The sequence below is a fragment of the Paenarthrobacter sp. NPDC091669 genome (genome assembly GCF_044756725.1).
Lineage (GTDB): Bacteria > Actinomycetota > Actinomycetes > Actinomycetales > Micrococcaceae > Arthrobacter > Arthrobacter bambusae_C.
The window spans coordinates 343669-400181 of sequence record NZ_JBIVTK010000002.1 but is presented as its reverse complement, the minus strand read 5'-3'; the positions used below and the strand labels follow the sequence as shown (position 1 = coordinate 400181).

Below are 56513 nucleotides of genomic sequence, written 5' to 3'. Positions count from 1 at the left end.
TGCCGTGACCAAGGTCCAGGACAACGCGCGCGTGTTCCTGCCGGGCGCGGACCAGGAGATGGCCAAGGCCGCTGCAAAGATCCTCACGCAGCAGGGTGACGTCCAGGCAACCATGACCGAGCTCAAGAAGACGCTCGAGGGCATTTACACCAAGGATGTGAAGCCGAAGCTGAAGGCCTGACTTCTCCTTCAGGCATGACAAGAGCCGGGCTGCTTCAGCAGTCCGGCTCTTGTGCTTTGGGTTGTACGGCTCCAGGTTTACGGGAGCGGTACAGGTATTACGGCATAGGTACAGGCGTTACGGGATCGGTACAGGCACGACGCCGAGCGGCGCCAACTGCTCGGCGCCTCCATCCGGGGCGGACAGGACCCAGATGCCCTTTTCATGGACGGCTACAGAATGCTCCCACTGGCAGGAACGCTTACCGTCAGTGGTGACAACGGTCCAGTCGTCGTCGAGGGTGGCGGTTTCGATGCCACCACGGACCAGCATGGGTTCGATGGCCAGGCACAGGCCGGGGCGGATCTTTGGTCCGCGGTGCCCGGTCCGGTAGTTCAGCACATCCGGGGCCATATGCATTTCGGAACCAATGCCATGCCCTACGTAGTCCTCCAGGATGCCCAAGGGCTTGCCATGGACGGAAGACACGTAGTCATCGATCGCGTTGCCGATGTCTCCGACGAACTTTCCGTTGGCAAGGGCGGCGATGCCACGCCACATTGCAGCCTCAGTGACGTCGGAGAGCCGCTGGTCTTCGGGATCGGCGGCACCCACGATGACTGTCCGCGCAGAGTCTGAATGCCAGCCATCCACAATGCATCCGCCGTCGATGGAAATGATGTCACCATCGTTGAGGACCTTGGTTCCGGGGATGCCATGGACCACTTCTTCGTTGACGGAGGTGCAAATCGTGGCCGGGAAGCCGTGATAGCCCAGGAAGTTGGACTTGGCTCCTGCGTCGTTGAGGACTGCGGCAAAAACATCGTCCAGATCTTTGGTGGTGACGCCCGGCTTGGCCGCCGCAACTGCAGCGTCAAGTGCACGGCTCAGGACAAGCCCGGCCTCTTGCATCTTGCGCATCTGCTCGTTGGTCTTGTATTCAATGCGGGGCTGACCGAACGCCATGTTCTCCTCTGGAAGGTTTGCTGATGGAGCCGATCAGGCTCCGTGCTTGAACCATTTTCCCGCATCCGAGACTGTGGTCGAAATTGGCTCGATTCCCAGCTCGCGTCGGAGGCGTTCCAAGCAGTAGGTCCGCTCCCGCCCGAGTTGGCTGACCGCGTAGCGGGTGAGCCGTGGATTCCGGCCGCCCACCCGGGAAACCGCCTCCGAAATGCCCGCCAGAGCCATCGCCGCGGGCTCGGGAAGGTACCTGATGTCCACGCTGTGGAGTCCAGTGGCGTCAAGAACCTGGCGCAGCACTCCACCCAATTCAACAGGCTCCGCATCCCCTACGTTGACCGCGCCCCGGATTTCCGAGTGGCAGGAGGCCAGGACGGCTTGCGCCAGATTGTCCACGTGCGTCAATTGATGTCTCACCTGGGCATGTCCGACACTGAGCAAATGGCCGCGTCTGACGTTGCTGATCAGTCGTGGCAACAGGGTCCGGTCCCCCGGCCCGTAGACACCGTGCGGGCGCAGTGCCACCGCATTGCCATGGCGACGCGCTTCGACGTCGGCGAGCGCCTTGCTGTGTCCGTAGGCATTCAGGTGGCGCGTGGCTACCTCGTCCTCAGCCCGGTTGACGCATGCTTCCCACCACGGGTAGACGCTGGAACTGGAGATGTGGACCAGGCGGGTTCCGGCGAAGGCCTCGGCAACGGCCCGGGTGCCAAGGACGTTGGCCCGGTGGAAGAGGGAAGAAGCACCCCAATCGGCAACGTGTGCTGCCGCGTGCACTACCGCGTCAACGGTGGGAAGACGTGCTGGGGGCAGCCCGGTCAGATCCCAATAGTTCAGTCCGGGTCCGTGCCGCCTCGCGAAGCGGACCACTTCCCATCCCTGGGCCTCCGCGGCGCTGGCTACGGTTCCCCCGATGAAGCCAGTGGCGCCGGTGACTGCGATCCTCACCGCGCTCCCGCTGCGGCTGCGGCTGCCTCCGGCTGGGCGCGTGCCGCGAACTCCTGCCGCAATGCTGCGCGGTCGGGTTTCCTGTGCCGGCCACTGGACGGGATGGACTCCAGGACTTCAATCTGGTCCGGGAGCGCGGATTCGTCGATGAGTCTGGGGAGCTCACGGGCAAGCCGCGACTTTACTGTGGCTGCACTTTCCCCAGCCGCAGCGACTACTGCCAGCCACACTGCCTCGTCTCCGACGTCATCCGGGACGCCTACCATCACTGCTTGCCGGACCCCGGCGATCCCGGCAATGACGGGCTCGTAGAGTGCCGGGTAGATGTTGGTCTTGCCGCGGATGATCATGTCCTTCTTACGCCCGATCATCACCAGCCTGGGCTCCCCGCCGGTGCCGCGGTCCAGCCGGACCAGGTCGCCGGTCGCGTGCTCCACCATCGGATCTTCGCCTAAGTAGCCGTGGCACACGTTGGGACCCCGGACCAACAGTTCGTGGTCTTCAGCCACCCGGATTCCGACGGCGGGCAGCGGCTCCCCCAGGAAGTCACCTTCGCCTGTACCGTCGGGGGCTGTTACTTCAGCCTCTGCACCTGATGCGAACGCCAACTTCTCGTGTCCGTCGGCAATGGCGATCGGAAGCGCTTCCGTCATGCCGTAGATCAGTTTGAATTCGATGCCCGGAAGCAGACGCATGGCCCGTTTCAGAAATGGGGCCAGAATCGGCGCCGCCCCAAGCATGACTGTCCTCAGCGTGGCTGGCAGACTGACCGTTCCTTCTTCGATCGAGTCCAGGATGGGCGCCAGTTGTGACGGCACCAGGAAAAGGTGAGTGGCGCCGTCGTACGCTGTCTTTTTTCCGGCCACGGGCCCAAGTTCACCCGCAAGCCGGAGAGGATCGATGTGGGCGGAGAATCCGTACGCCGGCATGGTCCAGTGCGCACCGGCTATGAGGGCGGGCAGGCCCATCATGAGTTGCTCCGAATGGACCCTGTCGCCCTCCCTGAACGTGCAGCGCGTGGTGAGTTGTTCAAAGCCCGCGGCGAGCGATCCCCGGGTGTGGATCACGCCTTTGGGAGCACCGGTAGTCCCTGATGTGAAGATGATGACGGCTTCTTGCGAGGATGCACCAGCCGGGTCGCAGGCCTTGTGGCTATCCCACATTGCCGGCCTTGTCGTCGCCAGCGCCTTCACCGGCGACGCGCCCCGTGGCACACCAGGCAGCCACGGTCCTGCGTAATAGTGGCGGACCTGCATGGCGCCATAGTCCGGGAGAAGCAGCCCCCGCCTCCGTGCGAGAGGACGAAGCGGACTCTTGGCGCTCAACGCATACAGGAGCGACTCCGAGGCTGCCCACTGCGGCGACGCGAGCCCTGCACGATCCCGAAAAAGGGACGGACCGATCCCCGGGTCAATAAACACCACCGAGCCACCCGCCCGCACAGCGCCCAAGGCCAGGACAAACGCCGCCGGGCTGGGCCGCACGGAGAACAACATTCGCTCCCCGAGGCCGAATCCATCCTTCCGGAGACTGAGCGCCGTCGATTCAATACCGTCCACGAGCTCACGGTAGGTGATGGTCTGCCCCGGTTTCACTGCCCCCGCGCCACGCCCGCCCCTGGTGCGGCCTGCTTTGCCTGGGGCGGTGATGGCCGGGTGTTCCGGGAACCGTTCCGCTGCCGCATACACAGCGGCGATCAGGTCGGCAGTGCCCACTGACTGCTCAACGGTTTCCTCAGGCATTCGCCACCTCCAAACTCTTGTATCCCGGAATGAGAACACCTCTGCTGACACGGCGGCTCGAGATGGTCCAGGGTTGCTGAACATACCGGTCCAGCAGTACGTCCAATGCCGCATTGATCTCGGCCATGGCCAACGGCATGCCGATACAGAAGTGTGCTCCCGCACCGAACCACAGCTGACGCGCTTGCGGGGGCATGGCCTCTGCCGGGTCAAAGCCGCGGAGGCTCTTGGCCGCATGGACTGTGGACAGCAGTATCCTGTCGCCCGCCCGGACCTCCGTCCCGCCAATGAGCCCGGGTGCCACTGCATCCCGGATCATCATGGGCGATGGCACCGTGAAGCGAAGGGCCTCATTGACCGTGGCAGGAACTGCTGAGCGATCGCTGGCCAGTTCCTCAATCCGTCCACTGTCCGACAGGAGCGCCACCAACCGAGGAAGGAAGGAGACCAAGGTTTCGGTGCCCACCATCACGAAGGCACTGATGATGCCCATCGCTTCTTCCTCGGTCATTCCGAGTTCCCGGAGCCTCCCGGGAAATGTCCCTGGGTCGCTCTCCCGGTAGGCCGCCCTGGCCGGTCCCGCCAGGATTCCGACGGCGGAGCCACCCTTCGCGATTTGCCGCGCCGTCAAGGAAGGACGCCCCAAACGGACAAGCGAGGAAATGGAAGAGCCCAGGTTGAAGAGTTCCTTGTTGGGAAGTCTGCCCGGCGCATCGTCGGGCACGCCCAGCAGCTTGGAGATCACTCCCCCAGCCAGGTCCTTGACGCACTCCACCACGTCCACAGAACGTCCCGCGTCCAGTTCCGTGGTGATTCGTGACTCGAAGGCGGATGCCGCTGGTTCCACTATCCCGGCTACCGATCGCGGCGTGAACAGATCCCCCAGGCGTTGCCGCAATTTCTTGTGGTCTTCGCCATCCATGTTCACCAAGGCTTTGGGACCCACTACGGGAGTCCAGAGCGCGCCCGAACCCGAGGGGCCATTCTTGACAAACTTCTGCTGGTCCATGAGCACCTCACGAACCAGTCCGGCTTCGCTGACCAGCACCCCCAGGCCCGGCAGCTTGACCACCGGACGGAGGCTCCCCAAGCCTCGAATCATGGGATAGAGCAGCGGGTGGGCGCCCAGGTGGATGCGTCGCTCCCATCGCTCAGCTGTGGCTCCGTCCACCCTCACCGAATATCCACGTGTTCGGGACGGTACCGGTGGTCTGCGTACCACGCCAGCGTGTTCTTCAAGCCCCAGGCTTTGACGCGCCGTGAGGAACCGAACACCACAACATCGCGCCGCAGGGCGTAGTTCCGCGTCAACTTTCTGACTTGGTTGGACAGTGCCCTGTCCTCATGGAGGTCTTCGATACTGGAACGGGGGAATCCGCCGGAGCGGTGATACATATCTGCGGTAATGGCCATGTTGCAGCCCGGGAGCATTTGGTAAGGGCCCAAATATCCCTCGCCCTTATTGCCGGGACGAATACGGCCAAAGAATGAGGCCACCTCCACCGCTAGCAGCATCATCCGCCGTTCGCCGGCGCTGATCCCCTCATCAAGCCTGGGATTCAACTGACCAGCGATCAATTCCAGCCCGTCAGCGAATGCAGCCATGATCCTGGCAGTCCAGTCCGGAGCTGCGAGGCAATCGGAATCAGTGCGGGCCAACCATACGGCGCCGTGCTCCACACCGAAGCGCATGCCCGTGTCCGCCGCCGCACCGGTACCTTTCTGCCCTTCGAGCAGGAGCCGGATGTCCATTCCGGGATGTTCCGCGGCGAACTCAGCCACGATGCCACAGCTGTTATCAGTGGAACCGTTGTCCACCACCACTACCGTGAAGTCCTGGTGCTCTTGGGCCGCCAAGGACACCAGCGTCTGACGTACCAGTTTCTCCTCGTTCAGCATCGGAACGGCGATACACAGCGGCCTGGTGGGAGCGTTGCTCGTCAGCCCTGGGCCTGCGGGCCCTGGCAGGGCGTTCATGGCCGTCACAGCCGCACCACGGCTATACCCAGGCTGACGCCGCCGGCCAATCCCACCAAAGCGACGAGGTCACCTGGTCCACACCGTCCGCTGTCCATGGCCAGTTTCAGTTGCAGCGGCAGGCTGACGGACGCCAGGTTACCGAAATCCTCCACGGAAGGGACAAGCAATTCGCTCGGGACGCCTGCGCGCTCAGCGAAGATCGCCCGGTAGGGAGCACTGACTTGATGAACACACACCACGGCGAAATCCGTCCATGACAGGTCAAGCCGCTCCAGCGTCTGGTCAAGAACCTCACACCCAAGATCCAGGAACGCGTCCTTCAGCTTTTCACCGTCCATGGAGAAATAGCTGGCCTCGGGATCGCGGGGAAATGCGGAACCTCCCGCTGAGAGCGTACCCACAGACCAGTGGCTGCTCCGTGCGGTGAAAGCCAGGGACAGGATCCCGGCCGCCTCTTCGGGTCTTGGCGGCTCCCGGTCTGCCGCCTCAAGCAAAACTGCGGCACCGCCGTCGCTCATGGTGTATCCGGGAAAACTGGACGCAAAAGTCTCAAAGTCCGGGACCTTCCACCGCACCGCCCTGGACGGCGATTCACCGGTGGCCACCAGCACGCGGGCATAGCGCCCCGTAGCGATCAGGGAGTCCGCCACTTCGAGGCCGTTGAGGAAACTGTTGCAGGCGTTCTTGACGTCCATGACCGGACAGGCAAGCCCCAACTTTGCCGCGACCATATGTCCGGTAGCCGGCTCCACCATGTCCTGACTGGCCGAAGCAAAGATCAAGAGGTCTACTTCCGGAGCCTGCAGTCCGCACTCAGCCATCACCTTGGCCGCAGCGTTGGCCGCCAGGTCCGATGCTTGTTCGGCATCAGCCATGACACTGCGGGAACGGATTCCCGTGACACGCCCGATCAGGCCCCTCGGCACCCGGAAACCCGGGCTGCTCTCAGCGATACGGCGCTCGACGGCGGCTGTCTCCAGCCGGGCGGGCGGCAGGTAGACCTCGAGCCCCGAAATCCGGCTGTGCCCAGATAAAGCAGTTTGCATGCGGTTCCCCCAACAGTCTGCCGCGAAACGAAAAATGGGTGTGTCCCGCACCAATGGTACGGGACACACCCTTTGCTCCAGAGCCGGGCGAACCGGCTATGTGGAAAACATGCTAGACGGTCTTGGCCGACTCAATCGCTGTGAGGACACGATCGGTAACTTCATCGATACCGCCAATGCCATCAACCTGCGTGAGGATGCCGCGCTCGGCGTACTTGGCCACAACGGCTTCGGTTTGTTCGTGGTACAGATCGAGACGGTGACGGATCACGGTCTCGTTGTCATCGGAACGTCCGGTTTCCTTGGCACGGCCAAGGAGACGGGTCACCAGTTCTTCGTCATCGGCAGTCAGCTGGAGCACGACGTCGAGCTCCTGCTGGCCTTCGGCGAGGATCTGGTCCAGGTAGTCAACCTGGGCCGTGGTGCGCGGGTAACCGTCCAGGAGGAAGCCGTTCTCCACGTCGCTCTGGCTCAGGCGGTCCCGAACCATGTCGTTCGTGACGCTGTCCGGAACGAAGTCGCCTGCGTCCATGTACTTCTTGGCTTCAATGCCCAAGGGTGTTTCGCCCTTGACGTTGGCACGGAAGATGTCGCCGGTGGAAATGGCGACTACGCCGAGGCGCTCGGAAATCCGCTCGGCCTGCGTACCCTTGCCCGAACCGGGAGGTCCAATGATCAGCATTCTCGTCATCGCAAAAGCCCTTCGTAGTGACGTTGTTGTAGCTGCGCATCAATCTGCTTGACGGTTTCCAGGCCGACACCCACCATGATCAGGATTGAGGTGCCACCGAACGGGAAGTTCTGGTTGGCGTTGATCAGGACGAGTGCAACCAGCGGAATCAACGCCACGAAGCCCAGGTAGAGGGCTCCAGGCAGGGTGATCCTGGAAAGCACGTACTGCAGGTAGTCCGCGGTCGGTTTACCCGCCCGGATGCCCGGAATGAACCCGCCGTACTTCTTCATGTTGTCCGACACTTCTTCAGGGTTGAAGGTGATGGCTACATAGAAGTACGTAAAGAACACGATCATGGCGAAGTAGAGCGCCATGTAGATGGGGTGGTCGCCACGGGTGAGGTTGTTGTTGATCCACTCAACCCACGGGGCCATCTGCTCCCCTGGCGCCGGCTGGTTGAACTGTGAAATCAGCCCGGGCAGGTAGAGCATGGAGGACGCAAAGATGACAGGCACGACGCCGGCCATGTTCACCTTGATGGGAATGTAGGTGCTGGTACCGCCCACTGTGCGACGGCCAATCATGCGCTTCGCATACTGGACCGGAACACGGCGCTGGGACTGCTCCACGAAAACGACCAATGCCACAGTCAGCAGGCCTACAGCCAGAACGGTGAAGAAGGTGCCGGGACCCTTGCTCTCCCAGATGGAACCCAGCGAACCCGGGAAGCTTGCAGCAATGGAGGTGAAGATGAGCAGCGACATACCGTTGCCCACACCCTTCTCCGTCACCAGCTCGCCCATCCACATGATGAGGCCGGTGCCGGCCGTCAAGGTGATGATGATGAGGATGGTGGTCATGATGCTCTCATCAGGGATGATGGGCAGGTTGCAGCCCGGGAGCAGTTGACCGGACCGGGCCAGGGACACCAGGGTGGTGGCGTTCAGCAGGCCGAGGGCGATAGTGAGGTACCGGGTGTACTGGGTCAACTTTGACTGTCCCGAGGAACCCTCTTCGTAGAGCTGCTGGAACCGGGGAATGACCACCCGAAGCAGCTGCACGATGATGCTCGCCGTGATGTAGGGCATGATGCCCAAGGCAAAGACTGAGACCTGCAGCAACGCGCCGCCGCTGAACAAGTTCACCAGCTGGTAGATGCCCTGCGAGGTGTCACCGGTGTTCAAGCATTGCTGGACATTCTGGTAGTTCACACCAGGCGAGGGGATAAAAGCTCCCAAGCGGAAGATTGTGATGATTCCCAGCGTGAACAACAACTTGCGTCGCAAATCAGGCGTCCGAAACGCCCGGCCGAATGCGCTTAGCAAGCGTCCTCCTGAGTAGAAAGTACAAGGATGTGATCGGGCTCAATGAAACCCAACAACCGAGTCTAACTGCTTGTGACGCCGTCGTAATAATCGAGAGTCCACAACCACCAAAAAAATCCCGGTACACAAGGCCGAAGCCCCGCGTACCGGGATCCTTTTTTACAACGGGCATCTGCCCCACAGGCTCTTAGAGAGCAGTGGTGCTTCCGCCTGCTGCAGCAATCTTCTCCGTTGCGCTGGCGGAGAATGCGTGGGCCGTTACATCAACCTTGACGGTGATGTCGCCGGTGCCAAGCACCTTCACGGGCTGGTTCTTGCGAACGGCACCCTTCTCAACCAGGGACTCAACGGTGACAGCGCCACCTTCCGGGAACAGCTCATTGAGCTTCTCCAGGTTTACAACCTGGAACTCAACCCGGAACGGGTTCTTGAAGCCGCGCAGCTTCGGCAGGCGCATGTGCAGCGGCAGCTGGCCGCCGGCAAAGCCAGCCTTTACCTGGTAGCGGGCCTTCGTACCCTTGGTACCGCGACCAGCGGTCTTACCCTTGGAGCCTTCACCACGACCAACACGGGTCTTGGCGGTCTTGGCACCCGGGGCGGGACGCAGGTGGTGGACCTTCAGAGCGTTCTGCTTCTCAGCAGTCTCTGCGGCGGTCTTGTTCTCTGCCATTACTTCGCCTCCTCTACATTCACGAGGTGCGGAACCGTGTTCAACATTCCAACGGTCACGGCATCAGCGGAGCGGACAACAGTGTGTCCGATGCGCTTGAGTCCGAGTGACCGAAGGGTGGCGATCTGGTTCTGCTTGGCGCCAATGACGCCCTTGATCTGGGTGATTTCCAACTTGGCGTCGGAAGGAGTCAGGTTCTTAGCCATGACTAAACACCTGCCTTCTGGTTCTGGAGCGCGCGCACCAGAGCAGCAGGAGCAACCTCGTCCAGCGGCAGGCCACGGCGGGCAGCCACGGAAGCGGGCTCTTCGAGCTGCTTCAGAGCGGCAACGGTCGCGTGAACGATGTTGATCGCGTTGGAAGAACCGAGCGACTTGGAGAGGATGTCGTGGATGCCCACGCACTCCAATACCGCGCGGACCGGGCCACCGGCGATAACACCGGTACCGGCGGAAGCCGGACGCAGCAGGACTACGCCTGCAGCAGCCTCACCCTGCACACGGTGCGGGATGGTGCTGCCAACGCGGGGAACGCGGAAGAAGGACTTCTTGGCCTCTTCAACGCCCTTGGCGATAGCAGCGGGAACTTCCTTGGCCTTGCCGTAGCCCACGCCCACCATACCGTTGCCGTCACCGACGACGACGAGAGCGGTGAAGCTGAAGCGACGACCACCCTTGACGACCTTGGCAACGCGGTTGATGGTGACAACGCGCTCTACGAACTGGCTCTTCTCAGCCTCACGACCGCCGTCGCGGCCACCACGGCCACCACGGTCGCCGCGGCCCTGGCCACGGTCGCCGCGCTCGCCACGACGTCCGCCGCGGCGGTCATCGGCAGCGGGTGCGGTCTCAGTTGCTTCAGCAGCTACAGCTTCAGTCACCTGAATGTCCTTTTCGTTATTTTCAACGGTCACAGTGCCAGCCCACCTTCGCGAGCACCGTCAGCGACGGCGGCGATGCGGCCGTGGTACTTGTTACCGCCACGGTCGAAGACAACAGCCTCGACGCCTGCAGCCTTGGCGCGCTCTGCAACGAGCTCGCCGACGCGCTTGGCCTTGGCAGTCTTGTCTCCGTCGAATGCGCGAAGGTCAGCTTCCAGGGTGGAAGCGTAAGCCACGGTTACACCCTTGCTGTCATCGACAACCTGGACGAATACGTGACGTGCCGAACGGTTGACGACCAGACGAGGACGTACAGCCGTACCGGTGATGCGCTTGCGGATACGAAGCTGGCGGCGGCTGCGTGCAGCAGACTTGCTCTTGTTCGTACGCTTCTTGTTAATTGCGATGGCCATGGTTTACTTACCAGCCTTTCCGACCTTGCGGCGGATGACTTCGCCGGCGTAACGGACACCCTTGCCCTTGTAGGGGTCAGGCTTGCGCAGCTTGCGAATGTTGGCAGCAACCTCGCCGACCTGCTGCTTGTTGATACCCGAAACAGAGAGCTTGGTCGGACCCTCTACTACGAAGGTGATGCCTTCGGGTGCAGAGACGTTAACCGGGTGGCTGTAGCCCAGAGCGAACTCCAGGTCAGAACCCTTGGCCTGAACGCGGTAACCAGTACCAACGATTTCAAGCTTCTTCTCATAGCCCTCGGTAACGCCCTGAATCATGTTGGCGATCAGGGTGCGGGTCAGGCCGTGCAGCGAACGCGAGTTGCGCTCGTCGTTCGGGCGGGTGACCGTCAGGGTGTTCTCTTCCTGGGTAACCTCGATCGGGCTGGCCACAGTGTGGCTCAGCTCGCCTTTGGCACCTTTGACGTTGATGACGGAGCCATCAAGCTTGACCTCAACTCCGGCAGGAACGGTGATGGGGAGACGTCCAATACGTGACATTATTCTCTTCCTTTCCCGTTACCAGACGTACGCGAGGACTTCGCCGCCCACGCCCTTCTTGCCGGCCTGCTTGTCAGTCAGGAGGCCGGAAGAGGTGGACAGGATTGCGACACCCAGGCCACCCAGCACGTGCGGCAGGTTGGTGGACTTCGCGTAAACGCGGAGACCCGGCTTGGAGATGCGGCGGACGCCAGCGATGGAACGCTCGCGGTTCGGACCGAACTTCAGGTCGATGGTCAGCTTCTTGCCAACCTCGGCGTCTTCTTCCTTCCAGCCGGCAATGTAGCCTTCTGCCTTCAGGATGTCAGCAACGCGTGCCTTCAGTTTGCTGTACGGCATGGACACGGTGTCGTGGTATGCCGAGTTTGCATTGCGCAGACGCGTGAGCATGTCTGCGACAGGATCTGTCATAGTCATTTGGGCTATAGCCCTTCCTCGTACCGGTTTCCGCTGCGCCGGCTATCAAGAGCCTGCGAAGACGGACCTGTCACGTAGTTAGTTTTCGGTCTTGAACGGGAAACCAAGCGCCTTGAGCAGCGCGCGGCCTTCGTCATCGGTCTTGGCGGTGGTGACGACCGTGATGTCCATACCGCGAACGCGGTCGATGGAGTCCTGGTCGATCTCGTGGAACATAACCTGCTCGGTCAGACCGAAGGTGTAGTTGCCGTTGCCATCGAACTGCTTGCCGTTGAGGCCGCGGAAGTCACGGATACGCGGCAGAGCCAGCGAAACCAGACGATCCACGAATTCCCACATGCGGTCTCCACGCAGAGTTGCGTGTGCACCGATCGGCATGCCTTCGCGCAGCTTGAACTGTGCGATTGACTTGCGGGCCTTGGTTACCTGCGGCTTCTGGCCAGTGATCAGGGTGAGGTCGCGGACAGCGCCGTCGATCAGCTTGGAGTCCTTGGCGGCATCTCCAACACCCATGTTCACTACAACCTTGACCAGGCGGGGAACCTGGTTGACGTTCGCGTAGCTGAATTCCTCCTGCAGGGACTTCTTGATGGTCTCTGCATACTTGGTCTTCAGACGCGGAACGATCTTCACTGGAGTCTCGAGAGTCTCAGTCATTAGATGTCCTTCCCGGTGGCCTTGGACACGCGGATACGGACGGTCTTGGTAGCGCCATCCTTCTCAACGGTGTCGAGACGGAAACCAACACGGGTCGGCTTCTTGGTCGACGGGTCAACCAGAGCAACGTTGGAAACGTGGATCGGGGCCTCAACGACCTCAATGCCACCGGTCTTGGTGCCGCGCTGCGACTGACCGACCTTGGTGTGCTTGGTGACGCGGTTGATTCCCTCTACCAGCACGCGGTTGGTGTCCGGGAATACGCGCAGAACCTTGCCCTGCTTGCCGCGGTCTCCGCCGCGTTCCTGCTTGGCGCCGGTGATGACCTGAACGAGGTCACCCTTCTTGATCTTAGCCATGGACTAAAGCACCTCCGGGGCCAGCGAAACGATCTTCATGAACTTCTTGTCGCGAAGTTCACGACCAACCGGGCCGAAGATACGGGTACCGCGGGGGTCACCGTCGTTCTTCAGGATCACAGCTGCGTTTTCGTCAAACTTGATGTAGGAACCATCCGCACGGCGGCGTTCCTTCTTGGTACGAACGATGACAGCCTTGACGACGTCACCCTTCTTTACGTTGCCGCCAGGGATAGCGTCCTTGACGGTAGCGACGATCACGTCGCCAATGCCTGCGTAGCGACGACCAGATCCACCGAGAACGCGAATGGTAAGGATTTCCTTAGCACCCGTGTTGTCGGCGACCTTGAGTCGCGACTCCTGCTGAATCAATTTCTACTCCTTGCGTCGCGCCGGTTCTCAGACCGAAATCATGCATACGGAATGAGCCTTGCGGAACGGTTGATCGGGGTGTCTCTTGACCTGCCTGGATTTTGCCAGTACAGGCCTAAACGCCCGTGCCACAAGCATCAGCTTCCCTTGCAGAAAACTCTGCGCGGGGCAGTATGCAGCGGCACGATTGTTTACGAGGTAGTTGACGGCGCACAAGTGGCGCCATACAAACTCAATATCCTAGCACGTTTACGGCCTGAAGCCGAAACGGCCGGAGATGCGGAAAGGCCCGCATTCCCTGGGGAACACGGACCTTTCCAGTGAATCACTGCCAGGCATGCCTGGCGTCGGATTTACTTGGCCTTTTCGAGGATCTCTACCAGACGCCACCGCTTGGTAGCGGACAGCGGGCGGGTCTCAGAGATGAGAACGAGGTCGCCGATGCCGGCGGTGTTCTCTTCGTCGTGAGCCTTGATCTTCGAGGTGCGGCGAATAACCTTGCCGTACAGAGCGTGCTTCACGCGGTCTTCAACCTGAACAACGATGGTCTTTTCCATCTTGTCAGAGACAACGTAGCCGCGACGCGTCTTACGGTAACCGCGCTGTTCAGCGCTGGCTGCTGCTTCCGTCACAGTTTCCTTCTCGCTCACTTGGCGTCCTCTCCAGCTTCAACCTCGGCCTTTTCAGCCTTGGCAGCCTTTTTGGACTTCTTTTCTTCCTTGGCTTCCACAACCGGTGCGGCAACCTCGGCACGAATGCCCAGCTCGCGCTCACGGAGAACGGTGTAGATGCGTGCGATGTCCTTCTTTACCGCGCGCAGGCGACCGTGGTTCTCCAGCTGTCCGGTGGCGGACTGGAAACGCAGGTTGAACAGCTCTTCCTTGGACTTGCGGAGTTCTTCAACGAGACGCTCGTTGTCGAAACCGTCCAGCTGTGCGGGTGCGAGATCCTTCGACCCTACTGCCATTTCTATTCACCACCTTCGCGACGCACAATGCGTGCCTTCAACGGGAGCTTGTGGATTGCCAGGCGCAGGGCCTCGCGAGCTACCTCTTCATTGACACCGGAGAGTTCGAAGAGAACCCGGCCCGGCTTGACGTTTGCGACCCACCATTCCGGAGAACCCTTACCGGAACCCATACGGGTTTCAGCAGGCTTCTTCGTCAGCGGACGGTCCGGGTAGATGTTGATCCAGACCTTGCCGCCACGCTTGATGTGGCGGGTCATCGCGATACGAGCGGACTCGATCTGACGGTTGGTAACGTATGCCGGGCTCAGAGCCTGGATACCGTACTCACCGAAGCTGACCTTGGTGCCGCCCGTAGCAGCGCCGGAACGACCCGGGTGGTGCTGCTTACGGTGCTTGACTCGACGTGGGATAAGCATTTAAGCCTGTCCTCCTTCTGCTGCCGGAGCAGCAGCTTCAGCGGCCGGTGCTTCAACGGCAGCGGTTGCTGCCTCAGCTGCCGGACGGTCGTTACGACGACGGCGGTCGCCACCCGGGCGGCCCGGACGGTCTCCTGCACGGCCACGGGACGGAGCAGCAGCTGCCTGCTGAGCCAGTTCCTTGGCAGTTACGTCACCCTTGTAGATCCAAACCTTCACACCGATACGGCCGAAGGTGGTCTTGGCTTCGTAGAAGCCGTAGTCGATGTTCGCGCGGAGAGTGTGCAGGGGCACACGGCCTTCGCGGTAGAACTCCGAGCGGGACATTTCTGCGCCACCCAGACGGCCCGAGCAAGCAACACGGATGCCCTTGGCACCTGCACGCTGTGCGGACTGCATTGCCTTCTTCATCGCACGGCGGAAAGCCACGCGGGAAGTCAGCTGCTCAGCGATGCCCTGGGCAACAAGCTGTGCTTCCATCTCGGGGTTCTTGACCTCGAGGATGTTCAGCTGAACCTGCTTGCCGGTGAGCTTTTCGAGCTCGCCGCGGATGCGGTCTGCTTCAGCGCCGCGGCGGCCGATAACGATACCCGGGCGTGCCGTGTGGATGTCCACGCGGACACGGTCACGGGTGCGCTCGATCTCGACCTTGGCGATGCCGGCGCGCTCCATGCCGGTGGACATGAGCTGACGGATCTTGATGTCCTCGCGGACGAAATCCTTGTAGCGCTGTCCGGGCTTGGTGCTGTCAGCGAACCAGTGCGAAACGTGGTCGGTGGTGATGCCGAGTCGGAACCCGTGCGGGTTTACTTTCTGTCCCACTTAGCGAGCCTCCTCTTTCTCCGGGGTTGCGACAACCAGCGTGATGTGGCTGGTCCGCTTCCTAATGCGGTAGGCGCGGCCCTGGGCACGCGGCTGGAACCGCTTCATGGTCGGGCCTTCATCAACAAATGCTTCGGTGATGAAGAGGTCGCTGTCGTCGAATGCAACGCCGTCACGGTCCGCGAGGACACGTGCGTTGGCCATTGCCGACTGAAGTACCTTGAATACCGGCTCCGAAGCTGCCTGGGGGGCAAACTTCAGAATTGCCAGAGCCTCATTCGCTTGCTTACCACGAACAAGGTTGACGACGCGCCGGGCCTTCATAGGCGTTACGCGGATGTGACGCGCAATAGCCTTGGCTTCCATTGCTTTCCTTCTCTCGTCTAAGACGTAAAGTCAGGCGCCTAGCGGCGCTTGCCCTTACGGTCGTCCTTAACATGGCCGCGGAATGTCCGCGTGGGAGCGAATTCGCCGAGCTTGTGCCCGACCATCGACTCTGTGACAAACACCGGGATGTGCTTGCGTCCGTCGTGTACGGCGATCGTGTGCCCGAGCATGTCGGGGATGATCATCGAACGGCGGGACCAGGTCTTGATGACGTTCTTGGTGCCCTTATCGTTTTCCCGTGCGACCTTCACAAAGAGGTGCTGGTCAACGAAAGGACCTTTTTTCAGGCTGCGTGGCATGTGTCCAGGCTCCTATCGCTTGTTCTTGCCAGTACGGCGGCGACGAACAATAAGCTTGTCGCTCTCTTTGTTCGGACGGCGGGTACGGCCCTCGGGCTTGCCGTTCGGGTTAACCGGGTGACGTCCACCGGAAGTCTTACCTTCACCACCACCGTGCGGGTGGTCAACCGGGTTCATGGCTACACCACGGACGGTCGGGCGAACGCCCTTCCAGCGCATGCGGCCGGCCTTGCCCCAGTTGATGTTCGACTGCTCGGCGTTGCCCACCTCGCCGACGGTTGCGCGGCAGCGCACGTCAACGTTGCGGATTTCACCGGAGGGCAGACGCAGCTGGGCGAAACGGCCTTCCTTGGCAACGAGCTGTACCGAAGCACCTGCGGAACGAGCCATCTTGGCGCCGCCACCCGGACGCAGTTCAACTGCGTGGATTACGGTACCAACCGGGATGTTGCGCAGCGGCAGGTTGTTGCCCGGCTTGATGTCAGCGTCGGGACCAGCCTCGACGAAGTCACCCTGGGACAGCTTGTTAGGAGCGATGATGTAACGCTTGGTGCCATCAACGTAGTGCAGGAGTGCGATGCGAGCCGTGCGGTTCGGGTCGTACTCGATTTCGGCAACGCGGGCGTTGATGCCGTCCTTGTCGTGACGACGGAAGTCGATCAGACGGTACTGGCGCTTGTGCCCACCACCCTTGTGACGGGTGGTGATCTTACCGGAGTTGTTGCGGCCGCCAGTCTTGTGCAGCGGACGCAGCAACGACTTTTCCGGAGTCGATCGCGTGATTTCAGCAAAGTCGGCTACGCTCGAGCCACGACGGCCCGGGGTAGTCGGCTTGTATTTACGGATTCCCATAATTTATTTCCTCGTTAAAGTGGTCTCCGCTACGCGAGCGGACCGCCGAAGATGTCGATTGTGCCTTCTTTGAGGGTGACAATTGCACGCTTGGTGCTCTTGCGCTGACCCCAGCCGAATTTGGTGCGCTTGCGCTTACCGGCACGGTTGATGGTGTTGATCGAGTCAACCTTGACCGAGAAGATCTTCTCGACGGCCAATTTGATCTCGGTCTTGTTCGAGCGAGGGTCCACCAGGAAGGTGTACTTGCCTTCGTCGATCAGACCGTAGCTCTTTTCCGAAACGACGGGTGCAAGCACGACGTCGCGCGGGTCCTTGATGGTGGTTACGCTCACTTGGAGGCCTCCTCGTTCTTTGCCTTGTCAGCGACGAACGCCTCGAAAGCAGCCTTGGTGAAGACCACGTCGTCGGAGACAAGCACGTCGTAGGTGTTCAGCTGGTCTGCGTACAGAACGTGAACATCCTGGAGGTTGCGCACGGAAAGTGCAGCAACATCGTTGGCGCGCTCGATTACGACGAGCAGGTTCTTGCGCTCAGTGACGGAGCGCAGCGAAGCCAGTGCGTCCTTGGCGGACGGCTTGGTGCCGGCTACCAGTTCAGCGATGACGTGGATGCGGCCGTTGCGGGCGCGGTCAGACAGGGCGCCGCGGAGTGCAGCAGCCTTCATCTTCTTGGGGGTGCGCTGGCTGTAGTCACGAGGGGTCGGACCGTGGACAACGCCACCGCCGGTCATGTGAGGAGCACGGATTGAACCCTGACGGGCGCGGCCGGTGCCCTTCTGCTTGAACGGCTTGCGACCTGCACCGGAAACCTCGGCGCGGGTCTTCGTCTTGTGGGTACCCTGGCGTGCAGCAGCGAGCTGTGCGACGACGACCTGGTGCAGCAGCGGCACGTTGGTCTGGACGTCGAAGATCTCTGCAGGCAGGTCTACCTTGACAGTGCTAGTCATTGAACTAGGCTCCCTTCACGGCGGTGCGTACGAGTACGACCTGGCCGCGGGCGCCGGGAACGGCACCCTTGATAAGGAGCAGCGACTTCTCAACGTCAACAGCGTGAACCGTGAGGTTCAGCGTGGTGTGACGCTCGGCGCCCATGCGGCCGGCCATTTTCAGGCCCTTGAAGACGCGGCTCGGGGTGGATGCGCCACCGATGGAGCCAGGCTTACGGTGGTTCTTGTGGGCACCGTGGGAAGCGCCAACGCCGTGGAAGCCGTGACGCTTCATAACACCGGCGAAGCCCTTACCCTTTGAGGTGCCGACGACGTCGATCTTCTGGCCGGCTTCGAAGATCTCAACAGAGAGCTCCTGGCCCAGCTCGTAGGATGCGGCGTCTGCGGTACGCAGTTCGACGACGTGGCGGCGAGGGGTGACGCCGGCCTTTTCAAAGTGACCAGCCAGCGGCTTGGTGACCTTGCGGGGGTCGATCTGGCCGTAGCCGATCTGTACGGCGACGTAGCCATCTACCTCTGCATTGCGCAGCTGGGTGATGACGTTGGAGTCAGCCTGGACAACAGTTACCGGGATGAGCTTGTTGTTCTCGTCCCAGACCTGGGTCATGCCGAGCTTCGTGCCCAGCAGGCCCTTTACGTTACGGGTTGCGGTCATAGTCTCTCAGCACCTCCCTAGAGCTTGATTTCGATGTTCACGTCTGCAGGCAGATCGAGACGCATAAGCGAGTCGACGGCCTTCGGCGTGGGGTCGATGATGTCGATCAGACGCTTGTGAGTACGCATTTCGAAGTGCTCACGGCTGTCTTTGTACTTGTGAGGAGAGCGAATAACGCAGTAGACGTTCTTCTCTGTGGGCAGCGGCACCGGGCCGACTACCGTTGCGCCTGCGCGCGTGACCGTCTCAACGATCTTCCGCGCTGAAACATCAATGACCTCGTGGTCATATGACTTCAGCCGGATGCGGATTTTTTGTCCCGCCATGTCGCCTGACTCTCTTTCAGCTAGTGCTGCTCTAGTTAGGGCTGCTCTGTTTACTTACCTGTTGATGTGGCCGCCGAAGCGTTTGAGGATTTACCACCACACGCCGCACAAACTGAATCCGGATATTCCGGGTTCCTCAACCTGCCGGCGCACCGACCCCCGCGGTCGGGCGTGTCGCGATTTCCACGCAGACTCGACCGCATTCCATGGGGTTCAGGGTTATGTTTGGGCTTCAACCTGGACCCTGACACCCGGCATTATCCGGATCGGGACACGAAGAAGCGCTTGAACAACTCATCCAGTATGGCGGAAATATGAGGCAAAGGCCAATCGGCGGTATAAGCGCCCCCGCAGGACCATTGCCCGGGCGCCTGAGCCTGAGGAAGATGGGTGCATGACCGTCCAGGATTCAGGCTCCGTGGAAGATCTTGCCGCGCGCCTCCGTCCAGGTTTCACCCTGGGGGTAGCGGCGGCGGCTTTCCAGATTGAAGGATCCCTGACCGCTGATGGCCGCGGCCCTTCGGGTTGGGACGCCTTCGCGGAAAAGCCGGGAGCGATAGTCGACGGCGACTCCCCCACCGTAGCGTGCGACCATTACAACCGCTCCGATGAAGACATCGCCTTGATGCAGGAGCTTGGCGTGGACTCCTACCGCTTCTCGCTGTCCTGGCCACGGATCCAACCCGGCGGAAAGGGCTCCATCAATCAGCGCGGCCTGGATTTCTACGATCGCCTCATCGACAAACTCCTTGCCGCCGGCATCTCCCCCATGGCTACCCTGTTCCACTGGGACACCCCTTTGGAACTGGAGCATGCAGGCGGGTGGATGAACCGCGACACTGCCGAGCGCTTTGCTGTTTATTGCGCCGCCGCTGCAGACCGCTTCGGTGACCGTGTTGATCACTGGGTCACCATGAACGAACCCGTGTCTGTCACCGTGCAGGGGTACTCGTTGGGAGTACACGCGCCGGGCCGGCAACTGCTCTTCGATTCGCTGCCTGCGGCACATCATCAATTACTGGGACACGGAATGGCCGTCCGGGCCCTTCGGAACGCCGGCGTTAAGGGGCAGATCGGCGTGTCCAACATGCACTGCCCCGTCGAGTCCGCCAGCAACAGTCTTGGGGACCGGCTGATGACGCAGGCGCTGGACCTGATCCTCAACCGCATCTATGCCGACGCGATCCTCCTTGGCCAATACCCCAAGCCACCCTGGCCCATGAAGCCGTGGTTCCGCTCACTCGGCACCATCCATGATGGCGATCTTGAACTGATCAGCCAACCTTTGGACTTCTACGGGCTCAACTACTACTACCCCGTGAAGGTGGCAGCAGGCCCCGGGCCTGCGGAGATCCCCACGGGAAAGTCACCAGAGATGAGCGAAGTTCCCTTCCACCTGGCCGCCTACCAGGAGTTTGAAACCACCGGGTTCGGCTGGCCCGTCGCACCGGAGTATCTGGCGTTGCTGTTGCGCCAAATGAAGGACCGGTACGGGGACGCTCTTCCCCCGGTGTACATCACCGAAGGCGGGGCAAGTTTTCCGGAACCGCCCCACGTTGACGGCCCCCTCCAGGACACCAACCGTATTTCCTACCTCGCTGAGCACCTCGGCCACGCCCTGACAGCGACAGGCCCTGGAGGTATTGCCGAGGATGTGGATCTGCGCGGCTACTACGTCTGGACGCTGCTGGACAACTTTGAGTGGGCGGCCGGGTACTCACAGCGCTTCGGGTTGGTTCATGTGGACTTCCACACCCAGGAACGGACTCCCAAGGAGTCTTATTACTGGTTGCGTGCGCTGGAGCGGGCCCGCTCCCACGAACCGTAGGCCCCTGACCGCAGGCCCTTTATAGCCCAGTCCTGCTAAAAAGGCGGCCTACTTGTTCTTGTTGGCACGCCTGATGCGCTTGGCGCGTTCAATCTCGCTCCGGAAGTTCTTGCGGCCCCAAAGCACCCCGCCACCAATGGCGGCTATGACTGCCAGGAAAATCAGGAATTCCATACTGCGCTCCTCTTAGTAGAATGCCAGATTATCGGATACCGTCCCTATCCTGTTCCCACGGGGCATTGCCGGCCGATGCATTGTCCGGGTACACGCCGTTGGGGTTGACCTCGCCCGGCGACGCATTGCCCCGGTTGACGCCTTCGGGGCCGGCGCTGCCCGGCCCAAAGTTTTGCAGCGGCACACCACCCGGCCCAAAGTTCTGCGGCGGCACACCACCCGGCCCAAAGTTCTGCGGCTTCCGGTTCAGACGCCACACCGCCAGGACAATCAACGCCAGGGCGACGAGCGCAAGCATGGCGAAGGCGTACGAGCGCAGGGCCCACATGACACTGAGCGCAACGCCCACGGCGCCCCACCACACCATGACCCTTTCGGCCAGGAGTAGTCCGGCCACCAAAAGCACAGCGTGGCCCACCAGGACATACAACTGCTGCGGAGCACTTCCGCCAAAGATGGTCCCCAGGGAGGTCAAGGAAAGGGCGCCTGCGGCAATGGCCAACCGAAGCAAGCCTTCGCTTCGCTGCCGTCTCATATAGCGCAGCCCTGCTAAAACAGCCCCGGCAAGGACATACCACTGCACAGTCCAGAACCAGTCCGGCCCGGTGTCCCCCACAAAAAGCACCGCACGCTGGAGAGCGGCCAAGGAAGCCAGCGCCGCAATTTCCCCGGCAAGCCACTTGCTGGACGGTATTTCAACAACCACCAGAGCGCCGGTTGCCACCACCAGGACAAAACCGACCCATGATGTCTCGTCGCGGACCAATCCAACGGCGGCCGACGACGCCAGCGCCACGACCGCTGTTCCCGTCAGGGCGTTTCGCCTCAAGGGCTGCCCACCGATTGCTGCTCCTCCGAGCCGCTTCACCGCGTAAAGAAGCACTGCTGTTCCAACACCACCCACCAGCCAAGGTGCATAATTGCTCCACGCTCCAGGCGCCATGTCCCCGAGTAGACCTTCGACAGCGGGAACGGCGCCAACCAGCACTGACGGGGCGGCACCGAGGTAGAGGGCGGGCAAGTGTTCAACGTGCGAGGCAGTGAAAAGCACTGACGCAAAGACCAGCACCGCCAACCCAGTCAGTGAGTAGGACACGGCAAGGGTCAACAGACCACCGGTAACTACGAACGTCATCGCGGCAATGAACCAGAACCAGCGCTCCGCAACGTGGCCGGCAGCACCTTGCCCGGGACGGGCCGCGGCAAGCGCAACCCGGACAACCACGAGCACGACGGCGAGCCCCAAGAGCACCCCCGGTACCTGGGCCTTATCCAGCAGTGGCTGGTACAACCAGGTGCCCGACGGGAACGTCAGGGACGGACCGGAAGCAATCACACCGCCCACCACGGCAACGACACCGAAGTATTGGGTTCCCTGGACACCCAGAAGCCGCCAGGCGATCGCAGCGGAAGCCGCGCAGAGCCCCCACTCGACCATGACAACCCAGCGACCGCCGCCGTCGTAGCTCCCTGCCATGAGGTAAGCCGCGGGCAGCAGGAGCTGGGCAGCCACAGTAGCCCACACCACGGCCTGCTGGAAGGCAATGTCCACCCCACGACTTCTCTGGATCCAGGTCACAGCATGCTGCAGCACGAGGACCACAGCCATGGTCATGGAGACGGTGGTGGTCGACCCTGAAAGGTCCCACACCAGCACACCAATGAAGGCCAAAGACAAAACGCGGAGTCCCAGCATGTAGGCGCCCCGTACTAAACGGCCCTTTGCCACTGCCACCATGAAACCGCTGTAGGCCGCGAAAAGTCCCAGCAAAATCTCCACATCCCGCACACTTCCGAGCCGTAGAGCCAGGAGCAACATCAAGGCTGCCGGCGCAAAAAGCCATGCTGCCGGATGCCCCCGCAGGACTACGCCGGAGACAATTGCTGCAACTGCCGTCGCAATTGCTGCCACCCCAGGCTGCCAGCTTCCATCTGGGATTTGCTCCCCTGCGGCCATGGAAATCGTCAGGACCATGGCAGATCCTGCCATCACCGCCACCACCGCTCCGGCGTCGACCACGGAAGCGTGGGGGAAGCGCCGGCGGCTGCTTTGCTGCAGGGGAAGCACCAGTTGCAGGGCCGCCGCGGCAACTACGACCAAGGCCACCGTGGGTAGCTCGCCAGCCACGCTGACGCTCCAATCATGCCGTATCGCGTCAAAGTAGGCTGATCCGGCCAAGGTTGTGCCTGCGGCCCGTGCCAGCCACCAATAGGACTGGCGGTGGGAGGAAACAGGAATCCGGAAGGCCGTCGCCGCAAAGTATGCGACCGCTGCCAAGAGGACGACGTTGCCCAATGCCAGCGACACCGTGGCCGATGCCACCACGCCTGCAATGATGCCCGCCACCGGGGCAAGGGCCTCGCCCAGGGTAGGTCGCCAAGACCCAGCACCAGCTTTGCTTTGCGGGGTGGCTGGGAACATCAAAGCACCCGAAGCGACACCGGCGAACAACACCAACAGCACGGCGGTCGCCACGAGGGGATGTCCCGCAATACGGTCAACGAACGGCAGGACGAGCAGGCCCGCCATCGCCAGACCGCCGAATCCAGCAAGGGTCGCCTGTGGAACAAACAGCCGTGTTCCCGCACGTTCAAACCAGGCGCTGACCAGTTGCTGCACTGCAGCCGCAGCCACGAGCGCCACCACGGATATGGCAATCCTGTCCGGGTTTTCCGCAAAGACGCCAGCAGCCGCCGTAGGCACGGCCGCCGTCACGGAGATTCGTGCTGCAAGGACCAATGGCTGACGGAAAGCGGCCGGATGAGCAGCCGCCCGCACGGACCAGTACAGTGCGGTGGACGCCAGCAGCGCCGACACCGGCCATGCACCCAGCAAGCCCATGAACGGCAGGGAGACCGCAAGAACGACGCCCGGCGCAAACTCTGTGCCGCTGCCCAGTTTCCAGCCCACCACCATGGCGGTGACCATAGTGACCGTGAACGGAACGTAGACGGGTAACTCGTATGCCCCCAGGGCCAATACCACCGTCAGGATGGCTGCCGTCGCCAATTGCAAGCCCAGGCAGGACAGGGCGTCGTTCCACCAGTGCCGCAGCTTCAGGCGCTCTCCCCCGAGAGCAACCCCCAGGGACTGGACGCCGCAGCAAATGACCGCAGCAAACATCACTGAACTGACATCCGCGGTGGTGTCCCAGACCACTCCCAGCAACGCCAGCGTCAGCGTTGCGCGCGCTCCGTAGGCGTGCTGCAGCCTGTACCGGGCCTGTGGAATGAAGGCCATCACGGCGAAGTACATGCCGCACATCAGCATGACCAGCGGGTATTCGCCCTTGGCCAGGAGATGCGGCGTTACTGTGACCACAAGCGCCACCAACGGGACGACATAGGGATGGAGCACCATCAGCGGACGGACATAAAGTGGCGGCAGCCAACGGGGACGAATCAGTGCGCCCAGGGTCAGGACAATGGCTACCCCGATCAGCGCCGTGAAGTACCAGACCAAAGCGCCGCCCAGCATGGAAACTCCGGACCACGCGGTAGAGACAACGAAGCTGAGGGAAAGAAAGGCCAGGACCTTGTTATCAAGGCGAACCGCGGTATAGGCATACACCGCTGTTCCCAGCAGTGAGGTGACCAACCACGCGGCAGGACCGTTGGGCAACACAAAGTTGTACATGGCAAGGCCCGTCACGGGAATGAGCGCCAATCCCGTTCCGACGAAGGCGACTGCGGCTGGACGCAACCGCGGCATTTTGGCATGGATGACCAAACCGGCACCGTAGAACAGGGTGGTGATGAAGCAGATGCCCGCGAAGCGGAAGAACGCAGGGAGGCTGGTCCCCACAAAGAGGGCACCCGCAGCGACCAAAAGTAGACTGGCCACGTAGAGCGTGACGTTGATGTTCTGTTGGTCGCGCTTGGCTTTGCGCGCTGCCGCTTCCTCGGGAGTTTCCCGCCGTATTGGCGCTTGCTGGCCCCCTGCCCACTGCGGCTGTGCCGCCGTGACGGGACGCTGCGGGACCGCGGGAGGTTGAACACCCGACTGCGGCACGGGTACCTGCGCCGGGAATGGCGCCGTCAAGTGCGTCGGTGGAGGCACTGACGACGGCACGGGTACCTGCGCTGGGAATGGCGCCGTCACGTGCGTTGGTGGATGCACAGACGACGGCACGGGTGCCTGCGCTGGGAACGGCGCCGTCACGTGCGTTGGTGGATGCAATGGTGCCGATACGGGCGTCCCTGTGCGGCCAGCAACGGAGGTATCGGCAGCTCGAGCGACAGGCGGCGGGGAGGTCGACACCCCTGTTGCCCGAATCTTGGCCTCGGCGTCCCGCCAGCCGGCCATGTGGCCTGACAGATAGCCCGCCTGGTAGGCGCGGTGCTCTGCCATTCCCGTGGTGGCAGCGGCCGCCGCGGCATCCTTCCGGCCCCGGCTTCGGCCGATGGCACTGCTCACCGCCGCTGTCACAGCAAGGAGTATCAGTACTAGCAGAACTTCCATGGCTACTCCTTGACGTCACGGGAATCTGGCATTTCGCCCGCATTTATCCAATCGATAGAGTAACTGTACCAAAAAGAACCCCACCGCCGAAACGGTGGGGTCCTTCTTGAATGACTACCGGCTGGGCCGGAAGGTCACCGATCTACAAGTAGTGACTACTTGATGATGCTGGTGACACGTCCCGAACCAACGGTGCGGCCGCCTTCGCGGATAGCGAAGCCGAGGCCCTCTTCCATAGCGATCGGCTGGATGAGCGCAACGGTCATCTCAGTGTTGTCGCCAGGCATAACCATTTCCGTGCCTTCCGGCAGGGTGATAACGCCGGTTACGTCCGTGGTACGGAAGTAGAACTGCGGGCGGTAGTTGGAGTAGAACGGGTTGTGACGTCCGCCTTCGTCCTTGGAAAGGATGTAGACGTTAGCCTCGAAGTCGGTGTGCGGGGTGATGGAACCCGGCTTGACGACAACCTGGCCACGCTCGACATCGTCGCGCTTCAGACCGCGGAGCAGGAGGCCACAGTTCTCGCCGGCCCATGCTTCGTCGAGCTGCTTGTGGAACATCTCGATACCGGTAACCGTGGTCTTCTGGATCGGGCGGATGCCAACGATCTCAACCTCGGAGTTGATGGCGAGGGTTCCACGCTCGGCGCGGCCCGTAACAACGGTGCCACGACCGGTGATCGTGAAGACGTCTTCGATCGGCATCAGGAACGGCTTGTCGCGGTCACGTACGGGGTCCGGAACGGACTCGTCGACTGCTGCCATCAGGTCCTGGACGGACTTGACCCAAACCGGGTCGCCTTCCAGAGCCTTGAGGCCGGAAACGCGAACAACCGGAGCCTCATCGCCATCGAAGCCCTGCGAGCTCAGGAGCTCACGAACTTCCATTTCGACGAGGTCGAGGAGTTCTTCGTCATCAACCATGTCGGACTTGTTCAGTGCGACCAGCAGGTAGGGAACACCAACCTGGCGGGCGAGCAGAACGTGCTCACGGGTCTGAGCCATCGGACCATCGGTTGCAGCAACCACGAGGATTGCGCCGTCCATCTGGGCAGCACCGGTGATCATGTTCTTGATGTAGTCAGCGTGACCCGGGGCGTCTACGTGTGCGTAGTGGCGCTTCTCGGTCTGGTACTCCACGTGGGAGATGTTGATGGTAATACCACGCTGGCGCTCTTCCGGAGCAGAGTCAATCGACGCGAAGTCGCGCTGCTCGTTGAGATCCGGGTACTGGTCGTACAGCACCTTGGAAATGGCGGCAGTCAGCGTCGTCTTACCGTGGTCAACGTGACCAATGGTGCCGATGTTGACGTGCGGCTTAGTCCGCTCGAACTTTGCCTTTGCCACAGGTTCCTCCTAGAACGATTTCAAGTGAAGTGCTCCTCGGCCGCGCTTTTCGCGGCAGAAACTTTAGCAAGTCTACTTGGGGGCTTGGTTTTGGTGAAATTGCAGATTCAGGAACCAATAGTAGTTCCTCGAGTCTGTTTGCGCAGGGGCCGGGCCGCGGCTCTCGCCGCAGCCCCGCCTCACACGCTTAGATGCCTTCCCGATACCGGAATTGCATCCGTTACCGGGAGATTACTCGCCGCGGGTTTTCTGGATGATCTCGTCGGCAACTGCCTTCGGGACCTCCGCGTAGCTGTTGAACGTCATGGAGTACACAGCGCGACCCTGGGTCTTGGACCGGAGGTCACCGATGTAGCCGAACATGCCGGACAGCGGAACGTGTGCACGGATAACCTTCACACCTGCTGCGTCTTCCATGGACTGCATCTGGCCACGGCGGGCGTTCAGGTCACCAATAACATCACCCATGTATTCCTCAGGTGTGCGGACCTCAACATCCATCAGCGGTTCAAGCAGAACAGGGTTCGCCTTGCGTGCAGCTTCCTTGAAAGCCATACGGCCGGCGATCTTGAACGCCATTTCCGAGGAGTCAACATCGTGGGACGCGCCATCAATCAGCGTGGCCTTGATGCCGACAACCGGGTAACCGGCCAGGACGCCGTCGTTCAGTGCATCCTGAATACCAGCATCAACGGACGGGATGTATTCACGCGGAACGCGGCCACCAGTGACCTTGTTCTCGAATGCGTACAGCTCGCCGGAAGCGGTATCCATGGGCTCGATCGCGATCTGGATCTTTGCGAACTGACCCGAACCACCGGTCTGCTTCTTGTGCGTGTAGTCATGACGCTCGACTGCGCGCTTGATGGTTTCGCGGTATGCAACCTGCGGCTTGCCAACGTTTGCCTCGACCTTGAATTCGCGGCGCATGCGGTCCACCAGGATGTCCAGGTGGAGCTCGCCCATGCCGGCGATGATGGTCTGGCCCGTGTCTTCGTTGAGGGAGACCTGGAAGGTCGGGTCCTCAGCGGAGAGCTTCTGGATGGCCGTGGAGAGCTTCTCCTGGTCACCCTTGGTGTTGGGCTCGATGGCAACCGAGATCACGGGCTCCGGGAAGCTCATGGACTCGAGGACGATCTGGTTGTTGGAATCACACAGGGTGTCACCCGTGGTGGTGTCCTTCAGACCGATGGCTGCGTAGATGTGGCCGGCGGTAGCGCCCTCAACGGGCATTTCCTTGTTGGCGTGCATCTGGAACAGCTTGCCGATGCGTTCCTTCTTGCCCTTGGTGGAGTTGACCACCTGGGCGCCTGCCTCAACGTGACCGGAGTACACGCGGACGAAGGTCAGCTGACCGAAGAACGGGTGCGCAGCAATCTTGAAGGCGAGGGCCGAGAACGGCTCGTCAGCAGAGGGCTTGCGGGTGAGTTCCTTCTCTTCGTCGCGGGGATCGTGACCGATCATCGGCGGGACGTCGAGCGGGTTCGGCAGGAAGTCAACAACGGCGTCAAGCATCGGCTGGACACCGCGGTTCTTGAAGGCAGAACCACAGAACACCGGGTAGAGCTCGGAGTTGATGGTCATCTTGCGGATGCCGGCCTTCAGTTCCTCAAGGGTGAGTTCTTCACCTTCGAGGTACTTCTCCATGAGTTCTTCGGAAGCCTCGGCCACAGTCTCTACGAGCTGTGCACGGTACTCTTCAGCCTTGGCCTGGAGGTCCGCCGGGATTTCCTGCACTTCGTAGGAAGCGCCCATGGTGACGTCACCCTTTGCGTCGCCAGGCCAAACCAGGGCGCGCATTTCGAGGAGGTCAACAACACCGATGAAGTCGTTCTCAGCGCCGATGGGCAGCTGCATAACCAGCGGCTTGGCACCAAGGCGGGAGATGATGGTGTCTACGGTGAAGTAGAAGTCAGCGCCCAGCTTGTCCATCTTGTTGACGAAGCAGATACGCGGAACGTTGTACTTGTCAGCCTGGCGCCAAACAGTCTCGGACTGCGGCTCCACGCCTTCCTTGCCGTCGAACACTGCAACTGCACCGTCGAGGACGCGCAAGGAGCGCTCAACCTCAACCGTGAAGTCAACGTGGCCCGGGGTGTCGATGATGTTGATCTGGTTCTTGTCCCAGAAGCAAGTCACGGCGGCAGACGTGATGGTGATGCCGCGTTCCTTTTCCTGTTCCATCCAGTCAGTCGTCGAAGCGCCGTCGTGCGTCTCGCCGATCTTGTGGTTCACACCCGTGTAGAACAGGATGCGCTCGGTAGTGGTGGTCTTGCCGGCATCGATGTGGGCCATGATGCCGATATTGCGGACCTTATTAAGGTCGGTAAGCACGTCCTGTGCCACGGGGTCTCCCTTTCGGATGGACTACACGTTCGCCGCCGGCTCAGTGAGCCGGCGGCGTCCGGAAAGTTTTTACCAGCGGTAGTGTGCGAAGGCCTTGTTGGACTCGGCCATCTTGTGGGTGTCTTCGCGACGCTTCACAGCGGCACCAAGACCATTGGAGGCATCCAGGATTTCGTTCTGGAGGCGCTCGGTCATGGTCTTCTCGCGGCGGGCCTTGGAGTAGCCCACGAGCCAACGCAGAGCGAGGGCGGTGGAGCGACCCGGCTTGACCTCAACCGGAACCTGGTAGGTAGCGCCACCAACACGGCGTGAACGTACCTCGAGGGAAGGCTTGACGTTGTCCATGGCCTTCTTGAGAGCGGCAACGGGGTCGCCGCCGGACTTGGCACGTGCACCTTCAAGTGCACCGTAAACGATGCGCTCTGCGGTGGACTTCTTGCCGTCGACAAGAACCTTGTTGATCAGCTGCGTGACCAACGGGGAGCCGTAAACGGGATCGGAAACTAGCGGCCGCTTCGGGGCCGGACCCTTGCGAGGCATATTACTTCTTCTCCATCTTTGCGCCGTAACGGCTGCGAGCCTGCTTGCGGTTCTTGACACCCTGGGTGTCGAGTGCGCCGCGGACGATCTTGTAGCGGACACCCGGAAGGTCCTTCACACGACCACCACGGACGAGCACGATGGAGTGCTCCTGGAGGTTGTGGCCAACACCGGGGATGTAGGCGGTTACTTCTACGCCACCGTTGAGACGCACACGTGCCACCTTACGGAGAGCCGAGTTCGGCTTCTTGGGGGTGGTGGTGTAAACGCGGGTGCAAACACCGCGGCGCATCGGGCTGCCCTTCAGCGCGGGAGCCTTGGTCTTGGAGACCTTCGGCGTGCGGCCCTTGCGGACCAGCTGGTTAATCGTAGGCACTTTCGTGTTCTCCGTTGTTTGATCTCTGCCCCCACACACAGGCGCCAGCCTGGGTAAACGTGGGAACTTTGGCGTTGCTCGTGCAGCCGGCCGAAACTCCGGTAGGCGTGCAAAAGTGCGGCATTCGTTGCGCATGTTGCCCGCAACCCGGAAACAGGCTCCACCCAGCACCATGAGAACAAAACCAAAATGATGCTGCGGCGGCCTTCATCCACTGCCACACAGAACAATTACCAAAAGTCTAGCACGGCTTGATCTAGGGCCTTAATCGGGTGTATGGAGGACGACGGCGCAACCCGGCTGCCGCCGTCGTCCTCCACTCCCCCGCCTGGCCAGGCAGAAAGCTGCCGCATTCACGGGTCCGGCCCCGCACTCAGGGAGTACGGGGCCGGACCTTTACGGCGTCACCTCAGCGATGACGGCGGGAGAACAACGGATCAGCGGAAGTCGTTACCGAGGTCGTAGTCATCCAGCGGGATGGCGTGGAACTCGGGAGCTCCGTCGCCGCCCAGTGCGTCATAGGAGAAGTCGGTGAAAGCGCTGGGGCCCGTGAACAGGCTTGCCTTTGCTTCTTCCGTCGGCTCCACAGTGACCTCTGTGTAGCGGGGCAGACCCGTACCAGCCGGGATGAGCTTACCGATGATGACGTTTTCCTTCAGGCCGAGCAGAGGATCGCTCTTGCCTTCCATGGCCGCCTGCGTCAGGACGCGGGTGGTTTCCTGGAAGGAAGCTGCCGACAGCCAGGACTCGGTAGCCAAGGAAGCCTTGGTGATACCCATGAGTTCCGGACGACCCGAAGCCGGGGACTTGCCCTCGGACACGACGCGGCGGTTCTCGTCCTCGAAGCGGGCGCGCTCTGCAAGCTCACCGGGGAGCAGGTCGGAGTCGCCGGATTCGATGACGGTCACGCGGCGCAGCATCTGGCGGACGATAACCTCGACGTGCTTGTCGTGGATACCAATACCCTGGCTGCGGTAAACGCCCTGTACTTCGTCCACAAGGAACTTCTGTGCAGCACGCGGACCCATGATGCGCAGAACCTGCTTCGGGTCCACTGGACCGTTGATCAGCTTCTGGCCGACGCTGACGTGCTCGCCATCCTCAATGAGGAGACGTGAACGGCGCAGTACCGGGTAGGCAATCTCTTCGGAACCATCGTCCGGAGTGATGACCAAGCGCATCTGGCGCTCGGACTCTTCAATGGTGATGCGGCCGGCTGCTTCAGCAATCGGTGCGACACCCTTCGGAGTACGGGCTTCGAAGAGCTCCTGGATACGGGGCAGACCCTGGGTGATGTCGTCGCCACCACCGGCGGAAACAGCACCACCGGTGTGGAACGTACGCATGGTCAGCTGGGTACCGGGCTCACCGATGGACTGTGCGGCAATAATGCCCACGGCCTCGCCGATGTCAACGGTCTTGCCAGTGGCCAGCGAACGGCCGTAGCAGAGTGCACAGGTACCGACCTTGGACTCACAGGTGAGTACGGAGCGGACCTTGACCTCGGTGATGCCTGCAGCCAGCAGCTGGTCGATGACGACGTCGCCGCAGTCGGTGCCGCCGGCAGCCAGGACGTTGCCCTGGGCATCGACGACGTCGACAGCCAGCGTACGTGCGTAGGCGCTGTTCTCGACGTTCTCGTCCAGGACGAGCTCACCGTTGGAATCCGGCACGGCGATCGGCGTGAGCAGACCGCGCTCGGTACCACAGTCCTCTTCGCGGACGATGACGTCCTGCGAAACGTCCACCAGACGACGGGTCAGGTAACCCGAGTTGGCGGTACGGAGAGCGGTATCGGCCAGACCCTTACGGGCACCGTGCGTGGCGATGAAGTATTCCAGCACCGACAGGCCCTCGCGGTAGGAGGACTTGATCGGGCGAGGAATGATCTCACCCTTCGGGTTGGCCACAAGACCACGGATACCCGCGATCTGGCGGACCTGCATCCAGTTACCACGTGCACCGGAGGACACCATGCGGTTGATGGTGTTCATCGGGGAAAGGCTGTCACGCATCGCCTGGGCGATTTCGTTGGTGGCCTTGTTCCAGATTTCGATCAGTTCCTGGCGACGCTCGTCGTCGTCGATCAGGCCCTTGTCGTACTGGCCCTGGATCTTGGCAGCCATGGCCTCGTAACCGGCCAGGATGGCAGGCTTGGAGGTAGGCACCTCGATGTCGGAAATGGCAACCGTGACACCCGAACGGGTGGCCCAGTAGAAGCCGGCGTCCTTCAGGTTATCCAGCGTTGCCGCCGTGACAACCTTCGGGTAACGCTCTGCGAGGTCGTTGACGATCCGGGACAGCTCGCCCTTGTCGGCAACAGCCTCAACCCAGGGGTAATCCTCAGGCAGCGTCTGGTTGAAGATGACCTGGCCCAGGGAGGTTTCAACGAGAGCCGGCTGACCGGCCTCCCAACCTTCCGGAGCTTCCCACCCTGCGTAAGGCACAAAATCATCCAGGCGGATCTTGACCTGGGAGTTCAGGTGCAGATCACGGGCGTCGTACGCCATGATGGCTTCCGAAACCGAGGAGAAGATGCGGCCTTCGCCGGCAGAACCGACGCGCTTGGTGGTCAGGTGGTACAGGCCGATGATCATATCCTGCGAAGGCAGGGTCACCGGACGGCCATCGGACGGCTTCAGGATGTTGTTCGAGGACAGCATCAGGATGCGGGCTTCGGCCTGGGCTTCCGGGCTCAGCGGCAGGTGGACTGCCATCTGGTCGCCGTCGAAGTCAGCGTTGAAGGCGCCACAAACCAGCGGGTGAAGCTGGATTGCCTTGCCTTCCACAAGCTGGGGTTCGAAGGCCTGGATGCCGAGGCGGTGCAGGGTAGGTGCACGGTTGAGCAGCACCGGGTGTTCGGTGATGATCTCTTCCAGCACGTCCCAGACCTGCGGACGGTAACGCTCAACCATGCGCTTTGCCGACTTGATGTTCTGGGCGTGGTTGAGGTCAACCAGGCGCTTCATCACGAACGGCTTGAAGAGCTCCAGGGCCATCTGCTTGGGCAGACCACACTGGTGCAGCTTCAGCTGCGGGCCGACAACGATGACCGAACGGCCGGAGTAGTCAACGCGCTTGCCGAGGAGGTTCTGGCGGAAACGACCCTGCTTGCCCTTGAGCATGTCGCTCAGGGACTTCAGCGGACGGTTGCCCGGACCCGTGACGGGACGGCCACGACGACCGTTGTCGAAGAGGCTGTCAACAGCTTCCTGAAGCATGCGCTTCTCGTTGTTGACGATGATCTCCGGAGCGCCGAGGTCAAGCAGGCGCTTGAGTCGGTTGTTGCGGTTGATCACACGACGGTAGAGGTCGTTGAGGTCGGAGGTCGCGAAGCGGCCACCGTCCAGCTGGACCATCGGGCGCAGTTCCGGCGGGATCACCGGGACGGCGTCGAGAACCATGCCGAGCGGGCTGTTGTTGGTGGTCAGGAATGCATTGACGACCTTCAGGCGCTTCAGGGCACGCGTCTTGCGCTGGCCCTTGCCGTTCTGGATGGTGTCGCGCAGTGACTCAGCCTCGGCCTGCATGTCGAAGGTTTCAAGACGCTTCTTGATGGCTTCGGCACCCATGGAGCCCTCGAAGTACAGACCGTAACGGTCGCGCAGTTCGCGGTACAGGCCTTCGTCGCCTTCAAGGTCAGCGACCTTGAGGTTCTTGAAGCGGTCCCAGACCTGCTCGAGGCGCTCGATGTCGGCGTCGGCACGCTTGCGGACGTTCGCCATCTGGCGGTCTGCAGAGTCGCGGGCCTTCTTCTTGTCGGCAGCCTTGGCGCCTTCACCCTCAAGACGGGCAAGCTCGTCTTCAAGGTCGCGGGCGATCGTGGCGATGTCGCTGTCGCGGTTGTCCACCATCTGCTTCTTCTCGAGGTCGTGCTCAACCTGGAGGTTCGGCAGTTCGGCGTGACGGCTTTCGGTGTCAACGCTGGTGATCATGTAGGCAGCGAAGTAGATGACCTTCTCAAGGTCCTTCGGTGCCAGGTCCAGAAGGTAGCCCAAGCGCGAGGGAACGCCCTTGAAGTACCAGATGTGCGTTACAGGCGCGGCCAGCTCGATGTGGCCCATGCGCTCACGGCGCACCTTGGCGCGGGTGACTTCAACGCCACAACGCTCGCAAATGATGCCCTTGAAGCGGACGCGCTTGTACTTGCCGCAGTAGCATTCCCAGTCGCGGGAAGGGCCGAAGATCTTCTCGCAGAAGAGGCCGTCCTTCTCGGGCTTGAGCGTGCGGTAGTTAATGGTTTCCGGCTTCTTGACCTCACCGTAAGACCATCCGCGGATGTCTTCCGCGGTGGCGAGGCCGATCTGCATGAGGCCGAAGGAGGATTCGCTGGACATAGGGTCCCTGTTCTCTCTTGTTCTCTAAATTCTGAAGTCTTGGTTACGGGAAGAGGGAGCTGTTCCGACGGACAGTTGTTGAGGCTGCCCGCCGGAACAGCTGCTAGACCTCTTCTACGGAACTGGGCTCTGCACGAGACAGATCGATGCCCAGTTCTTCCGCAGCCGTGAAGACTGCGTCATCAGAGTCACGCATTTCGATCGTGGTTCCATCAGTGGAAAGAACTTCCACGTTCAGGCACAACGACTGCATTTCCTTGATCAAGACCTTGAAGGACTCGGGAACGCCAGGCTCAGGGATGTTCTCGCCCTTGACGATGGCTTCGTAGACCTTCACACGACCATGGATGTCATCCGACTTGATCGTGAGGAGTTCCTGAAGCGTGTAGGCGGCGCCGTAAGCTTCGAGCGCCCACACTTCCATTTCACCGAAGCGCTGGCCACCGAACTGAGCCTTACCACCCAGCGGCTGCTGCGTGATCATGGAGTACGGGCCGGTGGAGCGCGCGTGGATCTTGTCGTCCACCAGGTGGTGGAGCTTCAGGATGTACATGTAACCGACGGAGATCGGGTCCGGGAACGGCTCGCCGGAGCGGCCGTCGAACAGACGGGTCTTGCCGGAGGAATCGATCAGGCGGTCGCCGTCGCGGGTCACGTTGGTGGAGTCAAGCAGACCAGTGATTTCTTCTTCACGGGCGCCATCGAACACGGGGGTGGCAACGGTGGTCTGGCCGGTTTCACGGGGCAGGTTGGGCAGGTTCTTGACCCACTCCGGCTCGCCTTCGATCTTCCAACCGGTCTTGGCAACCCAACCGAGGTGGGTTTCCAGGACCTGTCCAACGTTCATTCGACCCGGAACACCAAGCGGGTTCAGGACGATGTCCACCGGGGTACCGTCTGCGAGGAAGGGCATGTCCTCGATCGGGAGGATCTTGGAGATAACACCCTTGTTGCCGTGACGGCCGGCGAGCTTGTCGCCGTCGGTGATCTTACGCTTGGCTGCAACGTAGACGCGGACCAGCTGGTTCACGCCCGGGGGCAGTTCGTCATCGTTGTCGCGGTCGAAGACGCGCACGCCGATGACCGTACCGGACTCGCCGTGGGGCACCTTCAGGGAGGTGTCGCGGACTTCGCGGGACTTCTCACCGAAGATGGCGCGGAGAAGACGCTCTTCCGGGGTCAGTTCGGTTTCACCCTTAGGGGTGACCTTTCCAACCAGGATGTCGCCGGCTTCAACCTCGGCACCAATGTGGATGATGCCACGCTCGTCCAGGCCCGCAAGGACTTCCTCGGACACGTTGGGGATGTCACGCGTGATTTCCTCGGCACCAAGCTTGGTGTCGCGGGCATCAATTTCGTGCTCCTCGATGTGGATGGAGGAAAGGACATCCTCAGCAACAATGCGCTGCGACAGGATGATGGCGTCCTCGAAGTTGTGGCCTTCCCATGACATGAATGCCACGAGCAGGTTCTTACCGAGGGCCAGTTCGCCCTGGTCCGTTGCGGGACCATCAGCGATGATGCCGCCAACTTCCAGGCGCTGGCCTTCGTTGACCAGAACGCGGTGGTTGTAGCAGTTGCCCTGGTTGGAACGGGCGAACTTGTTGATGCGGTAGTTGGTCTCAGTACCGTCGTCATTGATCATGACAACCAGCTCGGCGGAAACCTCGGTGACCACACCTGCCTTCTTCGCGATGACAACGTCACCGGCGTCGACGGCTGCTGCACGCTCCATGCCGGTGCCCACGAAAGGAGCCTCGGAACGGACCAGCGGCACGGCCTGGCGCTGCATGTTGGCACCCATGAGTGCACGGTTGGCATCGTCATGCTCAAGGAACGGGATCAGGGCAGTTGCCACGGACACCATCTGGCGCGGGGAAACGTCCATGAACTGAACCTCGGCGGCGGGAACCAGAACGGGCTCGCCTCCACCACCACGGGCACGGACAAGGACGGTCTCTTCAGAGAACTTCTTGTCAGCATCCAGCGGAGCGTTGGCCTGTGCAATCAGGACCTCGGCTTCGTCGTCGGCCGTCAGGTACTGGACCTCGTCGGAAACGACGCCTTCGGAGACCAAACGGTACGGCGTCTCGATGAAGCCGAACGGGTTGATGCGACCGTAGGATGCCAGCGAACCGATCAGACCAATGTTCGGGCCTTCAGGGGTTTCGATGGGGCACATACGTCCGTAGTGGGACGGGTGAACGTCTCGAACTTCCATGCCTGCACGGTCACGGGACAGACCACCCGGGCCAAGTGCCGACAGGCGGCGCTTGTGGGTCAGACCCGAGAGCGGGTTGTTCTGGTCCATGAACTGCGACAGCTGGGAAGTTCCGAAGAACTCCTTGATGGCTGCGACAACGGGACGGATGTTGATCAGCGTCTGCGGCGTGATGGCCTCGACGTCCTGCGTGGTCATGCGTTCGCGGACGACGCGTTCCATACGGGACAGACCGGTGCGGACCTGGTTCTCGATCAGTTCGCCCACGGCGCGGATGCGACGGTTGCCGAAGTGGTCGATGTCGTCGACGTCGACGCGGAGCTCGTGGTCTTCGCCGTCGCGCTTGCCCATGAGGGTCTTCTCGCCGGCGTGGAGCGCAACGAGGAACTTGATCATGGCGACGATGTCTTCAACGTGCAGGACCGACGCTTCCTTGTCACCAAGGGAGCGGTCGATGCCGAGCTTGCGGTTGATCTTGTAACGGCCAACTTTGGCAAGATCGTAGCGCTTGGCGTTGAAGTACAGGTTGTCCAGCAGGGACTGGGCAGCCTCGACTGTGGGCGGCTCGCCCGGACGCAGCTTGCGGTAGATGTCCAGAAGCGCGTCTTCGCGGGTCTCGGTGGCGTCCTTCTCCAGCGTTGCACGCATGGAGTCGTACTGGCCGAACTCTTCCAGGATCTGGCCTTCGGTCCAGCCGAGGGCCTTCAGGAGAACCGTGACCGACTGCTTGCGCTTGCGGTCGAGGCGAACGCCGACCTGGTCGCGCTTGTCGATTTCGAGTTCGAACCATGCACCACGGGACGGGATGATCTTCGCAGTGAAGATGTCCTTGTCACTGGTCTTGTCGGCGGTGCGCTCGAAGTAGGCGCCCGGCGAACGGACCAGCTGGGAGACAACAACACGCTCGGTGCCGTTGACGACGAACGTTCCCTTTTCAGTCATGAGGGGGAAGTCGCCCATGAACACGGTCTGCTGCTTGATTTCGCCCGTGTTGTTGTTCATGAACTCGGCCTTGACGTACAACGGTGCCGAGTAGGTGGCGTCACGGTCTTTGCATTCGGCCATGGTGTACTTCGGGTCAGCGAACTCCGGCTCGGAGAAGCTCAGGGACATGGTGCCCTGGAAGTCCTCGATGGGGGAGATCTCTTCGAAGATGTCGGCAAGTCCGGAGGTGGTGGCGACGCTGAGGTCGCCCTCCTCGACAGCCTTCGCTACCCGCGCCTGCCAGCGTTCGTTTCCGACGAGCCAGTCAAAGCTGTCCGTCTGCAGGGCGAGAAGATTCGGAACATCAAGCGGTTCATGAATCTTTGCGAATGAGAGGCGGCGGGTGGCACCATCGGTGCTTGCCGTGTTAGCGGTTTCGTTATTAGAGGTGCTCGAGGCGACCAAGAGGGATCCTTCCACAGACCTTCAGGCGTTTTCAGATCTCCCCCGTTTGCATCCCGCAGAGTGCTCCGCAGGATACTTATTCCGGTTCCGCTATATGACCCGGACCCAGTCCACTCCTTGGCCGTGCACGTTAAGGAACGGCACGTCAATGGCGCAGCTGAGAGGTAAAGCCCACCGCTATATGAAGGCTGAAGGTTAACAGGGAAGACGCAAATATCTACAATACGGCAAAGCAGCCTTCCTGTCTACCCCAGATCGTCCGTGATTGCAAGCACCGTTGCTGCAGGCACCTAAGCCGCGGGCTACAGGGCCATCCACCACCCGTGCTGCCGACACCCCAACGGGCATCCCGCCTGCCAACAAAGCTCCTGTGAAGAGATGGAATGCCGCGGAAGGCACAACCGTTGAAAGGATAGGCTGACGCGCGCCCCGCGATAGCCTTGCTTCACCACTCCCGGATCGGAAGAGAGACCATGACCAACTCCGCTGACGACAATGACGTTGTCATCCTCGCCGCTTCCCGCACCCCACAGGGCCGGCTCAACGGGCAACTGGCGGGCTTCACCGCCGTCGACCTTGGTGCACACGCCATCACCGCGGCCCTGGCCGCCAGCGGTGTGAAAGCCGAGCAGGTGGACGCCGTGATCATGGGGCAGGTGCTCCAGGCCGGAGCTGGCCAGAACCCGGCCCGCCAGAGCGCCATTGCCGCCGGCGTAGGCTGGAACATCCCTGCCCTGACCATCAACAAGGTGTGCCTCTCCGGGCTCACTGCCGTCATTGATGCCGCACGGATGATCCGCAGCGGTGACGCCACCGTAGTGGTGGCCGGCGGCCAGGAATCCATGACCCGCGCTCCGCACCTCCTGCCCGGCTCCCGGCAGGGCTGGACCTACGGCGCCATCCAGGCCCTGGACGTAGCCGCCCACGACGGACTCACTGATGCCTTCGACGGGCAGTCCATGGGCTTGTCCACAGAAACCAAGAACCTCACCCTGGGCATCGACCGCAAGGCACAGGACGAGGTTGCTGCTGCTTCCCACCAGCGTGCCGCTGCCGCCATCGCAGACGGAACGTTCGACGTCGAAATTGCTCCTGTGAGAGTCAAGCAGCGCAAGGGCGATCCGCTGGTTCTCAGTACGGATGAAGGCGTCCGCCCCAACACGACGGTGGAAACCCTGGCGCCGCTCAAGGCCGCGTTCGCTACAGACGGCACCATTACGGCCGGGAACTCCTCTCCCCTGTCCGACGGCGCGTCAGCATTGGTGCTGGCCAGCCGCCGCTTCGCCGAAGACAACGGCCTGGATTACCTGGCCGTTGTGGGAAAACCCGGCCAGGTTGCCGGCCCGGATAATTCACTGCACTCCCAGCCGTCCAACGCCATTGCCCAAGCGCTGAAGCGGGCCGGCTGGACGGTTGAAGACCTGGACTTCATCGAAATCAATGAAGCGTTCGGCTCCGTGGCAGTCCAATCCCTGAAGGACCTGCGTTATCCGCTGGAAAAGTGCAACATCCATGGCGGCGCCATTGCCCTGGGCCACCCCATCGGGGCATCCGGCGCCCGGCTCGCACTGCATGCAGCCCATGAGCTCAAGCGCAGGGGAACAGGCAAGGCCGCAGTGTCGCTGTGTGGCGGTGGCGGACAGGGCGAAGCCCTACTCCTGTACCGCGACTGATGGAGGAACCTGGACTGACGTTCGAACGAGCACCGATGGGAAACGAGCACTGATGGGAAACGACGTGAATGAAGCTGTGACGGACGGTGCTGAGAGGTTCCTGTCCGATGCCGCCGCCCGCGGACTGGACGTTGACGTCGTCGAGCGTCCCGCAGCGCGCAGCCTCGAAGAAGCTGCCGGGATCCTGGGCATCAGCCCTGCGGACATTGTGAAGTCGCTGGTGGTCAAGCACCGCGATGGCAGCTTCCTGTTCGCACTGATTCCCGGGGACCGCCAGATCTCGTGGCCGAAGTTGCGGGCCTTGGTGGGTGTCAACAAGCTCTCGCTCCCCCACGCCGACGTCGCCCTGGCAGCCACCGGCTACGAGCGGGGCACCATCACGCCGTTGGGCAGCACCACACCCTGGCCCGTGTACGCCGACGCCACCATCACCGGGCGTCGCATCTCCATGGGCGCAGGCGCCCACGGCCGGAGCGCGTTCGTGGACGCGGATGCCCTCACCGCTGCACTCGGTGCGGTTGTGGCGGACATCAGCGAACCCAATTAGGTGACAGTTGAGGCCGTTCTGACAGCTCAGAACGGCATGTGCTGCTACCTGCTTGGGGTGCATTAAACGCAGGAAGCCCCGCCCGGCGAACCGGACGGAGCTTCCACAAGCAAGAACGAGCTACTTGAGGGTAACCGTTGCGCCAGCTTCTTCGAGCTGAGCCTTTGCCTTCTCGGCAGCTTCCTTGGTGGCGCCTTCGAGAACAGCCTTCGGTGCGCTGTCAACCAGGTCCTTGGCTTCCTTGAGGCCGAGGGAGGTGATGGCGCGAACTTCCTTGATCACTGCGATCTTCTTGTCGCCAGCAGCTTCGAGAACGACGTCGAATTCGGTCTTCTCTTCAGCAGCTTCAGCAGCACCGCCGGCAGCGGGGCCGGCAACTGCAACAGCAGCAGCCGTAACTTCGAAGGTCTCTTCGAAGAGCTTGACGAACTCGGAGAGCTCGATGATGGTCAGTTCCTTGAAAGCTTCAATGAGCTCTTCGTTGCTGAGCTTCGCCATGGTGGCGTCCTTCCATTAGTTGGTGCAGGTCCGGGCTAAACCGATCCATGCACCAGAGTTTGATTGAGGGGAGAACTTAGTTCTCTTCGGTTGCAGCTTCAGCGGCTTCGGCCGGAGCCGCAACCTCTTCAGCAGCAGCCTCTTCAGCGGCCGGGGCTTCTTCAGCGGCCGGTGCAGATGCGCCGCCCTCTTCTTCAAGCTTGAGGCGCAGAGCGTCGATGATGCGTGCAGCAGCGGATGCGGGAGCCTTGAGGACACCAGCAACACGTGCAAGCTGCAGCTCGCGGGACTCGAGGGCTGCCAGTGCGGCAACTCCTGCTGCGTCCAATGCCTTGCCTTCGAAGACGCCGGTCTTGATAACCAGCTGCTTGTTGGCCTTGGCAAAGTCCGTCAGGCTCTTGGCAGCAGCAACAGCGTCACCCTTGATGAAAGCGATTGCAGTAGGGCCGGCGAGCTGATCGTTGAATGCTTCAACTCCAGCTTCCTTGGCTGCAATGGCACTCAGGGTGTTCTTGACGACCGAGAACTTGGTGTCCTGGCCGAGCGCAACACGCAGTTCCTTGAGCTGTGCAACAGTGAGCCCGCGGTATTCGGTCAGGACAGCCGCGTTCGATTCCTTGAAATCGTTGGTGATCTCCGCAACAGCGGAAACCTTGCTAGGCGTTGTCATAACCCTCCTTCCGGGGAATAAAGCCGGTCTTCCGGGTCCCCGCTCACGAGAGCTAAAACTAAAAACGCCCCGCGCAGATGCACGGGGCTTGGCTCAACACAGAGAATCCGTGGAGACTTGCTTCGTTCACCTGCGCCGGCCGCCCTATGTTCAGGGTCCTTCGTCAAGGAATTCACTGTGATCTCAAGGGCGTAGCTGCAGAATTGAGCTGTGCTCGAAAGAGTGGATTCCCATCAACCGACGGTCTTTGGTACTTCAAGGTTACGGGAGAGTGGTCCCCAAACCAAATCGAGGGCGGCCTAGTCCGACGACGTCGTGTCCTTACCCCGTCCGGGAAGTTCCTTCTGCCAGAGTCCGGTGACGCCCGCCGTCGTAAACCCCAACTGCTTGTTCACGGTGAGGAGGTAACGGTTCTCGGGCGCGTTCCACGTGTAGATCACCCGGGCATCAGGGAATTGCTCGCTGAGCCTTTCCATGTTGGCCACCTTGATCAGCAGGCCCAGCTTGTTGCCCCGGTGTTCCTGGAGGACCAGCGTGTCGTCTTGGAACACCACGTCCTGGCGGTGGGCCAGGACGCTGATGGTGGTCAGGCCCACGAGCCTACCGCTCTCACCATGCTCGACGGCGGTGACCACCGTGCGCCGGCCCTGCGCCAAGGCGGCGTCTTCGGTGTCACGGAGTACGACGGGATCGAACACCATGCCGCTTGCCTCGACCTCGGGGGCATCTTCTTCACCCTCATCCCGGACTACCTCGCCGGCAGCGTTTTCCAACGCCGCCACGGCTTCAAGCCACGGTTCAGGGCAGCGGTCCGTCCAGTGGTGCAGGACATAGCGGCCACCGTTGGCTTCCTCGGCCTCCACCTGCAGGTCGCCCACCAGTTTGGAGTCGAGGGGCAGGACGCAGGAGCTGAACTGCTCAATGTGCTGGAGGGTGTAGCCGGCACGTTTGGCAAAATCCACCTCCCTGCTGCTCACGGGAATGAAGCCCGCACCACTTCCAGGGATCAGCTGGTCCTCGGGGACCTCAGTCAGAGATGTCGCAGGATGGTTGGTGTCCACCAGGATCATGGTCCTGCCCTCTGCCCTTGCCAGTTGTTCGGCGGCTTCAAGCAATTGCCGCCCGACGCCCTGGCTTTGATACTCAGGCAGGATATCCAAGGTGAATTCGGCCAGGTCCATGTTGTCGGCCAGGGGCAAGGCAATATCCACAGTGCCCACAATGGCGCCGTCCACCTTGGCCACCAGGATGATCTGGCGCTCATATGGATCGGAGAACTCCAGCAGCTTCTCCAAGGGCGTGTAGGCGAGGTCGTCGCTCCCCCAGGTTTCCATGCGTACCCGTCGGCCAACTTCCACAGCGTCCAGGAAATCAGCGGCGTCGGGACTGTCCAGGGTGTCAGGCACCCACAGCTGCTCGACGTGAACGGTCTTTGCCTCGTCTACAGTCATCCCAGCCGTTTCTGCCATTCGCCTTCAAAGCCGGAGGGCTTGAATCCCAGGGCGATATTAATGGACAGCATATGCCGGTTTTCATTGGCGTTCCATGTCATCACCGACGTGGCGTCGGGCCAGAGCTCCTTTGCGCGACGAAGATTGGCGATCTTGACCAGCATCCCCAAGCGGTGACCGCGGTGCCCAGAGGCCACCAACGTGTCCTCCTGAAAGATCACGGCAGGCAGGGCCGCGCGATGGGTCAGGACCGTGTAGGCAGCAAGCTCACCTGTGGCGTCGTGGCGGGCAACCGCTACTACCGGGTCAACACCGCCCGCCCTCCATGTGGATTCTTCCTGGCGTACCCGGGCGGCATCCCAGTCCTCGCCCTCCCAGCCCAACCCGGCGATGGGCACTTCCGTGCTCATGAGGCTCTTGAGGTGCGCGAAGACGTCCACCAGATGGTCCGGGCACCGGTCCTGCCACGCCATGACGCTGTACCCGGCAGCCCGCTGCGTAGCCTCAGCCTCAAGGTCCCGCAGAACCTCCTCCCCCACAGGGAAAGGCAGCGTGCTGTTGGTTTCCACCTGTTCCAACGAGTACCCATGATGGAGGGCGAACAAGGTTGATGCGGAATCCAGCGGGACACCGCCGGTGCCGGACTTGGCCTCCAGCAACCGGACGCGTTCCGTGGCCGGCCTGAGCGGCTCCTCGCAGTACCCGTCAAAGGAGTTGCGGCCCCGTCCGCGTGCCAGTTCCTCCACACAGCCGAGGATGGCGGATCCAAACCCGCGCCGACGGAAAGGTGAGGCGACAAGGACGTCCACGCCCGCCGTCGTCGTGTTTTCACTCAGCGGCAGGGTCAGCGTTCCGCTGCCCACCACGGAGCCATCGAGATACGCCAGGAACACCTGCCGCTCCTCGTACTCACTCCCCCGCCAAAACACAGCAGCTTCGGCCAACGTGGGACAACGGTCCCGGTTGCCCCAGAGCTCCAACTGGTGGGCGACGTCCAGCCCATGGAAAGCCTGGAATTCCGAGGCGTCTTCGCCGGGCTGGACAGGCACGGGAATCCGTTCCACGGATAGCCCGCCAGGGACGGAAGAGTTCGACGACGACACGCACCACAGCCTACGGCGCACCACTGCCGGTGAACAGGGAACAGGGCAGGAAAAAGGACCGCCCGGCTAAGCCGGACGGTCCTTTTCTCAGAGCCAGTGTTCGCGAAGCTTACGCGTCGGTGAGAACCTTGGTGACGTTCGGGTCAACGGTGATGCCCGGACCGAACGTGGTGGCAACGGTAGCCTTCTGGATGTAGCGGCCCTTGGAAGCGGACGGCTTCAAGCGAAGCACCTCTTCCAGTGCAGCTGCGTAGTTCTCGGCCAGCTTGTTGGCGTCGAAGGAAACCTTGCCGATGATGAAGTGCAGGTTCGAGTGCTTGTCGACGCGGAAGTCGATCTTGCCACCCTTGATGTCGTTGACAGCCTTGGTGACATCCGGGGTAACCGTACCGGTCTTCGGGTTCGGCATCAGGTTACGCGGGCCGAGGACCTTACCGAGGCGGCCAACCTTGCCCATGAGGTCAGGGGTTGCCACTGCGGCGTCGAAGTCGGTCCAGCCGGCTGCGATCTTTTCGATCAGGTCATCGGAACCAACGAAGTCGGCGCCGGCAGCGATTGCTGCTTCAGCCTTGTCGCCGGTTGCGAAAACGAGGACGCGGGCGGTCTTACCGGTGCCGTGCGGCAGGTTGACGGTGCCACGAACCATCTGGTCGGCCTTACGCGGGTCAACGCCCAAACGGAAAGCTACCTCAATGGTTGCGTCGAACTTGGAAGGGTTGGTGTCCTTCGCGAGGGTGATGGCTTCGATCGGGGCGTAGACCTTGTCTGCCTCGATCTTGGCTACGGCTGCCTCATATGCTTTGCTGCGCTTTGCCATGCTGCTGTTTCTCCTTGTGCAGTTGTGGTCTGCGGACCGCGCTGGGCCCTGCCACAGTCGTGGATCCGGCAAGGATCCTGCGACATTTCAAATGTTTCAGATGCCGGTCGCCCGGCGGGTGAAGGCCACAAGGGCCTCCGAAGACTACTAGCCTTCTACGGTGATACCCATGGAGCGGGCGGTGCCGGCGATGATCAGGGCAGCAGCCTTGATGTCGTTGGCGTTGAGGTCTTCCATCTTGGTGGAAGCAATTTCCTCAACCTGTGCCTGGGTCAGCTTGGCAACCTTGACGGTGTGCGGGGTAGCTGAACCCTTGGCGACGCCTGCAGCCTTCTTGATGAGCTCTGCAGCCGGCGGGGTCTTGGTGATGAAGGTGAAGGAACGGTCTTCGTAGACCGTGATTTCCACCGGGATAACGTTTCCGCGCTGGGATTCCGTTGCAGCGTTGTACGCCTTGCAGAATTCCATGATGTTGACACCGTGCTGGCCAAGCGCAGGACCGATCGGCGGGGCCGGGTTAGCGGCACCTGCCTGGATCTGCAGCTTGATGAGGCCGGTGACCTTCTTCTTGGGAGCCAATGTAGGGTCCTTCTCTCAATAGCTTCCTGGGGCACAGGAGCGCGTCCCAGGTTTTTGGCCGCCATGGCGAGGCGGCCGGCCGCTCCCGAACTGCTAAGCAGGCAGGACTGGAGCGAAAATTGAAATCAGCTAGATCTTGGTGACCTGGTTGAATGCGAGCGTCACCGGGGTTTCGCGCTCGAAGATCGAGACCAGGACCACCAGGGTCTGGGACTCGGGCTTGATCTCGGAGATCGTTGCCGGAAGGGTCTCGAACGGGCCCTCCTTGACGATGACCGACTCGCCGACCTCGAAGTCGACGGCCACGGGAGCCTGGTTCTGCTTGTTGACCGGCTTGCCCTGCTCTGCCTGCTCTTCTTCGAAGACCGGGGCGAGCATGGAGAAGACCTCGTCAAGGCGCAGCGGCACGGGGTTGTGGGCGTTGCCCACGAAGCCGGTGACACCCGGCGTGTGGCGAACGGCGCCCCAGGAGGCATCGGTCAGGTCCATGCGGACCAGGACGTAACCGGGAATGCGAACGCGGTTGATGACCTTGCGCTGCGCGTTCTTGATCTCGACGACCTCTTCCATGGGGACCTGGATTTCGAAGATGTAATCTTCCATGTCCAGGGTCTGGATGCGGGTCTCAAGGTTTGCCTTCACGCGGTTTTCGTAACCTGCGTAGGAGTGGATGACGTACCAGTCACCTTCCTGGCGGCGCAGCTTGCCCTTGAATTCCTCGGCCGGATCGGCCGGAGCTGCAGCAGCAGCGGCTGCCAGGTCGTCGCCGTCGGACTCTTCCGAAGCGTCGTCCTCATCTGCAACATCGCCGGACGCGTCATCAGATTCGGCGTCGACGTCAGCTTCGAAGTCCTCTTCGGAATCATCGGCGTCAGCAGATTCGGGCGCAGCAGAATCAACCTCGGACTCTTCCGCAGCCTCAACTGCAGCGCCCTCAGTTTCTTCCAGCTCAGTCTCGTTTACCTCGAGCTCCTGCTCAGACACTTGGTCTCCTGCTTCCTCATTGCCTAACATGCCTATTTAAATGGCTCAATTCCGCAAACCCCGCAAAATTCCTGAAGTACCAAGGAATTCCACACAGTTTGCGGACAGATCCGCTTAGCGGTCCGTAGCGCCTGACCCACCGAAGACCCAGCTGACTCCCGTGCCGAAGGCCAGGTCCAGAAGGGTGACGATGAGCATCATGATGGCCACGAACACCAGCACCACGAGCGTGTAATTGATCAGTTCCTTGCGGGTGGGCGCAACGACCTTCTTCAGTTCACCAATGACCTGGCGGACGAAGAGAGCAATACGGGCGAAGAAGCCACGATCGGCTTTCTTGGCGGGACGGCCCTTCGAGCTGCTGGCAGCTGTTTCGGTCACCTGATCCTCACTCACCTTGCAAAGTCGTTGACCCGACTCTGATCAGAGCCATGGTTGCTGCGCTTGCCCCGGCGTTTCCGCCGGGACAGCTTGCGCAGGGCAGACAGGACTCGAACCTGCAACCTGCGGTTTTGGAGACCGCTGCGCTACCAATTGCGCCACTACCCTATGGATCGAATCCATGTTTCAGGCCGCACTTCAGCCTGTGGTGCTTTTCAACACCGGTGAACCAGTCTACGCAAGAATTTCGCGATAGTCGAACCGGCCCATTTCCGGTCCCCCCAGCCCCAAAAACCTGTGACCAGCATTATCAGTCACAAAGTCCGGCGGGCACCCGGGAGGTCCGCAGAACAGCATAAGGTAGTTTACGTCGAATCCCATCATCCAGCCCACGAGCTGCCTGCGAAGAACGGTACATAGATGTCTGCCGGAACAACTACCGCCCGCATTTCACAGCGAATCTCCGCCATTGCCGAGTCCGCCACCCTTGCCGTTGACGCCAAGGCCAAGGCACTGAAGGCCGCGGGACGTCCCGTGATCGGTTTCGGTGCCGGGGAACCCGATTTCCCCACCCCGGATTACATCGTCCAGGCCGCCATTGAAGCTGCGAGCCAGCCGAAGTACCACCGCTATTCCCCCGCCGGCGGCCTCCCTGAGCTGAAGAAGGCCATTGCGGAGAAGACCCTGCGGGACTCCGGCTACCAGGTTGACCCCTCCCAGGTCCTGGTGACCAACGGCGGCAAGCAGGCGGTCTACAACACCTTCGCTACGTTGGTGGATCCGGGCGACGAGGTCATCATTCCCACCCCGTTCTGGACCACCTACCCCGAAGCCATCCGCCTCGCCGGTGGCGTGCCCGTTGAGGTCTTCGCCGGTCCGGAACAGGGTTACCTGGTGACCGTCGAGCAGTTGGAAGCAGCCGTGACGGAGCGGACCAAGATCCTGCTGTTCGTTTCCCCGTCCAACCCCACCGGTGCCGTCTACAGCCCGGAGCAGGTTGCGGAGATCGGCAAGTGGGCCGCGTCCAAGGGCCTGTGGGTTGTCACGGATGAAATCTACGAGCACCTGACCTACGACGGCGTGGAGTTCACCTCCATCGCCACGGCCGCTCCGGAACTGGGCGACAAGGTTGTCATCCTCAATGGCGTTGCCAAGACCTATGCCATGACCGGATGGCGCGTGGGGTGGATGATTGGCCCGGCCGACGTCATCAAGGCAGCCACCAACCTGCAGTCGCACGCGACGTCCAACGTCTCCAACATCATGCAGGTCGCCGCCGCCGCTGCCCTCACGGGTCCGCTGACCGCCGTCGACGAAATGAAGGTAGCCTTCGACCGCCGCCGCAAGGCGATCGTCGCCGGACTCAACGCGATTGAAGGCGTTGAATGCCCGACGCCGACCGGCGCCTTCTACGTGTATGCGGACGTCCGCGGGCTGCTGGGTAAGGAATTTGAGACCTCCAACGGTCCCGTCCGTCCTTCCACCTCTGCTGAACTCGCCACCCTGATCCTCGACGAGGTCGAGGTAGCCGTGGTTCCGGGCGAAGCGTTCGGTCCCTCCGGCTACGTCCGTCTGTCCTACGCATTGGGCGACGACGACCTCGCCGAGGGTGTCCGCCGCATCCAGGAATTCCTGGGCAAGGCCAAGTAGCAACCAGCCAACGCGAACGCTCTTCCACCACGGCAGGTGGAAGAGCGTTTCCGTTTAAGGCGCGGGACGTGAGAGAGGGCTAGAGGAGGCGGCGCTCGGCCGCCCACTTGGTGAGCTCGTGCCGGCTGGAGAGCTGGAGCTTCCTCAGGACGGCCGATACGTGGGTCTCCACGGTCTTGATGGAAATGAAGAGTTCCTTGGCGACTTCCTTGTAGCTGTATCCCCGCGCGATGAGCCTCATGACTTCGAGTTCGCGTGCAGAAAGCCTGTCCAGTTCATCGTCGGCGATATCTGCCGGTGCAGTACCGAACGCATCCAGCACGAAGCCCGCAAGCCGCGGTGAGAAGACGGCGTCGCCGTCGGCCACCCTGATCACGGCATCGGAAATCTCTTTGCCGGAGATGGTCTTGGTGACATACCCGCGGGCACCGGCCCGGATGACGGAGACTACGTCCTCGGCTGCGTCCGAAACACTCAGCGCCAGGAAGCTGGTGGTTCCCAGCAACGCGGCCGATCCAGCAATGACCTCACGCCCTCCACCACCCAGTCCGCCGGGAAGGTGAACGTCCAAGAGCACCACCTCCGGGCGGGCTTCGGCAATGACGGCAATGGCCTGCTCCACCGTTCCGGCTTCGCCTACGACGTCCATGCGGGCATCCAGATCGGCTTTCAGCCCCGACCGGAAGATGGTGTGGTCATCCACGATCACGACCCGCACTGTGCGTCCTGGACCATTCTGGGGGTTGGTGCTCATTGCTTCGCTTCTCCGTTCCGGGCTTCACTGTTCCGGGCTTCATTGTTCCGCTGTTCGCCCACGTCGCCGTTAGCGGACGGCAGGGTCAGCCGCACTTCCGTTCCGTCGCTGCTGCTGCTGATGGTCGCTGTGCCACCGTGCCGCTTCATCCGGCCAATGATCGATTCCTTGACGCCCAGCCTGTCGTCCGGAACAGCATCCGGATCGAAGCCGGGACCGCGGTCCTTGACGAAGATTTCCGTGGTGCCCGCAGTGCTCTCCACATACACGGACACCGTTCCGCCGCCATGCCGTGCTGCGTTGAGCATCGCTTCCCGGGCTGCCTGCACCATGGCCTCGTGCCGCTCCGTCATGTCCGTATCGCCCACCGCCACCACTTCTACAGCGTGGCCCTGGGAGTCCTCGACCTCCGCTGCGACGGCCTTGATGCGCTCGGCCAGAAGTCCCGATTCCTTGGCTGCATCACTGAAAAGCCAGGCCCGGAGTTCGCGTTCCTGTGCCCTGGCCAGCCGCACGACGTCCTGTTCCGACCCCGCCCTGCGTTGGATCAGCGCCAAGGTCTGCAATACGGAGTCGTGCAGATGGGCGGCGATCTCGGCGCGCTCTGTCTCGCGGATGCGTCCTGCCCGTTCGGTTTCCAGGTCCTTCCAGAACTTGAGTCCCCAAGGCAGCAGGACCAAGGCAACGCCGCCCAGGACGGCCACGGATGCCAGCAACGCCAGCCATGTCTGTTCCCACGATCCCGAGCCGGACACCATGACCAGGACCCCGGCCACCACCAACGCCAGGCCTGCTGCCAGACGGACCCAACCGCCGGCTTGATCGGCCTTGGTCTTGTCCACCAAGCCGGCCCTGCGGGTTTCGTCGAGCTGCATCCAGGCGATGGCAGCCCCGCCCAGGATGGCCGCGGCCGGAATAAGGGTCCCCAAGGGAACGTCGACGCCGAACTGGCGTGCGATCAGGATGGCGGCCACCAGGAGCAGGGCCGCTCCGAGAAGGATTTCCTTGCCGTAGGGGATGCGCCGTGAGGTGAACCAGGATGCCAGGCCTCCCTCACCGCCGCTGCCCGCCCAGTCCCATGCGGCGGCCGGACGGCCAAATCCTGCAGGTTCAGCGGCGGGAACCTGACCACGGCCCGGGACGTCGTCACTTCCGGAGGCCGTGCGGTGGGGAGCTGCCCCGGAGAAAGGCCCGCCGACCGGGACGGAACCAAAAACCGGAGGTGCGCCGGCCGCCGACGGCGAGGATCCGGCGTCGTACGCTTTCGACGCCTGGGGACTTCCTTCGCCCGGCGTGAACACAGCAGGCGTGGTTCCCCCACTGGGCCCAGGTACGGGCGGCAGGCTCACGGCAGGAGCAATGGGCGACGCCGGACGGCGGGCATTGCGCTTGGCGCTCTCATCCGCGGTGGGAACCATGGTCCACAGCCACGCGTAAAAGGCCACACCTGCACCGCCGGCGAAACACGCCAGGATCATGCCAAGCCGGACGAACTTGACCGGCCAGCCCAAGTGATCGGCCAGTCCACTGCAGACGCCCGCGATCATGCGGTCGCTGCTGCGGACCAGCACGGGGCGTTGTACAGCGGTAGTCATGTACCAATCCAAACACGGATAAGGGTGACCCGGACCGGAAACCAGCGTTGTTCGGGGGTCCCTCAGGGATCATTCAGGGTATCCCCCAGTAGAGGGAATGACGGGCGGGACGGCAGGATCGAAGTATGAACGCGAACAGCATGAATCCAGAGGAACCCGGAACGCCAGGCACTGCCGGCACCTCCGGCTCACAGCAAGAGCCCACCGCCGGCGCTTCCGCGGGAACTGGTCCGGACAACGGCAACTACCCGCCGGCCGGTACCGCTCCGGCCACTTCTCAGGAGAACTTCTTCGACTGGATCCGCAACCAGGGCGTCCGCCGCGGACCGGACCGCTGGATTGGCGGCGTCGCAAGCGGTGTTGCGCACCGCTTCGGCATCGACCCGCTGATCGTGAGGGGCATCTTCATTGTCCTGGCAGTCTTCGCCGGAATAGGGGTGCTGCTTTACGGCATTGCCTGGGCCCTCCTGCCTGAGCCCGATGGCCGCATCCACGTCCAGGAAGCAGCTGCCGGCCGCTGGTCCGGGGGCATGACCGGCGCGTTGATCACCACGATCATCGGGCTCCCGAGCCTGGGCCGTGGATTCTGGGGTTGGGGCTGGGATGGATTGCCCGGCCTGTTCTGGACGCTGTTCTGGATGGGTGGCATCTTCTACCTCATCTACTTCCTGGTCCAACGCAACAAGGCTCCGAAGGGAACTCCGCCCATGAGCCAGCAGAACTACGCCGCGGCACCCGGCAAGACCGCCGCGTACGGAACCCCGACCACCTACGGCCCGTCTGCCGCCTATGGGGCTTCGGCTGCGGGCAACACGGGCGTCCCTGTCTATGGCACCGGCCAGCCCGGCACGAAACTGCATGGTCATGGCGCAGGCGCCGTACCGCCGTCGGGACCGTACACGCCGTCGGGTCCTTACAATTCGTTCAATCCGTCCGGCCCCCGTCCGCCGCAGGGCCCCACTCCCCCTCAGAACTGGGAGCCCAACCCCGCCGCCCCCAAGCGCAGGGGACCCGGTGCTGCGATCGTGGCAGTCTCTGCCGGTGCTGCGTTGCTGGCCGGCGGTACGTTGAAAGCGCTCGACGCCGGGAACGTCATTGACTTGGGCAATTCCGCCAACGCCGTGGTGTGGGCCACCGGTGCCGCAGTCCTGGGCCTGGGCATCCTGGTTGCAGGACTACGCGGCCGGACCTCGGGGTTCCTTGGTTTCCTCGCAGTGGCTGCCCTTATCATCGGAGGGATCTTCAACGTGGTCCCCAGGGACGGCGACCGGTTTACTTTCCACGACGTCAACTGGGCACCCACATCACTGGAGCAAGCGCGGCAAGGGATCGACGTCACCGGCGCCCAAGGTGTGGTGGACCTGAGCGACATCACCATGAATCCCCCGCTGATCTCCGAGGTCCTGATCCCCGTAGATGCGACCGCCAGCAACGTCACGGTCATCATTCCCGACGACGTGCCTGTGGAAGTCAGGGCGGACATGACCTTCGGCAACCTCAACGAACGCGGCTCGGACCGCGGCGGCCGGCTCCAGGACGAGCGGACCCTGTACAACACCGGGAAACCCGGAGCCAACCTCGTGGTGGAAATCGACGGCACGTTCAGCAACGTGACCATCCAGGAAGGAAACTGACATGAGCACCAACGAGCCCGGCAAGGCCAACGAAGCCCACCCCACAGCACCTCTGCCCAAGGAAACCCGCCCCACCGAGGCCCTCCCGAAGGAAACCCGCCCCACCGAGGCCCTCCCGAAGCCACGGCTCCAGGAAATCCCGCTCACGCCGCCGCTGGAGCGCAGCTTCCAAGTGGAGCACGCGGACGACGACGAACCCCGGCAAGCCCGGATCGGCACCGTGGTGTGGGGGCTGATCGTGATAGCCCTGGCTGCCTTGATCGTCATCTCGACGCTCGGTTGGGTGACGCTTAACGGCACGTACGTGCTGATAGGCCTGATGATCGGCGCAGGAGCAGCCTTGGTGGTGGGAGGACTCCTCTCCGCCCGCAAGGGTTCCAAAAAAGTGACCACCACGAAGTGACAAAGCAACCACAACAGGGAAGTCTGTAGCCATGGACAAGTTCTTCAGCATCGTCAGGGGCTTCGGCCTGAAGCGTGGACCGCAACGCTGGCTGGGCGGCATCTGCGGAGGAATCGCGGCAAAGCTCAGGGTGGACGTGGCATATGTCCGGGTGGCATTCCTGCTTTTCTGCCTGCTGCCGGGGCCCGCGTTCGTGATCTACATCCTGGGCTGGCTGCTCTTGCCGGACCAGAACAACAAGATCGCGCTCGAATCGTTCATCAGCCAGCGCTCCCGGTAAATCCGGTCACAAAGCACGCGAAGCGTCCCGTCACCAGGCGGGGCGCTTCCTTTGTTTTCGATCACGTTTCCAATACCGCACGGCCGGGTTCAAAAGTAACCGTTTGTGTCCCACCCCACATGCGCGTCTACAATCATGGGGAGCTCAGCGTGGCGCTCTGCACGTATTCCTCCAAGCCATGAGTGAGCAAACATGAAAATTGGCATTCTTACCAGCGGTGGCGACTGCCCCGGCCTCAATGCAGTGATCCGGGGTGCTGTCCTCAAGGGCATCGCCATCCACGGCCAGGAATTTGTGGGCTTCCGTGACGGCTGGCGTGGTGTTGTGGAAGGTGATGTCATTGACATCCCCCGCACCATGGTCCGCGGTATCGCCAAGCAGGGTGGCACCATTCTGGGCACGTCCCGCACCAACCCGTTCGAAAACGGCGGTGGCCCGGACGTCATCAAGGCCCATATGGAACGCCTGGGCATTGACGCGATCATCGCCATCGGCGGGGAGGGTACCCTGGCAGCGGCCAAGCGCCTCACCGACGCCGGCCTGAAAATCGTCGGCGTCCCCAAGACCGTGGACAACGACCTCGATGCCACCGACTACACCTTCGGCTTCGATACCGCAGTCCAGATCGCCACGGAGGCCATCGATCGACTCCGGACCACCGGGGAGTCCCACCACCGGTGCATGATCGCCGAGGTCATGGGCCGCCATGTCGGTTGGATCGCCCTGCACGCGGGCATGGCCGCCGGTGCGCACGCCATCCTGATCCCCGAGCAGAAGGTCAGCATCGAGGAGATCACTGAATGGGTCCAGGAAGCCCATGATCGTGGCCGTGCGCCCTTGGTAGTGGTTGCCGAGGGCTTCGTTCCGGACCACATGGAGTCCCCGCACTCCGAGCGCGGGCTGGACACCTTTGGCCGTCCCCGATTGGGCGGCATCGCGGACCAGCTGGCTCCTGAGATCGAGGCCCGCACGGGCATTGAAACCCGCGCCACGATCCTCGGCCACATCCAGCGCGGCGGCGTTCCCACCGCCTACGACCGCGTTTTGGCAACCCGCCTGGGCATGGCGGCCATCGACTCCGTAGTGGACGGACGATGGGGCACCATGGTGGCCCTCAAGGGAACGGACATCTCCCACGTGGGCTTCGAGGAAGCCCTTGGCAAGCTCAAGACCGTGCCGCAGCACCGCTACGACGAAGCGTCGGTGCTGTTCGGCTAGTCGGCTAGGCTGAATCCATGACTCTTGAGCCCACGTCCGCTGCCATTATCCAGCTGGCGTGGGCTCGCCATTTGGGGCTCGACGACGACGCTTTCGCCACCGCAGCAGCCCGCCTCACCAACTCGACCACGGACCCAGGCGATCCCACACACCGCATCACCCGCGTGGACGAATCAGCCCGCGCTGTGGTCTTCCTGAGGCTCTTCGGAGTTTCAGCACTGGTGGGGCCGCAGTGGGCCCTGGACGCCGCCGTCGGACTTCCTGATACAGAGCTCGCCCAACACGTGACGCTGCTGACCTTGACCCGATCCCACGGAGGGCACGGGCTGGGATCAACGGCCTTGTTTTTTGCCGACGACTTGCCGCTGCAGCAACCCTCCGACGACCTCACAGTCTCCCGTGGCAACCCGGAAGCCATCAGCCTTGAAGCGCAGTGCCCTCCGGACGATGTCAATGAGGTGGGGCTGCAGGGCCTGGAACACCGGTTCACCATCATGCACCCTGACGAGGCACCGCCCACTCCCGTGGCCTGCGGCGCCTATTCCGAATGGGAGGGCATCCTGGCCAACATGGGCGTTCTGGTGGCACCTCCATGGCGTCGCCGAGGCCTGGGAACCCTGGCCGCATCCATCGCTGCGCACGAAGCCCTGGCCGCGGGCCTGACCCTGCAATGGAAGGCCGACGTCAGCAATACCGGCGCACTCGCGATGGCCCGCAGCCTTGGCTTTGCCACGGGCGGGCTCCACGCAAGCGTGCTGCTCGGCTGACTCCCCCCGAGTTTTTGTACAGATAACGCCCTTTAGGAGCCTTCTTAGGGCGTTATCTGTACAAAAACTCTAGGTGTTGAGATCAGCCTTGGCAGTTTCCGGTGCAGGTGCGGACGTGCCGCCCCATCCCTGCACGGACTTCGGCTTGCCAAAGAACAACGCCACCACCGCACCCAGCAGGATCGCACAGGCGGGCAACAGGATGGACTGGCTCATCGCCGTCGAAAATCCTGCGTGAAGGGCTTCCGGCAAGACGCCGCTCATGGACGCTTCGCCCACGGGAGCACCGGCGGGGGCTGCGGGCAGTTCCGCCGACAGCCGCGACTGGATCAGGGCAGCGATGGCCGCTGAGCCCAGGACCGCACCGATTTGGCGGGTGGTGTTGAAGACACCGGACCCCGCACCGGCCTGCCGTGGTTCCAGGTTGCGGGTGGTGGCGTTGGATACCGGTCCCCAGATGAAAGCGTTGGCAACACCCTGCAGCGCGCTGGGCAGCAGGAACATCCAGATGGGAGTGTCCGGTCCCAGCAGGGCAGCAGTCCAGAACAGGGCTCCTGCCATGCAGAGCAGGCCGAACGCGGCAAAGTATCGAGGATTGGCACGGTCAATGAGCTTGCCTACGAACGGCGCCAGCGCACCCGAAATAACGGCCATGGGGATCATGAGCAGCGCCGACTGGGTTGGCGTCAACCCGCGGACCGTCTGGTAGTAGAAGATGGTGGGCAGCGGGAACGCCGTCACCGTGAAACCGACGGCCATGATGGTGGTGTTGCCCAGGGAGAAGTTGCGGTCCTTGAACAGGCCAAGCGGCAGCAGGGGTTCTCCGCCCCGGCGCTCAAGGAGCCACTGCCAAACAACAAAGAGCACCAGGACCACGAGCCCGGTGATGATCAGGCCCCAGACGGTGACGAAACCGGTCACCGTTCCCCACTTGTAGGTCTGGCCTTCCTGGATGCCAAAGACCAGCAGGAACATGCCGACGGCGGACAGCACCACGCCGAGGACGTCGAACGAGTGCGTGTGGGTGGTCAGTTTCGGTACGAAACGCATCACCAGGATGAAGGCCACGATCCCAATGGGGACGTTGACGAAGAAGATCCATTCCCAGCCCAGGCTGTCCACCAGCACGCCGCCCAGGATAGGGCCAACCAGCACGGCCATGCCGGCGGTTGCGCCCCACAGCCCCATGGCTGCACCGCGGCGGTCCGGCGGGAAGATGCGGGTGATGACGGCCATGGTCTGGGGCGTCATCATGGCTGCACCCAGGCCTTGGAGGACACGGGCGGCGATCAACATGGTGACGTCACCGGACAGGCCGCACCACAACGACGCAAGCGTGAAGACCACCAAGCCCATCAGGTAAAGGTTCTTTGGTCCGAACCGGTCCCCCAACCTCCCCGTGATGAGCAGGGGCACTGCGTACGCCAGCAAATAGGCGCTGGTAACCCAGATGACGGCATTGATGTCCGTATTGAGGCCCTCCATGATCCGCGGATTCGCGACCGACACGATGGTGGTGTCGATGAGGATCATGAAGAAACCCACCACGAGTGACCAGAGCGCCGGCCACGGCTTAGCTACGTTTTCCAAGGGATTCCTTTGGCTTGTGTGAAATGTCCGTTGGAGCCGGCAGGGGTTCGTCCCAGGGCAGGTGCCCGTTGCCCAACTC

Annotated in this window: 58 protein-coding genes and 1 tRNA gene (2 of these 59 only partly in view); 10 read left to right on the top strand and 49 right to left on the bottom strand. The window is 62.0% G+C overall.

Going from position 1 to position 56513, the window contains the following annotated elements:
- Positions 1–181: the end of an ABC transporter substrate-binding protein gene (locus ACIQLI_RS04810; protein WP_400385539.1), read on the top strand. The gene continues 1166 nt to the left of window position 1, outside the view; the window shows 181 of its 1347 coding nt (coding positions 1167–1347); its start codon lies beyond the left edge, outside the window; the stop codon is at positions 179–181.
- Between the two features lie 117 nt (positions 182–298).
- Here ACIQLI_RS04810 and map read toward each other — a convergent pair whose 3' ends face one another.
- The 28 genes from map to rpsJ all read right to left on the bottom strand — a co-directional run bounded on the left by map (position 299) and on the right by rpsJ (position 18821).
- Positions 299–1126 carry a type I methionyl aminopeptidase gene (gene map, locus ACIQLI_RS04805; protein ID WP_089595787.1) on the bottom strand — a complete coding sequence of 276 codons (828 nt, stop codon included), beginning with the start codon at positions 1124–1126 and terminating at the stop codon, positions 299–301.
- A gap of 33 nt (positions 1127–1159) precedes the next feature.
- A complete protein-coding gene (locus ACIQLI_RS04800; protein ID WP_400385535.1) occupies positions 1160–2071 on the bottom strand; it encodes an NAD-dependent epimerase/dehydratase family protein in 912 nt (303 codons plus the stop codon).
- Positions 2068–3813 (bottom strand): class I adenylate-forming enzyme family protein, encoded by a 1746-nt coding sequence (locus ACIQLI_RS04795; RefSeq protein WP_400385532.1) that lies wholly within the window; start codon positions 3811–3813, stop codon positions 2068–2070. Before ACIQLI_RS04795 ends, ACIQLI_RS04800 begins: the two co-directional genes overlap by 4 nt.
- Positions 3806–4990 carry a cytochrome P450 gene (locus ACIQLI_RS04790; RefSeq protein ID WP_400385529.1) on the bottom strand — a complete coding sequence of 395 codons (1185 nt, stop codon included), beginning with the start codon at positions 4988–4990 and terminating at the stop codon, positions 3806–3808. The genes ACIQLI_RS04795 and ACIQLI_RS04790 overlap by 8 nt, the downstream gene beginning before the upstream one ends.
- Positions 4987–5790: a glycosyltransferase family 2 protein gene (locus ACIQLI_RS04785; RefSeq protein WP_400385805.1), complete on the bottom strand. Its 804-nt coding sequence runs from the start codon at positions 5788–5790 to the stop codon at positions 4987–4989. The genes ACIQLI_RS04790 and ACIQLI_RS04785 overlap by 4 nt, the downstream gene beginning before the upstream one ends.
- A gap of 5 nt (positions 5791–5795) precedes the next feature.
- Positions 5796–6839 (bottom strand): 3-oxoacyl-ACP synthase III family protein, encoded by a 1044-nt coding sequence (locus ACIQLI_RS04780; protein WP_400385527.1) that lies wholly within the window; start codon positions 6837–6839, stop codon positions 5796–5798.
- 112 nt (positions 6840–6951) lie between these two features.
- Complete coding sequence (locus ACIQLI_RS04775) at positions 6952–7521, bottom strand: adenylate kinase (RefSeq protein WP_400385802.1); 570 nt, start codon at positions 7519–7521, stop codon at positions 6952–6954.
- A gap of 5 nt (positions 7522–7526) precedes the next feature.
- The gene (gene secY / locus ACIQLI_RS04770) at positions 7527–8837 is read right to left on the bottom strand and encodes a preprotein translocase subunit SecY (protein WP_024817581.1); all 1311 of its coding nucleotides are present in this window, start codon (positions 8835–8837) and stop codon (positions 7527–7529) included.
- Between the two features lie 187 nt (positions 8838–9024).
- The gene (gene rplO, locus ACIQLI_RS04765; protein WP_207594235.1) at positions 9025–9507 is read right to left on the bottom strand and encodes a 50S ribosomal protein L15; all 483 of its coding nucleotides are present in this window, start codon (positions 9505–9507) and stop codon (positions 9025–9027) included.
- A complete protein-coding gene (gene rpmD / locus ACIQLI_RS04760; RefSeq protein WP_089595794.1) occupies positions 9507–9713 on the bottom strand; it encodes a 50S ribosomal protein L30 in 207 nt (68 codons plus the stop codon). Before rpmD ends, rplO begins: the two co-directional genes overlap by 1 nt.
- Positions 9714–9715: 2 nt before the next feature.
- On the bottom strand, positions 9716–10387 hold the full coding sequence (rpsE, locus tag ACIQLI_RS04755) for a 30S ribosomal protein S5 (protein ID WP_198318248.1): 672 nt from the start codon (positions 10385–10387) through the stop codon (positions 9716–9718).
- A gap of 29 nt (positions 10388–10416) precedes the next feature.
- Positions 10417–10800, bottom strand: coding sequence for a 50S ribosomal protein L18 (gene rplR, locus ACIQLI_RS04750; RefSeq protein WP_089595796.1), 384 nt, complete (start codon positions 10798–10800; stop codon positions 10417–10419).
- A 3-nt stretch (positions 10801–10803) separates the two neighbouring features.
- On the bottom strand, positions 10804–11340 hold the full coding sequence (rplF, locus tag ACIQLI_RS04745; RefSeq protein ID WP_089595797.1) for a 50S ribosomal protein L6: 537 nt from the start codon (positions 11338–11340) through the stop codon (positions 10804–10806).
- 18 nt (positions 11341–11358) lie between these two features.
- Positions 11359–11757 carry a 30S ribosomal protein S8 gene (gene rpsH, locus ACIQLI_RS04740; RefSeq protein WP_089595798.1) on the bottom strand — a complete coding sequence of 133 codons (399 nt, stop codon included), beginning with the start codon at positions 11755–11757 and terminating at the stop codon, positions 11359–11361.
- Between the two features lie 78 nt (positions 11758–11835).
- Positions 11836–12414 (bottom strand): 50S ribosomal protein L5, encoded by a 579-nt coding sequence (gene rplE, locus ACIQLI_RS04735; RefSeq protein WP_026546299.1) that lies wholly within the window; start codon positions 12412–12414, stop codon positions 11836–11838.
- Positions 12414–12773 carry a 50S ribosomal protein L24 gene (gene rplX, locus ACIQLI_RS04730; RefSeq protein ID WP_062073171.1) on the bottom strand — a complete coding sequence of 120 codons (360 nt, stop codon included), beginning with the start codon at positions 12771–12773 and terminating at the stop codon, positions 12414–12416. Before rplX ends, rplE begins: the two co-directional genes overlap by 1 nt.
- A gap of 3 nt (positions 12774–12776) precedes the next feature.
- Positions 12777–13145 (bottom strand): 50S ribosomal protein L14, encoded by a 369-nt coding sequence (rplN, locus tag ACIQLI_RS04725; protein ID WP_003803789.1) that lies wholly within the window; start codon positions 13143–13145, stop codon positions 12777–12779.
- A gap of 353 nt (positions 13146–13498) precedes the next feature.
- On the bottom strand, positions 13499–13795 hold the full coding sequence (rpsQ, locus tag ACIQLI_RS04720) for a 30S ribosomal protein S17 (RefSeq protein ID WP_011775587.1): 297 nt from the start codon (positions 13793–13795) through the stop codon (positions 13499–13501).
- A complete protein-coding gene (rpmC, locus tag ACIQLI_RS04715) occupies positions 13792–14112 on the bottom strand; it encodes a 50S ribosomal protein L29 (protein WP_014922387.1) in 321 nt (106 codons plus the stop codon). Before rpmC ends, rpsQ begins: the two co-directional genes overlap by 4 nt.
- Before the next feature lie 2 nt (positions 14113–14114).
- Complete coding sequence (rplP, locus tag ACIQLI_RS04710; RefSeq protein WP_003803795.1) at positions 14115–14531, bottom strand: 50S ribosomal protein L16; 417 nt, start codon at positions 14529–14531, stop codon at positions 14115–14117.
- The gene (gene rpsC / locus ACIQLI_RS04705; protein ID WP_354230508.1) at positions 14532–15353 is read right to left on the bottom strand and encodes a 30S ribosomal protein S3; all 822 of its coding nucleotides are present in this window, start codon (positions 15351–15353) and stop codon (positions 14532–14534) included.
- Entirely contained in the window at positions 15354–15719 is a 366-nt protein-coding gene (gene rplV / locus ACIQLI_RS04700; RefSeq protein WP_011775590.1) for a 50S ribosomal protein L22, read from the bottom strand. It lies immediately after the preceding gene.
- A 38-nt stretch (positions 15720–15757) separates the two neighbouring features.
- A complete protein-coding gene (gene rpsS / locus ACIQLI_RS04695; RefSeq protein ID WP_011775591.1) occupies positions 15758–16039 on the bottom strand; it encodes a 30S ribosomal protein S19 in 282 nt (93 codons plus the stop codon).
- Between the two features lie 12 nt (positions 16040–16051).
- On the bottom strand, positions 16052–16891 hold the full coding sequence (gene rplB / locus ACIQLI_RS04690) for a 50S ribosomal protein L2 (protein ID WP_011775592.1): 840 nt from the start codon (positions 16889–16891) through the stop codon (positions 16052–16054).
- 29 nt (positions 16892–16920) lie between these two features.
- Complete coding sequence (gene rplW / locus ACIQLI_RS04685) at positions 16921–17226, bottom strand: 50S ribosomal protein L23 (RefSeq protein ID WP_011775593.1); 306 nt, start codon at positions 17224–17226, stop codon at positions 16921–16923.
- The gene (gene rplD, locus ACIQLI_RS04680) at positions 17223–17840 is read right to left on the bottom strand and encodes a 50S ribosomal protein L4 (RefSeq protein ID WP_089595800.1); all 618 of its coding nucleotides are present in this window, start codon (positions 17838–17840) and stop codon (positions 17223–17225) included. The genes rplW and rplD overlap by 4 nt, the downstream gene beginning before the upstream one ends.
- A 4-nt stretch (positions 17841–17844) precedes the next feature.
- Positions 17845–18495, bottom strand: a complete 651-nt coding sequence (gene rplC, locus ACIQLI_RS04675) for a 50S ribosomal protein L3 (RefSeq protein ID WP_026539807.1) — start codon at positions 18493–18495, stop codon at positions 17845–17847.
- Between the two features lie 17 nt (positions 18496–18512).
- Positions 18513–18821 carry a 30S ribosomal protein S10 gene (rpsJ, locus tag ACIQLI_RS04670; protein WP_003803825.1) on the bottom strand — a complete coding sequence of 103 codons (309 nt, stop codon included), beginning with the start codon at positions 18819–18821 and terminating at the stop codon, positions 18513–18515.
- A 394-nt stretch (positions 18822–19215) separates the two neighbouring features.
- Here rpsJ and ACIQLI_RS04665 point away from each other — a divergent pair, with 394 nt between their 5' ends.
- The gene (locus ACIQLI_RS04665; protein ID WP_400385514.1) at positions 19216–20649 is read left to right on the top strand and encodes a GH1 family beta-glucosidase; all 1434 of its coding nucleotides are present in this window, start codon (positions 19216–19218) and stop codon (positions 20647–20649) included.
- A gap of 48 nt (positions 20650–20697) precedes the next feature.
- Here ACIQLI_RS04665 and ACIQLI_RS04660 read toward each other — a convergent pair whose 3' ends face one another.
- The 8 genes from ACIQLI_RS04660 to rpoB form a co-directional block, all read right to left on the bottom strand.
- A complete protein-coding gene (locus ACIQLI_RS04660) occupies positions 20698–20823 on the bottom strand; it encodes a hypothetical protein (protein ID WP_268825391.1) in 126 nt (41 codons plus the stop codon).
- Between the two features lie 28 nt (positions 20824–20851).
- Complete coding sequence (locus tag ACIQLI_RS04655; protein ID WP_400385511.1) at positions 20852–25285, bottom strand: hypothetical protein; 4434 nt, start codon at positions 25283–25285, stop codon at positions 20852–20854.
- A gap of 155 nt (positions 25286–25440) precedes the next feature.
- Positions 25441–26631: an elongation factor Tu gene (gene tuf / locus ACIQLI_RS04650; RefSeq protein ID WP_011775598.1), complete on the bottom strand. Its 1191-nt coding sequence runs from the start codon at positions 26629–26631 to the stop codon at positions 25441–25443.
- A 231-nt stretch (positions 26632–26862) separates the two neighbouring features.
- A complete protein-coding gene (gene fusA, locus ACIQLI_RS04645; RefSeq protein ID WP_089595803.1) occupies positions 26863–28977 on the bottom strand; it encodes an elongation factor G in 2115 nt (704 codons plus the stop codon).
- Positions 28978–29046: 69 nt separating this feature from the next.
- The gene (rpsG, locus tag ACIQLI_RS04640; protein WP_003803829.1) at positions 29047–29517 is read right to left on the bottom strand and encodes a 30S ribosomal protein S7; all 471 of its coding nucleotides are present in this window, start codon (positions 29515–29517) and stop codon (positions 29047–29049) included.
- Position 29518: 1 nt separating this feature from the next.
- Positions 29519–29893, bottom strand: coding sequence for a 30S ribosomal protein S12 (rpsL, locus tag ACIQLI_RS04635; RefSeq protein WP_009358312.1), 375 nt, complete (start codon positions 29891–29893; stop codon positions 29519–29521).
- A 437-nt stretch (positions 29894–30330) separates the two neighbouring features.
- Positions 30331–34230: a DNA-directed RNA polymerase subunit beta' gene (locus ACIQLI_RS04630; protein ID WP_089595805.1), complete on the bottom strand. Its 3900-nt coding sequence runs from the start codon at positions 34228–34230 to the stop codon at positions 30331–30333.
- A 103-nt stretch (positions 34231–34333) separates the two neighbouring features.
- Complete coding sequence (gene rpoB / locus ACIQLI_RS04625) at positions 34334–37840, bottom strand: DNA-directed RNA polymerase subunit beta (protein WP_354230498.1); 3507 nt, start codon at positions 37838–37840, stop codon at positions 34334–34336.
- Positions 37841–38313: 473 nt separating this feature from the next.
- Between rpoB and ACIQLI_RS04620 the strand changes: the two genes are divergently transcribed.
- Together ACIQLI_RS04620 and ACIQLI_RS04615 are read left to right on the top strand one after the other, a co-directional pair.
- Positions 38314–39513: an acetyl-CoA C-acetyltransferase gene (locus tag ACIQLI_RS04620; protein WP_354230496.1), complete on the top strand. Its 1200-nt coding sequence runs from the start codon at positions 38314–38316 to the stop codon at positions 39511–39513.
- Positions 39514–39577: 64 nt separating this feature from the next.
- A complete protein-coding gene (locus ACIQLI_RS04615) occupies positions 39578–40060 on the top strand; it encodes an aminoacyl-tRNA deacylase (RefSeq protein ID WP_400385505.1) in 483 nt (160 codons plus the stop codon).
- Positions 40061–40180: 120 nt separating this feature from the next.
- Here the strand turns inward: ACIQLI_RS04615 and rplL are convergent, their stop codons facing one another.
- The 9 genes from rplL to ACIQLI_RS04570 form a co-directional block, all read right to left on the bottom strand.
- A complete protein-coding gene (gene rplL / locus ACIQLI_RS04610) occupies positions 40181–40558 on the bottom strand; it encodes a 50S ribosomal protein L7/L12 (RefSeq protein ID WP_011775604.1) in 378 nt (125 codons plus the stop codon).
- 76 nt (positions 40559–40634) lie between these two features.
- The gene (rplJ, locus tag ACIQLI_RS04605; protein WP_062073190.1) at positions 40635–41228 is read right to left on the bottom strand and encodes a 50S ribosomal protein L10; all 594 of its coding nucleotides are present in this window, start codon (positions 41226–41228) and stop codon (positions 40635–40637) included.
- 299 nt (positions 41229–41527) lie between these two features.
- The gene (locus ACIQLI_RS04600; RefSeq protein WP_354230491.1) at positions 41528–42697 is read right to left on the bottom strand and encodes a GNAT family N-acetyltransferase; all 1170 of its coding nucleotides are present in this window, start codon (positions 42695–42697) and stop codon (positions 41528–41530) included.
- Positions 42676–43782 carry a GNAT family N-acetyltransferase gene (locus ACIQLI_RS04595; protein WP_400385501.1) on the bottom strand — a complete coding sequence of 369 codons (1107 nt, stop codon included), beginning with the start codon at positions 43780–43782 and terminating at the stop codon, positions 42676–42678. The genes ACIQLI_RS04600 and ACIQLI_RS04595 overlap by 22 nt, the downstream gene beginning before the upstream one ends.
- Positions 43783–43891: 109 nt before the next feature.
- On the bottom strand, positions 43892–44599 hold the full coding sequence (gene rplA / locus ACIQLI_RS04590; protein ID WP_089595811.1) for a 50S ribosomal protein L1: 708 nt from the start codon (positions 44597–44599) through the stop codon (positions 43892–43894).
- Positions 44600–44746: 147 nt separating this feature from the next.
- The gene (gene rplK, locus ACIQLI_RS04585) at positions 44747–45178 is read right to left on the bottom strand and encodes a 50S ribosomal protein L11 (RefSeq protein ID WP_011775609.1); all 432 of its coding nucleotides are present in this window, start codon (positions 45176–45178) and stop codon (positions 44747–44749) included.
- Between the two features lie 129 nt (positions 45179–45307).
- On the bottom strand, positions 45308–46162 hold the full coding sequence (gene nusG, locus ACIQLI_RS04580) for a transcription termination/antitermination protein NusG (RefSeq protein ID WP_089595812.1): 855 nt from the start codon (positions 46160–46162) through the stop codon (positions 45308–45310).
- 114 nt (positions 46163–46276) lie between these two features.
- Positions 46277–46558, bottom strand: a complete 282-nt coding sequence (gene secE / locus ACIQLI_RS04575; RefSeq protein ID WP_024817604.1) for a preprotein translocase subunit SecE — start codon at positions 46556–46558, stop codon at positions 46277–46279.
- Between the two features lie 80 nt (positions 46559–46638).
- Positions 46639–46711 (bottom strand) — tRNA-Trp (locus ACIQLI_RS04570).
- 252 nt (positions 46712–46963) lie between these two features.
- Between ACIQLI_RS04570 and ACIQLI_RS04565 the strand changes: the two genes are divergently transcribed.
- Entirely contained in the window at positions 46964–48193 is a 1230-nt protein-coding gene (locus tag ACIQLI_RS04565; protein WP_400385496.1) for a pyridoxal phosphate-dependent aminotransferase, read from the top strand.
- A gap of 79 nt (positions 48194–48272) precedes the next feature.
- Here ACIQLI_RS04565 and ACIQLI_RS04560 read toward each other — a convergent pair whose 3' ends face one another.
- On the bottom strand, positions 48273–48947 hold the full coding sequence (locus ACIQLI_RS04560) for a response regulator transcription factor (RefSeq protein ID WP_354230481.1): 675 nt from the start codon (positions 48945–48947) through the stop codon (positions 48273–48275).
- A complete protein-coding gene (locus ACIQLI_RS04555) occupies positions 48944–50542 on the bottom strand; it encodes a PspC domain-containing protein (protein ID WP_400385493.1) in 1599 nt (532 codons plus the stop codon). The genes ACIQLI_RS04560 and ACIQLI_RS04555 overlap by 4 nt, the downstream gene beginning before the upstream one ends.
- Positions 50543–50667: 125 nt before the next feature.
- Here ACIQLI_RS04555 and ACIQLI_RS04550 point away from each other — a divergent pair, with 125 nt between their 5' ends.
- The 5 genes from ACIQLI_RS04550 to ACIQLI_RS04530 all read left to right on the top strand — a co-directional run bounded on the left by ACIQLI_RS04550 (position 50668) and on the right by ACIQLI_RS04530 (position 54844).
- On the top strand, positions 50668–52176 hold the full coding sequence (locus ACIQLI_RS04550; protein ID WP_400385490.1) for a PspC domain-containing protein: 1509 nt from the start codon (positions 50668–50670) through the stop codon (positions 52174–52176).
- Between the two features lies 1 nt (position 52177).
- On the top strand, positions 52178–52579 hold the full coding sequence (locus tag ACIQLI_RS04545) for a hypothetical protein (protein ID WP_400385487.1): 402 nt from the start codon (positions 52178–52180) through the stop codon (positions 52577–52579).
- Between the two features lie 31 nt (positions 52580–52610).
- Positions 52611–52859, top strand: coding sequence for a PspC domain-containing protein (locus ACIQLI_RS04540; protein ID WP_089595817.1), 249 nt, complete (start codon positions 52611–52613; stop codon positions 52857–52859).
- Between the two features lie 192 nt (positions 52860–53051).
- Complete coding sequence (locus ACIQLI_RS04535; RefSeq protein WP_089595818.1) at positions 53052–54077, top strand: ATP-dependent 6-phosphofructokinase; 1026 nt, start codon at positions 53052–53054, stop codon at positions 54075–54077.
- Between the two features lie 17 nt (positions 54078–54094).
- Entirely contained in the window at positions 54095–54844 is a 750-nt protein-coding gene (locus tag ACIQLI_RS04530) for a GNAT family N-acetyltransferase (protein WP_400385483.1), read from the top strand.
- Positions 54845–54913: 69 nt separating this feature from the next.
- Here ACIQLI_RS04530 and ACIQLI_RS04525 read toward each other — a convergent pair whose 3' ends face one another.
- Together ACIQLI_RS04525 and ACIQLI_RS04520 are read right to left on the bottom strand one after the other, a co-directional pair.
- Positions 54914–56434 carry a DHA2 family efflux MFS transporter permease subunit gene (locus tag ACIQLI_RS04525; protein WP_400385480.1) on the bottom strand — a complete coding sequence of 507 codons (1521 nt, stop codon included), beginning with the start codon at positions 56432–56434 and terminating at the stop codon, positions 54914–54916.
- On the bottom strand, positions 56418–56513 hold the final stretch of the coding sequence (locus ACIQLI_RS04520; protein WP_400385477.1) for a PadR family transcriptional regulator. 534 nt of this gene lie beyond the right edge of the window; the window shows 96 of its 630 coding nt (coding positions 535–630); the start codon falls outside the window, past its right edge; it ends in the stop codon at positions 56418–56420. The genes ACIQLI_RS04525 and ACIQLI_RS04520 overlap by 17 nt, the downstream gene beginning before the upstream one ends.

Excerpts from the sequence above, each read along its gene's own strand:
- map (WP_089595787.1), bottom strand. The coding sequence starts at position 1,126 with ATGGCGTTCGGTCAGCCCCGCATTGAATACAAGACCAACGAGCAGATG.
- ACIQLI_RS04795 (WP_400385532.1), bottom strand. The coding sequence starts at position 3,813 with ATGCCTGAGGAAACCGTTGAGCAGTCAGTGGGCACTGCCGACCTGATC.
- ACIQLI_RS04785 (WP_400385805.1), bottom strand. The coding sequence starts at position 5,790 with ATGAACGCCCTGCCAGGGCCCGCAGGCCCAGGGCTGACGAGCAACGCT.
- ACIQLI_RS04780 (WP_400385527.1), bottom strand. The coding sequence starts at position 6,839 with ATGCAAACTGCTTTATCTGGGCACAGCCGGATTTCGGGGCTCGAGGTC.
- ACIQLI_RS04775 (WP_400385802.1), bottom strand. The coding sequence starts at position 7,521 with ATGCTGATCATTGGACCTCCCGGTTCGGGCAAGGGTACGCAGGCCGAG.
- rplO (WP_207594235.1), bottom strand. The coding sequence starts at position 9,507 with ATGGCAGAGAACAAGACCGCCGCAGAGACTGCTGAGAAGCAGAACGCT.
- rpmD (WP_089595794.1), bottom strand. The coding sequence starts at position 9,713 with ATGGCTAAGAACCTGACTCCTTCCGACGCCAAGTTGGAAATCACCCAG.
- rplR (WP_089595796.1), bottom strand. The coding sequence starts at position 10,800 with ATGGCCATCGCAATTAACAAGAAGCGTACGAACAAGAGCAAGTCTGCT.
- rplF (WP_089595797.1), bottom strand. The coding sequence starts at position 11,340 with ATGTCACGTATTGGACGTCTCCCCATCACCGTTCCTGCCGGAGTTGAG.
- rpsH (WP_089595798.1), bottom strand. The coding sequence starts at position 11,757 with ATGACTATGACAGATCCTGTCGCAGACATGCTCACGCGTCTGCGCAAT.
- rplE (WP_026546299.1), bottom strand. The coding sequence starts at position 12,414 with ATGACTGAGACTCTCGAGACTCCAGTGAAGATCGTTCCGCGTCTGAAG.
- rplX (WP_062073171.1), bottom strand. The coding sequence starts at position 12,773 with ATGGCTAAGATCAAGAAGGGTGACCTCGTTCAGGTCATCACCGGCGCC.
- rpmC (WP_014922387.1), bottom strand. The coding sequence starts at position 14,112 with ATGGCAGTAGGGTCGAAGGATCTCGCACCCGCACAGCTGGACGGTTTC.
- rplP (WP_003803795.1), bottom strand. The coding sequence starts at position 14,531 with ATGCTTATCCCACGTCGAGTCAAGCACCGTAAGCAGCACCACCCGGGT.
- rplV (WP_011775590.1), bottom strand. The coding sequence starts at position 15,719 with ATGGAAGCCAAGGCTATTGCGCGTCACATCCGCGTAACGCCTATGAAG.
- rpsS (WP_011775591.1), bottom strand. The coding sequence starts at position 16,039 with ATGCCACGCAGCCTGAAAAAAGGTCCTTTCGTTGACCAGCACCTCTTT.
- rplB (WP_011775592.1), bottom strand. The coding sequence starts at position 16,891 with ATGGGAATCCGTAAATACAAGCCGACTACCCCGGGCCGTCGTGGCTCG.
- rplD (WP_089595800.1), bottom strand. The coding sequence starts at position 17,840 with ATGACTAGCACTGTCAAGGTAGACCTGCCTGCAGAGATCTTCGACGTC.
- rplC (WP_026539807.1), bottom strand. The coding sequence starts at position 18,495 with ATGACCGCAACCCGTAACGTAAAGGGCCTGCTGGGCACGAAGCTCGGC.
- rpsJ (WP_003803825.1), bottom strand. The coding sequence starts at position 18,821 with ATGGCGGGACAAAAAATCCGCATCCGGCTGAAGTCATATGACCACGAG.
- ACIQLI_RS04665 (WP_400385514.1), top strand. The coding sequence starts at position 19,216 with ATGACCGTCCAGGATTCAGGCTCCGTGGAAGATCTTGCCGCGCGCCTC.
- ACIQLI_RS04660 (WP_268825391.1), bottom strand. The coding sequence starts at position 20,823 with ATGGAATTCCTGATTTTCCTGGCAGTCATAGCCGCCATTGGTGGCGGG.
- ACIQLI_RS04655 (WP_400385511.1), bottom strand. The coding sequence starts at position 25,285 with ATGGAAGTTCTGCTAGTACTGATACTCCTTGCTGTGACAGCGGCGGTG.
- rpsG (WP_003803829.1), bottom strand. The coding sequence starts at position 29,517 with ATGCCTCGCAAGGGTCCGGCCCCGAAGCGGCCGCTAGTTTCCGATCCC.
- ACIQLI_RS04630 (WP_089595805.1), bottom strand. The coding sequence starts at position 34,230 with ATGTCCAGCGAATCCTCCTTCGGCCTCATGCAGATCGGCCTCGCCACC.
- ACIQLI_RS04620 (WP_354230496.1), top strand. The coding sequence starts at position 38,314 with ATGACCAACTCCGCTGACGACAATGACGTTGTCATCCTCGCCGCTTCC.
- rplL (WP_011775604.1), bottom strand. The coding sequence starts at position 40,558 with ATGGCGAAGCTCAGCAACGAAGAGCTCATTGAAGCTTTCAAGGAACTG.
- rplJ (WP_062073190.1), bottom strand. The coding sequence starts at position 41,228 with ATGACAACGCCTAGCAAGGTTTCCGCTGTTGCGGAGATCACCAACGAT.
- ACIQLI_RS04600 (WP_354230491.1), bottom strand. The coding sequence starts at position 42,697 with ATGGCAGAAACGGCTGGGATGACTGTAGACGAGGCAAAGACCGTTCAC.
- rplA (WP_089595811.1), bottom strand. The coding sequence starts at position 44,599 with ATGGCAAAGCGCAGCAAAGCATATGAGGCAGCCGTAGCCAAGATCGAG.
- ACIQLI_RS04565 (WP_400385496.1), top strand. The coding sequence starts at position 46,964 with ATGTCTGCCGGAACAACTACCGCCCGCATTTCACAGCGAATCTCCGCC.
- ACIQLI_RS04560 (WP_354230481.1), bottom strand. The coding sequence starts at position 48,947 with ATGAGCACCAACCCCCAGAATGGTCCAGGACGCACAGTGCGGGTCGTG.
- ACIQLI_RS04555 (WP_400385493.1), bottom strand. The coding sequence starts at position 50,542 with ATGACTACCGCTGTACAACGCCCCGTGCTGGTCCGCAGCAGCGACCGC.
- ACIQLI_RS04550 (WP_400385490.1), top strand. The coding sequence starts at position 50,668 with ATGAACGCGAACAGCATGAATCCAGAGGAACCCGGAACGCCAGGCACT.
- ACIQLI_RS04545 (WP_400385487.1), top strand. The coding sequence starts at position 52,178 with ATGAGCACCAACGAGCCCGGCAAGGCCAACGAAGCCCACCCCACAGCA.
- ACIQLI_RS04540 (WP_089595817.1), top strand. The coding sequence starts at position 52,611 with ATGGACAAGTTCTTCAGCATCGTCAGGGGCTTCGGCCTGAAGCGTGGA.
- ACIQLI_RS04535 (WP_089595818.1), top strand. The coding sequence starts at position 53,052 with ATGAAAATTGGCATTCTTACCAGCGGTGGCGACTGCCCCGGCCTCAAT.
- ACIQLI_RS04530 (WP_400385483.1), top strand. The coding sequence starts at position 54,095 with ATGACTCTTGAGCCCACGTCCGCTGCCATTATCCAGCTGGCGTGGGCT.